Annotated in this window: 45 protein-coding genes (1 of these 45 only partly in view); 22 read left to right on the top strand and 23 right to left on the bottom strand. The window is 60.2% G+C overall.

What is annotated here, in order from left to right; all coding sequences use genetic code 11:
- From Pan181_RS10460 to Pan181_RS10445, 4 genes are all read left to right on the top strand, one after another.
- On the top strand, positions 1-448 hold the 3' end of the coding sequence (locus Pan181_RS10460; RefSeq protein ID WP_197529142.1) for a tetratricopeptide repeat protein. 2,642 nt of this gene lie to the left of the window's left edge; only the last 448 of its 3,090 coding nucleotides appear in the window; its start codon lies off the left edge, out of view; its stop codon occupies positions 446-448.
- A gap of 93 nt (positions 449-541) precedes the next feature.
- Positions 542-1,444 carry a MotA/TolQ/ExbB proton channel family protein gene (locus tag Pan181_RS10455; protein WP_145246759.1) on the top strand — a complete coding sequence of 301 codons (903 nt, stop codon included), beginning with the start codon at positions 542-544 and terminating at the stop codon, positions 1,442-1,444.
- A 69-nt stretch (positions 1,445-1,513) separates the two neighbouring features.
- A complete protein-coding gene (locus Pan181_RS10450) occupies positions 1,514-1,921 on the top strand; it encodes an ExbD/TolR family protein (protein WP_145246758.1) in 408 nt (135 codons plus the stop codon).
- 16 nt (positions 1,922-1,937) lie between these two features.
- Positions 1,938-5,780 (top strand): hypothetical protein, encoded by a 3,843-nt coding sequence (locus Pan181_RS10445; RefSeq protein ID WP_145246757.1) that lies wholly within the window; start codon positions 1,938-1,940, stop codon positions 5,778-5,780.
- 21 nt (positions 5,781-5,801) lie between these two features.
- On the opposite strand, the gene Pan181_RS10440 is transcribed toward Pan181_RS10445, so the two are convergent.
- Positions 5,802-6,302: a Fur family transcriptional regulator gene (locus tag Pan181_RS10440; RefSeq protein ID WP_145246756.1), complete on the bottom strand. Its 501-nt coding sequence runs from the start codon at positions 6,300-6,302 to the stop codon at positions 5,802-5,804.
- A 277-nt stretch (positions 6,303-6,579) separates the two neighbouring features.
- Positions 6,580-6,858 carry a flagellar biosynthesis anti-sigma factor FlgM gene (locus Pan181_RS10435; RefSeq protein ID WP_197529141.1) on the bottom strand — a complete coding sequence of 93 codons (279 nt, stop codon included), beginning with the start codon at positions 6,856-6,858 and terminating at the stop codon, positions 6,580-6,582.
- A 529-nt stretch (positions 6,859-7,387) separates the two neighbouring features.
- Here Pan181_RS10435 and Pan181_RS10430 point away from each other — a divergent pair.
- The 3 genes from Pan181_RS10430 (at position 7,388) to ispH (ending at position 9,779) form a co-directional block, all read left to right on the top strand.
- A complete protein-coding gene (locus Pan181_RS10430; RefSeq protein ID WP_197529140.1) occupies positions 7,388-8,221 on the top strand; it encodes a hypothetical protein in 834 nt (277 codons plus the stop codon).
- A gap of 285 nt (positions 8,222-8,506) precedes the next feature.
- Positions 8,507-8,743: a hypothetical protein gene (locus tag Pan181_RS10425; protein ID WP_145246753.1), complete on the top strand. Its 237-nt coding sequence runs from the start codon at positions 8,507-8,509 to the stop codon at positions 8,741-8,743.
- A gap of 100 nt (positions 8,744-8,843) precedes the next feature.
- Positions 8,844-9,779 carry a 4-hydroxy-3-methylbut-2-enyl diphosphate reductase gene (gene ispH, locus Pan181_RS10420; RefSeq protein ID WP_145246752.1) on the top strand — a complete coding sequence of 312 codons (936 nt, stop codon included), beginning with the start codon at positions 8,844-8,846 and terminating at the stop codon, positions 9,777-9,779.
- 1,359 nt (positions 9,780-11,138) lie between these two features.
- Here ispH and Pan181_RS10415 read toward each other — a convergent pair.
- Together Pan181_RS10415 and Pan181_RS10410 are read right to left on the bottom strand one after the other, a co-directional pair.
- Positions 11,139-11,348, bottom strand: coding sequence for a hypothetical protein (locus Pan181_RS10415; protein ID WP_145246751.1), 210 nt, complete (start codon positions 11,346-11,348; stop codon positions 11,139-11,141).
- A gap of 196 nt (positions 11,349-11,544) precedes the next feature.
- Positions 11,545-13,707, bottom strand: a complete 2,163-nt coding sequence (locus Pan181_RS10410) for a prolyl oligopeptidase family serine peptidase (protein ID WP_231943802.1) — start codon at positions 13,705-13,707, stop codon at positions 11,545-11,547.
- A 55-nt stretch (positions 13,708-13,762) separates the two neighbouring features.
- Between Pan181_RS10410 and Pan181_RS10405 the strand changes: the two genes are divergently transcribed.
- Positions 13,763-14,218 (top strand): secondary thiamine-phosphate synthase enzyme YjbQ, encoded by a 456-nt coding sequence (locus Pan181_RS10405; RefSeq protein ID WP_197529139.1) that lies wholly within the window; start codon positions 13,763-13,765, stop codon positions 14,216-14,218.
- Positions 14,219-14,248: 30 nt separating this feature from the next.
- On the opposite strand, the gene Pan181_RS10400 is transcribed toward Pan181_RS10405, so the two are convergent.
- Positions 14,249-15,082: an ABC transporter permease gene (locus Pan181_RS10400; RefSeq protein WP_145246750.1), complete on the bottom strand. Its 834-nt coding sequence runs from the start codon at positions 15,080-15,082 to the stop codon at positions 14,249-14,251.
- 228 nt (positions 15,083-15,310) lie between these two features.
- Here Pan181_RS10400 and preA point away from each other — a divergent pair, with 228 nt between their 5' ends.
- From preA to Pan181_RS10375, 5 genes are all read left to right on the top strand, one after another.
- Positions 15,311-16,438, top strand: a complete 1,128-nt coding sequence (preA, locus tag Pan181_RS10395; protein WP_145246749.1) for an NAD-dependent dihydropyrimidine dehydrogenase subunit PreA — start codon at positions 15,311-15,313, stop codon at positions 16,436-16,438.
- Positions 16,439-16,630: 192 nt separating this feature from the next.
- Entirely contained in the window at positions 16,631-17,557 is a 927-nt protein-coding gene (locus Pan181_RS10390; protein WP_145246748.1) for a hypothetical protein, read from the top strand.
- A 92-nt stretch (positions 17,558-17,649) separates the two neighbouring features.
- Positions 17,650-18,696, top strand: coding sequence for a zinc-dependent alcohol dehydrogenase family protein (locus Pan181_RS10385; RefSeq protein ID WP_145246747.1), 1,047 nt, complete (start codon positions 17,650-17,652; stop codon positions 18,694-18,696).
- Between the two features lie 36 nt (positions 18,697-18,732).
- Positions 18,733-19,719: a class I SAM-dependent methyltransferase gene (locus tag Pan181_RS10380; protein WP_145246746.1), complete on the top strand. Its 987-nt coding sequence runs from the start codon at positions 18,733-18,735 to the stop codon at positions 19,717-19,719.
- A gap of 22 nt (positions 19,720-19,741) precedes the next feature.
- A complete protein-coding gene (locus tag Pan181_RS10375) occupies positions 19,742-20,056 on the top strand; it encodes a Rieske (2Fe-2S) protein (RefSeq protein ID WP_145246745.1) in 315 nt (104 codons plus the stop codon).
- Between the two features lie 2 nt (positions 20,057-20,058).
- On the opposite strand, the gene Pan181_RS10370 is transcribed toward Pan181_RS10375, so the two are convergent.
- The 5 genes from Pan181_RS10370 to Pan181_RS10350 form a co-directional block, all read right to left on the bottom strand.
- A complete protein-coding gene (locus tag Pan181_RS10370; RefSeq protein ID WP_145246744.1) occupies positions 20,059-20,976 on the bottom strand; it encodes a hypothetical protein in 918 nt (305 codons plus the stop codon).
- Positions 20,977-21,085: 109 nt separating this feature from the next.
- Positions 21,086-21,769 carry a metal-dependent hydrolase gene (locus Pan181_RS10365; RefSeq protein WP_145246743.1) on the bottom strand — a complete coding sequence of 228 codons (684 nt, stop codon included), beginning with the start codon at positions 21,767-21,769 and terminating at the stop codon, positions 21,086-21,088.
- A 404-nt stretch (positions 21,770-22,173) separates the two neighbouring features.
- A complete protein-coding gene (locus Pan181_RS10360; protein ID WP_145246742.1) occupies positions 22,174-22,989 on the bottom strand; it encodes a DUF4261 domain-containing protein in 816 nt (271 codons plus the stop codon).
- 384 nt (positions 22,990-23,373) lie between these two features.
- On the bottom strand, positions 23,374-24,087 hold the full coding sequence (locus Pan181_RS10355; RefSeq protein ID WP_145246741.1) for an EcoRI family type II restriction endonuclease: 714 nt from the start codon (positions 24,085-24,087) through the stop codon (positions 23,374-23,376).
- 2 nt (positions 24,088-24,089) lie between these two features.
- A complete protein-coding gene (locus tag Pan181_RS10350) occupies positions 24,090-25,250 on the bottom strand; it encodes a DNA adenine methylase (RefSeq protein WP_197529136.1) in 1,161 nt (386 codons plus the stop codon).
- Positions 25,251-25,466: 216 nt separating this feature from the next.
- On the opposite strand from Pan181_RS10350, the gene purD reads away from it, so the two are divergent.
- The 3 genes from purD to Pan181_RS10335 all read left to right on the top strand — a co-directional run bounded on the left by purD (position 25,467) and on the right by Pan181_RS10335 (position 31,446).
- The gene (gene purD, locus Pan181_RS10345) at positions 25,467-26,759 is read left to right on the top strand and encodes a phosphoribosylamine--glycine ligase (RefSeq protein WP_145246739.1); all 1,293 of its coding nucleotides are present in this window, start codon (positions 25,467-25,469) and stop codon (positions 26,757-26,759) included.
- 45 nt (positions 26,760-26,804) lie between these two features.
- Entirely contained in the window at positions 26,805-30,230 is a 3,426-nt protein-coding gene (locus Pan181_RS10340; RefSeq protein WP_145246738.1) for an FtsX-like permease family protein, read from the top strand.
- A gap of 145 nt (positions 30,231-30,375) precedes the next feature.
- A complete protein-coding gene (locus Pan181_RS10335) occupies positions 30,376-31,446 on the top strand; it encodes a hypothetical protein (RefSeq protein ID WP_145246737.1) in 1,071 nt (356 codons plus the stop codon).
- An 81-nt stretch (positions 31,447-31,527) separates the two neighbouring features.
- Here the strand turns inward: Pan181_RS10335 and Pan181_RS10330 are convergent, their stop codons facing one another.
- Both Pan181_RS10330 and queC read right to left on the bottom strand, forming a co-directional pair.
- The gene (locus tag Pan181_RS10330; protein WP_145246736.1) at positions 31,528-32,214 is read right to left on the bottom strand and encodes a 7-carboxy-7-deazaguanine synthase QueE; all 687 of its coding nucleotides are present in this window, start codon (positions 32,212-32,214) and stop codon (positions 31,528-31,530) included.
- Between the two features lie 92 nt (positions 32,215-32,306).
- Entirely contained in the window at positions 32,307-33,017 is a 711-nt protein-coding gene (gene queC / locus Pan181_RS10325; protein ID WP_197529135.1) for a 7-cyano-7-deazaguanine synthase QueC, read from the bottom strand.
- A gap of 106 nt (positions 33,018-33,123) precedes the next feature.
- Between queC and queF the strand changes: the two genes are divergently transcribed.
- Both queF and Pan181_RS10315 read left to right on the top strand, forming a co-directional pair.
- Positions 33,124-33,480, top strand: a complete 357-nt coding sequence (gene queF, locus Pan181_RS10320; protein WP_145246735.1) for a preQ(1) synthase — start codon at positions 33,124-33,126, stop codon at positions 33,478-33,480.
- 42 nt (positions 33,481-33,522) lie between these two features.
- On the top strand, positions 33,523-34,536 hold the full coding sequence (locus Pan181_RS10315; protein ID WP_145246734.1) for a sugar phosphate isomerase/epimerase family protein: 1,014 nt from the start codon (positions 33,523-33,525) through the stop codon (positions 34,534-34,536).
- Between the two features lie 9 nt (positions 34,537-34,545).
- On the opposite strand, the gene Pan181_RS10310 is transcribed toward Pan181_RS10315, so the two are convergent.
- The gene (locus tag Pan181_RS10310; RefSeq protein ID WP_197529134.1) at positions 34,546-37,023 is read right to left on the bottom strand and encodes an FHA domain-containing protein; all 2,478 of its coding nucleotides are present in this window, start codon (positions 37,021-37,023) and stop codon (positions 34,546-34,548) included.
- Positions 37,024-37,601: 578 nt separating this feature from the next.
- On the opposite strand from Pan181_RS10310, the gene Pan181_RS10305 reads away from it, so the two are divergent.
- Both Pan181_RS10305 and Pan181_RS10300 read left to right on the top strand, forming a co-directional pair.
- On the top strand, positions 37,602-38,042 hold the full coding sequence (locus Pan181_RS10305) for a TraR/DksA family transcriptional regulator (RefSeq protein WP_231943801.1): 441 nt from the start codon (positions 37,602-37,604) through the stop codon (positions 38,040-38,042).
- Positions 38,043-38,227: 185 nt separating this feature from the next.
- A complete protein-coding gene (locus tag Pan181_RS10300) occupies positions 38,228-39,373 on the top strand; it encodes a S1C family serine protease (RefSeq protein ID WP_231943800.1) in 1,146 nt (381 codons plus the stop codon).
- Between the two features lie 13 nt (positions 39,374-39,386).
- Here the strand turns inward: Pan181_RS10300 and Pan181_RS10295 are convergent, their stop codons facing one another.
- Entirely contained in the window at positions 39,387-40,316 is a 930-nt protein-coding gene (locus Pan181_RS10295; RefSeq protein WP_145246732.1) for a nucleoside hydrolase, read from the bottom strand.
- 215 nt (positions 40,317-40,531) lie between these two features.
- Between Pan181_RS10295 and trpD the strand changes: the two genes are divergently transcribed.
- Positions 40,532-41,560, top strand: coding sequence for an anthranilate phosphoribosyltransferase (gene trpD, locus Pan181_RS10290; RefSeq protein ID WP_145246731.1), 1,029 nt, complete (start codon positions 40,532-40,534; stop codon positions 41,558-41,560).
- 655 nt (positions 41,561-42,215) lie between these two features.
- Here trpD and Pan181_RS10285 read toward each other — a convergent pair.
- The 7 genes from Pan181_RS10285 to Pan181_RS10255 form a co-directional block, all read right to left on the bottom strand.
- Positions 42,216-44,897, bottom strand: coding sequence for a DEAD/DEAH box helicase (locus Pan181_RS10285; RefSeq protein ID WP_145246730.1), 2,682 nt, complete (start codon positions 44,895-44,897; stop codon positions 42,216-42,218).
- A gap of 9 nt (positions 44,898-44,906) precedes the next feature.
- Positions 44,907-45,353: a site-specific DNA-methyltransferase gene (locus tag Pan181_RS10280; protein ID WP_145246729.1), complete on the bottom strand. Its 447-nt coding sequence runs from the start codon at positions 45,351-45,353 to the stop codon at positions 44,907-44,909.
- Entirely contained in the window at positions 45,325-46,560 is a 1,236-nt protein-coding gene (locus Pan181_RS10275; RefSeq protein WP_145246728.1) for a site-specific DNA-methyltransferase, read from the bottom strand. Before Pan181_RS10275 ends, Pan181_RS10280 begins: the two co-directional genes overlap by 29 nt.
- A gap of 135 nt (positions 46,561-46,695) precedes the next feature.
- Positions 46,696-48,021, bottom strand: a complete 1,326-nt coding sequence (locus tag Pan181_RS10270; RefSeq protein WP_145246727.1) for a DUF5722 domain-containing protein — start codon at positions 48,019-48,021, stop codon at positions 46,696-46,698.
- A gap of 104 nt (positions 48,022-48,125) precedes the next feature.
- Complete coding sequence (locus Pan181_RS10265; RefSeq protein ID WP_145246726.1) at positions 48,126-49,628, bottom strand: DUF1501 domain-containing protein; 1,503 nt, start codon at positions 49,626-49,628, stop codon at positions 48,126-48,128.
- 86 nt (positions 49,629-49,714) lie between these two features.
- Positions 49,715-52,744, bottom strand: a complete 3,030-nt coding sequence (locus Pan181_RS26080) for a PSD1 and planctomycete cytochrome C domain-containing protein (RefSeq protein ID WP_197529133.1) — start codon at positions 52,742-52,744, stop codon at positions 49,715-49,717.
- A gap of 279 nt (positions 52,745-53,023) precedes the next feature.
- Positions 53,024-54,034 carry an alpha/beta fold hydrolase gene (locus Pan181_RS10255; protein ID WP_145246725.1) on the bottom strand — a complete coding sequence of 337 codons (1,011 nt, stop codon included), beginning with the start codon at positions 54,032-54,034 and terminating at the stop codon, positions 53,024-53,026.
- A 271-nt stretch (positions 54,035-54,305) separates the two neighbouring features.
- Between Pan181_RS10255 and Pan181_RS10250 the strand changes: the two genes are divergently transcribed.
- Positions 54,306-54,710, top strand: coding sequence for an ester cyclase (locus Pan181_RS10250; RefSeq protein ID WP_145246724.1), 405 nt, complete (start codon positions 54,306-54,308; stop codon positions 54,708-54,710).
- 177 nt (positions 54,711-54,887) lie between these two features.
- On the opposite strand, the gene Pan181_RS10245 is transcribed toward Pan181_RS10250, so the two are convergent.
- Together Pan181_RS10245 and Pan181_RS26075 are read right to left on the bottom strand one after the other, a co-directional pair.
- Positions 54,888-56,672 carry an Hsp70 family protein gene (locus Pan181_RS10245; protein ID WP_145246723.1) on the bottom strand — a complete coding sequence of 595 codons (1,785 nt, stop codon included), beginning with the start codon at positions 56,670-56,672 and terminating at the stop codon, positions 54,888-54,890.
- A 53-nt stretch (positions 56,673-56,725) separates the two neighbouring features.
- Positions 56,726-57,250, bottom strand: coding sequence for a DUF2760 domain-containing protein (locus Pan181_RS26075; RefSeq protein ID WP_197529132.1), 525 nt, complete (start codon positions 57,248-57,250; stop codon positions 56,726-56,728).
- Between the last annotated feature and the right edge of the window lie 421 nt (positions 57,251-57,671).

The raw sequence follows: 57,671 nt of genomic DNA, 5'->3' as shown, positions 1-57,671 counted from the left end.
AGCAGTCGCGTGGCTCAAGAAAGCTAACGCCGACTATCCCGACTACGCCGGGCAGAGCGAAGTGGAGTACGAACTCGGCTGGGCCTTGGCCAAGCAGAATAAGCCGGACGAAGCGATGCCGCTGCTGCTGAAAGTGGCCGACCGCGATACCTCGCCGCTCGGCGCCCGGGCGCGATTCGTCACCGGCGAATTGCAGTTCGCCGCGAAGGACTACGAGCCGGCGATTCGCAGCTTCTTCCGCGTTGCTTACGGTTATGGCGACCGCCAGGCCCCCGAGGCCTACCACAACTGGCAGGCCGAATCGCTGTTCGAAGCCGCGCGGTGCCTGGAACAACTCGACCGCAGTTCGGCAGCCAAAAAGGTGTACGCGGAGCTAGTGGAACGCTTCCCCGAGCACTCCAAGGCCGAGCTTGCCAAGAACCGGCTGAACAGTTTAGGGGGCACTTAGCCCCCTTCGCGCATCTCTTGCCATGGGAGAGCATGACGCTCCTCCCGCTCCGTGAGTCACAGGCTACTTTTCCTCTCCACCCCGCTTGCTGCCATGAATCGATTTTTCGCGTACCTGTTGGTTGGTCTCGTGGCGACCTTCCTGCTCGCGTCGACCACCACCTGGGCCCAACAGGGCGGTTCGCAGGAGAGCCCCTCGAACGATCGGGCGAGCGAGGTGCTGAGTGGCCCCACCGACTCGGAAGTGGCCGCCGAGCAGCCAGTTTCCGACGTGCCGACCGTACGCATGTTCGATCTGCTGACCAAAGGGGGCTGGCTGATGGCCCCGATCGTGCTAATGTCGATCCTGGTGGTCGCCATCGGCATCGAGCGTGCCTTCGGGCTGCGAGAGTCGCGGATCATCCCCGAGGAACTTGTGCAGCAACTCGGCAAGCTCGCCGAATCGAGCGTGTTCGACCCGCGCCAGGCGTATCAGCTCTGCCAGCGATATCCCAGCTCGGCCGCCAGAGTGGTCCGCGCGATGTTGCTGAAGGTAGGCCGCCCGCACGCGGAAGTCGAAACCACCGTGGCCAACGCCTGTCAGGCCGAGAGCGACTCGCTGTACTCCAACGTACGCACCCTGAACCTGGCAGCCAGCGTCACCCCGCTGCTAGGCCTGCTGGGTACCGTGTGGGGCATGATTCAGGCGTTCTTTGTCACGGCCAACCTGCCGGAATCGTCGAACAAAGGCGAAGCCTTGGCGCAAGGCATTTACGTCGCGCTGGTCACCACGTTTGCCGGCCTGGCAGTGGCGATCCCCGCTGCGGTGTTGGCTCACTTTTTTGAGGGTCGCATCTTGCGGCTGCTGCGGAATGTCGAGAGCCTGGCCGCATCGCTGTTGCCGCAGGTGGAGCGTTACGAAGGCAAATTGCGACTCGATAAGCAGCGCCTGGAAAGCGAGCCGGAGAAGTCGAAATCGACCGCCCCGCATATGCAGCCAACGCCGGCGAAGAATTAACCCGCGCGATGGCAGCCGTCCGCCGCTTCGCTCCCGCACGCCCTCGCACTTAGCTCCCACGTTCGCATCATGCCTGTTCAAATCAAAAAAGGAATCTCGGCCAGCACCCTGAGCCTGACTCCGCTGATCGATGTGGTGTTCCTGCTGCTGATCTTCTTTCTGGTCGCAACGCGATTCGAGGAAGAAGAACGCAGCCTGGCGGTGAATCTGCCGAAGGCGAGCGCCGCGCAGCCGACCATGTTCGAGGGGAAAGAGATTTTTGTCACCATCAACGCCGAAGGCGACTACTTTATCGAGGGCAAGCAATTCTCGGCGGCCTCGCTGGAAACCGAGCTGAAAAATCTCTACGAGAACAACCCTGGCAAGCAGCGAGTGACCATTCGCGCCGACCAGGACTCACGCACCGCCAACGCGGTGGCCGTGATCAACGCATGTAACAAGGCGAATATCCGCGATTACAACATCGCTACCGAATAGCCACCCGCCGAGCGCAATGCCCAACCAACGGAATATTCGCAAACTGCCGCGACGTCGGTCAAACGCCTTCGACGAGCGTAATAGCACCACGCAATGGGTGCTGATGCTCTGGGCGATGTTGATCACGGTACTTGTGCTTGCGCTCGGCGGGTGGGAAGACCCGCGGATGCTGTACAACGCATGGGTCCGCCTGATGGGGGTCGCGGTCACCTGGGCACTACTGGCCTGGCTGGCTGCCAAACCGGGCAAGTGGATGGAGCAGCGGTTACGCTTCGGGGTCGCCTGGAGCCTGGTGTTCCATACCGTGCTGGCGATCGTGCTGTTGCTGTCGAACCTGATGTTCTTCTTTACCGAACCGGTGACCGACATCGATCGACAAGTGGTGATGCAGCCAGAAGAAAAGCTGCCGGAGGTGGTCGAGATCGTGCGTCCCGAAACCGAGCAGCAGGAGTACGAGAAACCAGTACCTACCGAGCAGCTCGCCCAACAAATCGAAGCCCAAACCGAGCAATCGAAAGCCGAGTCGCCGACCGAGAGTGTCGAGCAGCAGGAAGCCCCCGAACTGGCCTCGACCGATGCTCCCCAGTCGATGAATCAGCGCCGGCCGCGCACCGCCCTGGCGCACCGGGCGGAGTCGCCAGGGCAGCAGAGCCGGCAGACCGAGGCGGCCACGCTGGCGACCACGGCTCCGCAGCCGATCGTACGCCCGAAGCAGCCGACCCCTTCGGAGTCGGCCGAGCCGTCGCCAGCCGCGCAGGTGGCCAAAGCGAATCCGAGCCAAAGCGAGTCGACGCCCGCTCCCGAGCAGGCATCGGCCGCGGCGCCTACCAATGCTCCTCGCCGCGAGAACACCGACGCCCCGCAGGTGGCCCAGAACGAGCCGACCCCGCGGCAGCGTCAATCGCCCGCCGAGGTGGTGGAACCAGCCCTGGCGAGCATCGCGCCGAGCGTGACCACACCGGAAACCAATCGCGTAGCGGCCGAGCCCTCGCGGCTGGAACGGCCTCGCGAACCAGTAGTATCGCAAAAAGACACACCTGAGCCCCAGATTGAGCGACCGACTCCGCCAACCATGGTCGCACGACGCGACACGCGGGAGCCGGAGATGACTCCCGCAGCAGCACCAACTCCGCTCGATCGCCGCACCGCGGTGAGCGTCGCCCAGGCGGTGGAACTCACGCCGACCGCGCGCAGGCCAGCCGAGCAAACCCGCTCGGCCTCGACGACCGATCAGGCGGTGGAACCGATCGCCGCCGCGGTGGCCAAGCAGCAGCAACCGAATCGCCAGCAATCGAACATCGCCGAGGCGGTGGAAGACTCGTCGACCGCGACGCCGTCGCCGAGCGTGAAGTCCGATCGTCGCCCGACTCGCGTCGCGATGACGAACCCCGCGGCGACGCCTGCGAACAACGCGTCGCCCAGTAAGTCGATCGCCCAGGCGATTGCCGACTCGCCTGAGTCGGTGATGGCCGCGGTGCCGCAGCAAACCACGCCGACTCCGTCGACGAGTCCCTCGCCGCGGGTGCTGGCCGACTCTCGCGGGGGAACCGGCATGCAGGGCTCGGGGCTCAACAACGTGGGCGACGCCCCCGCGCCAGCCAGTCGTAGTGCTCCGTTCGCCAGTTCCACGGCCAAACGCAACCGCAGCACGCAAACCGAACGTGGGCCGTCGCTGGCCCCGAACCCGGTCGCCCAGGTCGCTAAGGGCCGGGCCGCAGCCGCAACCCCGCAATCGACCCTCGCCGCGATTCCGACGCCGATGGCCGACGTCGCTGGGGCAACCAAGCCCGACAACATCAGCGCGTCGAGCAGTGCTGCGACCGATCGCCAGTTCGCCAACGTGACGCTCGGCGACATCACCGCCGCCAAAGGCGAGGCGGAGTTCGACACGGGACCCCCCCAGGTCGCTCCCGAGCAAGGGCAGGGACGCGGCTCGATGGGAGGTCGCATGGCGATGCAGGCGCCGGAGACCAATCGGGGGCTAGGACCGCGCCGAATCGCCCAGGCAGCGATGTCGCCCTCGTCGGTATCGTTGGCCCCGCCAGCCAGCGGATCGGCTGGTGCCGCCGCGCCGAGCACCGCCGCGATCGCCCGCGTCGAGACCCAATCGGGCGGAGCCCTGCAGCCGAGTGCTGCGGGACGACCCGACCGGGCGGACGCCAGTAAACTCACGCAGGCTCGTGCCCCGGCCGGGGCTACCTCGGGCGGCGGGGCCATTTCGCCGAGCACCGGGCCAGAAGCCTCCTCGAGCGTGCAAGGAGCCACTCCTCCCCGCGCTGGCGGATCCATCGCTCGCACCCGCTCGGCCAACGGTCGCGGGGCAGGGCCAAGCGTCGCGTTACCATCGCCTTCGGGGGGTAGTGTGGCCGGGGCTGGTCCTCGGGGCTCCTCGGCAGCGGCCATCGTAAGCACCGCCGAGCCGACACCGATGTCGCCGGCCGCCACTGGTAAGGGTACCAGCCAAGCGGTTGCTGCGGCTCCGGCCACCGACAGCATGCGCGACGTCGCGCCGAAACGACCTGCGATGCTCATCGCCGACCTGGGCGACGGAGGGCTCGCCGCGGCACCGACGCTCGACGCGGGCATTCCCCAGCGTGTCGCCCGCCGACAGGCCAGTCCGCTTCGCATGACTCCCAGCCGATTCGATAACGAAACCGAGGGGGGCGATCGCTCTCCGCCGGGTCGCAAGCGGAACCCAGCCCCCGCGTTCGCGGCCCGCTCCGAACGGCGGAGCGCCGCCCCGATCACCAGCCCCACCGATCCCCGTCCGAAGACCGAAGCGGCCATCGAGCTGGGACTCGAGTTCCTTGCCCGCGTGCAACGCGAGGATGGTAGCTGGTCGCTCGGTGAGTTTGCCGGACTGCCGGTGGACGACGACGAACTACCAAGCATCCGAGCCGACGGAGCCGCTACTGGACTAGCGCTGCTCGCGTTCCTCGGTGGCGGCTACGACCACTACGACGACAAGTACCGCACCGTGATCCAGCGGGGTCTCGATTACCTGGTGAGCCAGCAATCGGACCGGGGCGACATCTTCCCCGAACGCGATTTGCCAGGCCCGCGAGCGACCCGGTTCTACAGCCATGGCATCGCTACCCTGGCGCTCTGCGAGGCGTACGGCATGACCGGCGACCCCGAACTCGAGCGGCCCGCCCAACTGGCGCTGAACTACATCATCGAAACCCAACACCCACGCTACAACGGCTGGCGCTATACCGAAGGCACCAACAGCGATCTGTCGGTCACCGGGTGGCAAATGATGGCCATGCGCAGCGGCGAACTCGCGGGGCTGAGCGTCAATCAGCCAACGTACCGGCGGGTCGGGCAGTTTGTCGAAAAGTGCCGGGCCACGGCTGGCGGGGGAGCCATGTACTGCTACAACCCCTACGTCACCAGCACCCGCGATGGCATGAAGCATTACAACAAGCCAAGCACGGTAATGACCGCGGTCGGCATGCTGATGAAGCTCTATCTAGGCGAGAATCGCGACTCGCAGCTCATGCAGCGGGGGGCCGAGCATCTGCTCGAGAACTTGCCGACCCACGATGGAGAGTTCCGGCTGGTGCCGGTCGGTACCGCTCGCAACCCGCAGCGCGACACCTACTACTGGTACTACGCAACGCAGGTGATGTTCCACATGGGGGGCGAGAACTGGCAACAATGGCACGAGCACCTGCACCCGCTGCTAGTCGACCACCAAACCCAGGAAGGCCCCCTGGCTGGAAGCTGGAATCCACAGAAGCCGATTCCCGATATGTGGGGAGCTCATGGCGGCCGGCTCTACGTCACCTGCCTGAATCTGCTGTCGCTCGAGGTGAGCTATCGACACTTGCCGCTGTACGAAATGACCGGCAAGTAACCATGCGGTCGCGCGTTGGAGCTACACCAAGTCGAGCGGCGACGCGGGGCGGCTTTGCTTCTTTTGACACGGAGCGCAGATGCCGGTGATGATGAGCCGATGCCCGGTCACCCGGAAGCCATGCTCGCGAGCCACCGCGTCGCGGAGGGTCACCAGTTCGTCGCTGGCGAACTCGATCAGCGAGTCGCAGCTCTTGCAGTGCAAATGGTCGTGCTGGGGGTAGCCATAGTCGTGCTCGTAAACGCGACGCCCTGAGAGCGACATGGCTCGCAACATGCCTGCGTCGACGAGTTCGTCGAGCGTGCGATAGATCGTCGCCCGGCTGATGCGTGTCTCTTTATTTTGCGAGAGATGGGCGATCAACTCGTCGGCGTCGAAATGCTCGTGACGCTCGAAGATGCGGTCGACCAACTGCATCCGCTGCTGAGTGACCCGCTTGCCGCGACTCTGCAAATACTCGACGAACCGCTCCCGCGGGGAGAGCGAAACTTCGATCGATTCAAGGGCGTACTCTTTAGACATCGGGAAGCGAGCGGAACACGGCAAGCTGGTCCCACGCCCAAACGGAGCGTGGCGAATCATTACCGCCGAACTAATGCACCCGGCGTCTACGCATTCTAGATCACGCCCCTGCGGCCAACAACCAGCCCGGGATTAACCGCACCTCAGAAACGCCTATAGAAGTCCTACCCCGACAGAGGGGAAATATAGGCAAACTAGACAGCTTGGTTTCGCACTGGGCGAGGGACTTCCCGCGGGGCGCGCACTGGCGATTCACATCGCCTGCGCCGCGGTCATGTTAGCCCATGGAGTCGAACAGCCGATCGACGGCTGCTTCGAGCTTTTCAGGAGTTTCGTAGGTTCCACTGGCAATTTCCGCTCGCAGGCGAGCCACCACGTCGTTGCGAATGCCATCGGTGCCGGTGCTCTCACTAGCAGCTTGCGCGGCTGGCGAAATATCGAGCTGGTCGACCGGCTGGCTCGAGGTGCGAGCCTCGGCCTGCTGAGGGCGTTGATTGAAGTGGGGTCCGTTGAGGGCTTGAGTGCCGTGAACTTGGTGTGCGCCGTTGATTTGCATGATGAGTGATTTCCCGCGGCCAAAGTGCATCCGTTCGCGGCCAATTACTAAAGCTTTCTGAGTTTCGAGTCAAGGGCAACCTGACGCCGATGGCTTGCTCTATCCGTTGGGCAAACGGGGGTCAGGTTACTTATACGTGCTGTATTTGGGGTGGTTCAGGTCTCTTCCAGGCTCGGCGAGAAAGAGGAACAAGTTGCTGAAGAAATTGGAAAGTTCTGCTGAGTAGGTGCACCGTGGCTCCGTACCCAATTCATCGGCGATGCTAGCAAACAAATCGAGATTTCACGTCGGCGACCCAATCGCACGCAACATGCCGCGTGTGCAATCTGTGCGGCTCCTGCACAGTCGGGGTACAATGTCGGATGTGGCGAAACCTCAACGCCTGGGCCACTGCAAGCGGTGGTGTCGGTACGACCGGTACGACCGGTACGACCCCCGGGCGAAGCGGAACCTTGCTGAATGGGCGGTGTTTTTACTGCTAGCTGCTTTTCAATCGTTATGCACCGTTTCACCCGAAGAATTCGTAGCCATGGCCTATCGCTCCCTTCTGGTCGTACTCTGCTTGCTCGCTGGTTTCGCCCTCTCCGCAAAGGCCGAAGAGGAGGTCCGCGTTGCAGACTCTGGACTCTTTGACCGGCTCGATTCCAATGGCGACGGGCTGCTCGCAGCCGAGGAGCTTCCAGCCGATCAGGCGCGACTGTTTGCCCGGCTCGTACGGCTCGGCGACAGCGACAACGATGGAAAACTGGCCAAGAGGGAGTGGGACACCGCAACAACCCCGCGCCGGCCTGCGAAGCCGTTGGAGGAAAAAGCCTCGGGCGAGTTGCCGGGGGCCGATGCCGCGCGGCTCTTGCTGCTGAAGCTCGATACCAACCAGGATGGCAAGTTGGTAGAGAAAGAGATTCCCGAGTCGCTGGCCGACGTTTACACCCAAATCGCGGGTCAGTTCGATAACAACGGCAACGGCCAGCTCGACTCGTTGGAACTCGCCCGCAGCGGCCCGCAGCTGTCGCGACTCGCCCAACGCATCGCCCGCCAGCGCAACTGGGATGTCGAATCCGAACTGGCGAAGTTCGACCGCCAGCAGGGCGAAGCGTCCCAGCGATTCTCGGAGCCACTGACCCGTCAGCGGATGCTCCGCGACCCGTCGCAGCAGCTGGCCCTGTTCGAGGAGTACGACGGCAACCAGGACGGCAAGCTCGTACTCGACGAGGTGCCGGAGGCAGCCCGCGAACGCTTCGAGCGACTCATCCGGTTCGGCGATCGCGACCGCGACGGGGCGTTGTCGAAGGGGGAGTTCGAAACTGCGGCCAACCGAACCCTCCGCTCGATGCGGTCAATGTCGCGCACCAATGCTGAATAAAGCAGCACAAAATCTCATTTCGCGCGCGTTTGTCGCACTGGTGCGACAATTTTCCAAGAACAGCCACTCGGCTGCGAAAAACTAGAGGTCTCAGGCCCTGCCTTTCGGCCGCCGGTTTTCGTATTTCGGACGAAAATCCAGTTTGGCGCGGTAAGTGCAGTGAACCGGGAACTAACACGGCGTGTCTACCGTATAAGCAAGTAACGAGCCTGGCTGCGACATCGTTTGTCATCCTCGTTGCGGATTTTCCCGCCCGGGACCCTAGGAACTTGAGAGGAGGCCCCGATGTCCAGCGATACCAATCAATTGAGAGTCGAATATCCTCACGACTGGCTGCAGCCAGTGGTTTACGACCATTCCGCGTACCGACGTTTTGTGGGTTCGATCGATCATCAACTCGCAGGGCTCGAGCAGAAACACGCCAGCCGCGGTCATGGTGCTCAGCGCAAGGCCATTTTGCCTACGCACCAGCAACCTTGTGGTACCGCTCAGGACGAAGCGTCGGATTCGTCCGACTGCTAATCCAATAGCGAACGCTTGTTGGTGACCTGTTAACGACAGCGGCCGGAGATTATGCTGCAGAGCCATTCCTCGCAACCACGCAGCAAATGCGCCGTTACCTATGAAAGTACTTCTAGCCAGCCCTCGCGGATTCTGTGCGGGCGTGAACATGGCGATCGACTCGCTGGAGCTCGCCCTTAAGCAGTTTGGGCCCCCGCTCTACGTTTACCACGAAATTGTTCATAACAAGTACGTGGTCAACCATTTCCGCGAGAAGGGGGTTGTCTTTGTCGATCACCTCGACGAAGTGCCCGAAGGTTCCACGCTGCTATTCTCCGCGCATGGTGTCTCGCCCGAGATTCGTCAGGCGGCCCGCGATCGGCAACTTACCGCGATCGACGCGACCTGCCCGCTGGTCACCAAAGTGCATCTCGAAGCGATCAAGTACGCCAAGCTCGGTTACACGATCTGCCTGATCGGTCACGAAGGGCACGACGAAGTGGTTGGCACCATGGGCGAGGCCCCCGAGGCCATCCTGCTGGTGGAGACCCCCGACGACGTGGCCCGGCTCGAAGTGGCCGACGAGTCGAAAGTGGCTTATCTCACCCAAACCACGCTCAGCGTCGACGACGCGAACCGCATTATCGCCCGCCTGCGACAGCGCTTCCCGCAGATCGCCAGCCCGCCGAAAGACGACATTTGCTACGCGACGCAAAACCGCCAGGAAGCGGTCTCCATCCTGTCGTCCGAAGCCGACATGGTGCTGGTGCTCGGTAGCCAAAACAGCTCGAACAGCCAGCGTCTGGCGGAACTCGCCCGCGAACGTGGCGTGCCCGCCTACCTGATCGACGGCACCAGCGACATCCGGCCCGAATGGCTCAGCGCGGCCAACACCGTGGTGGTGACAGCCGGAGCGAGTGCTCCCGAGGTGGTCGTGGAGGAATGCCTCGACCTGCTCCGCGACGAATACGGAGCCACGGTCGAAGTACGTACCACCCGCGAAGAACACGTGTCGTTCCAGCTGCCGAAAGAACTGCGGGCGTTGGAAACCAAGTAGCCGGGGGGAGGGCCGTCTAAGCTTCTGAAAGAATCTGGGCCCCCCATTGAAGGCGTTTGAGCGTTGGTGCTCTTTAAAAAAGGTATGGCACCGGAACTTCTTCCCTGAAAGGGAATCACATCCGAGCCCAGTGTTGGTTTTCGGCGAGTTCCACGAGCCAAAAACCTACGCTGGGTTTCGGTGCGTTTAGCCCTGAGCGGTCGAGCGAGCGATTAGACCTTTCTGTGCCCCTACCCGGACCGCTACGCGGTTCGGGTGACACAATCTAGCCACGTATGAGATACAGAGGAGAGAGACCGCAGAACAGTCGCGTCTGATACTTACGGCCAGAATAAATCAGTTGCGGACTCACCCTCACTCACCCCTAAAATGGCGAAAGCGATACTGGTGGTTTGCATAACCTGCCTACTACCAACCATGGGTGTGACGCACCGAAGGGATATCTTGGCATGGCTTCGTCCGCGGGCCTGAAAAGCCATGCGTTTGAAATGGCATGGGCCTCCCAGAAGGGGAGTATCGAGGTCGCCTCTGAAATCATCGTACTTGCCATGCTCAATACAATAGTCCACATAGGCAGACTCCCACCCCAATACGTACCGGTAGGCACAAGCATTCACCAGCCACAAGCTTGTCTCTAGCGACAGCTCGGGCAATTCGTCTTTTGGCAAAGAGGGGTGGAGGCTGCTAGCGGTGGCGGGAGTTGCGAGGACTCCTATGACAAGTAGCAGTAAACCGGTAGCAAACTGTCGCGATGACATGGCGATATCCACATCGACTCCGCTTGTTTTGGGGGAAACCAGCAAGTCTTCAGTCTACTTGGGCGTGGAGTCTTCTCAAACGTCAGTTGTGAAGGGAGAGTGTGTATGCGCGGTAAAAAAGAGGGAGGATGATTTGCAAGAGAGGCTGTTGGGAGCGATTACCGTCGGTGGTGAGGACGTGGCCAGTTTGGGCTTCGCACGAGATGACGAGATGCGAGGGCAACCCACTCTCCGCCCGAATGTCGGTGCTAGCCACCTTGCCTCCCCCACAAGCTGACCACAAAGGCCTGCGCTGCAGTGCGTGCCAGTTCGCCATTCCCTTCAGCCACGGAGTGGCGAAATAGATTGGCCTGGGGCAAACGCTGGCGAGTTCCGCGAGCCGAAGTGCCGCCCCAGGTTTGGTTTGCGAATCGGCGAAGCGGTCGAGCGAGCGATTCCCCACTCGCCGGCATGTGGCCGAGACCGCCATGGGGCCGTGGTGAATCATTGGGCCACGGATGCACACGTACAAGAGATTACGCCCAACACACCGGTGCATTGCATGCACCCTACAATCTTTCCATTTTCTTGTAGAAAATGGCCACCAGATGTGCACTAATGATCAGTGCACCACCACGTGATCGGTGCGGTGATCTTTGACAATTTGGCTATCGGCAGCGAGCAACACGCCCTCCGCCCGAGTGTCGGTGCTACCCGGTCGCTGCTGCGCGGTACTTGCAACGGACCACGAACGACGGACCACCAATCGTATTGCCCCACTTTCGAACAGGGTGGGGCGAAACTCCCGGCGGGCGATTTTTAAGTAAGGCAAAAAGTGTCGGTAAACCAAGGGTAAACGCGAATCCGTTGCCCTCGATCCGGAGAGAATAAAGCCCCCACGAATCGATTTCCGGCTTGTGGGGGCAAAACGATGCCGCTGCTATCCCCACCCGACCTCCCCCAGAGGGGGAGGGGATGAGTGGAAGCCATACGAACGTTTACTTCGCTGGCATTCACTTTACTGGCATTTACTTCGCTTCGACCTGCATGTCGAACACCTTCGACAGGAACGCCCACATGTCGGCAGCCTGTTCGATGTGCTTCGAAATCGGCGTACCCGCTCCGTGGCCAGCCTTCAGCTCCACACGCAGCAGAATGGGGGCCTCGCCCGCTTGGGCGTTTTGCAACGCTGCGGCAAACTTGAAGCTGTGCATCGGCACCACGCGATCGTCGGTATCGGCCGTGGTGACCATGGTCGCTGGGTACGAGGTTCCTGGCTCCACGTTGTGGTAAGGGGAGTAGGCATAGAGGAACTTGAAGTCTTCCGCCTCGTCGGACGAGCCATATTCGCTCCGCCAGAACTGCCCGGCGGTGAACTTGTGGAACCGCAGCATGTCGTGCACGCCGACCGCGGGCAGGCAAGCGCCGAACAATTCGGGCCGCTGAGTCATGACCGCGCCGACCAGCAAACCACCGTTGCTGCCGCCTCGGATGGCGAGTCGCTCGCTGGCAGTGTACTTGTTCGCGATGAGCCATTCGGCCGCGGCGATGAAGTCGTCGAACACGTTTTGCTTGTTGCCGAGCTTACCGGCTTGATGCCAGTCTTCGCCGTACTCGCCGCCGCCACGCAGGTTGGCGATGGCCACGACCCCGCCTTGTTCCATCCAGGCAGCGTAGTCGACCGAGAAGCTTGGCGTGATCGAAATGTTAAACCCGCCGTAGGCGTACAGAAGCGTGGGGTTGGTGCCATCGAGCTTGAGGCCCTTGCGATGCGAGATGGTCATCGGAATCTTGGTGCCATCTTTGCTCGGGTAGAAGACTTGCTCGACCACGTATTGGTCGGAGTCGAAATCGATGCCCGGCCGGCGGAGCACTTCGACTTTGCCAGTGGGGATGTCGAGCTTGTAGATGCTGGTGGGAGTGACCGTGTTGGTGAACGAGAAGTAAGTTTCGTTCTCGTCTTCCTCGCCATGGAACCCGCCTGCGGAACCGATACCAGGGAGTTCGACCTGGCCGAGCGACTTGCCGTTGTAGTCGAACATTTCGACTTCCGCGTGCACGTCCTTCAGGTACTGAGCAATCAGCCGGCCGCCGACGATATCGGCATCCACCAGCGTGGCTTCCTGCTGCGGAACGATCTCCATCATCTCCGTCGGCTTGGCCGCATCGATTGCGACAATCCGCTTTTGCGGAGCCTCTTTGTCGGTCAGGAAGTAGAGCAGGCTGCCGCGATTGGCGAGCAACGCGTACTCATTCTCGAAGTGGTCGACCAGCGGAATCCAATCGGCATCCTCTGCAGCGAGACTCTTGACCCACACTTGGTTCTGGGGATCGGTGCCCGAGCCGATCGACAGCACCAGCCAGTCTCCCTCTTCGGTCACGCTCACTCCGAACGACCAATCGGGATGATCGGGCCGCTCATAGACGAGCTTGTCTTCGGCTTGCGGGGTGCCCAGCTTGTGGTAATAGATTTTCTGGTTGAGCGCGACCGACTGGAACTTCTCTCCCTCCCCTGGCTTGGGGTAGCGAGCGTAGTAGAAGCCAGTTCCATGGCGGTCCCAGTCCATTCCGCCGAACCGCACCCACTCGATCAGGTCGTCGCGCATCTTGCCCGATTCGATTTCCATGACCTGAATGGTCTTCCAATCGGAACCCGACGAACTCTTGGCAATGGCCATCAGCTCGCCATCTTCGCTTACCGAGAACGACGACAGGGCAACGGTGCCATCTTCGCTCCAGGTGTTCGGATCGATCAGTACCCGCCCGGGGTCGGTGTCCGACTCGGCAAGGTACAGCACCGACTGGTTTTGCAGCCCGTCGTTCTTGGAGTAGAAGAAGCGACCACCTTTGCGACGGGGGGCCGAGTAGCGTTCGAAGTTGTAGAGCTTCTCCAACCGCTTGGCGAAGATCTCGCGGGCGGGGATCGTGTCGAGGTACTGGCGGGCGAACTCGCTCTGGGATTCGACCCAGTCGGCCACTTCCTGCGATTCGCGGACGTCGGACTCGAGCCAACGGTAAGGATCGGGCACGGTGGTGCCGTGATAATCGTCGGTGTGGTCCACCCTTCGTGTCGCGGGGTAGTCGCCGGCGGGAGCGCTATTGGGCATAGAAATAACGACCACGACCAAGCCGATCCACAGCGACATCGTCACACTTACAGGGGAACGACCATTCTGGAGACGCTTGAACATGATACTTCCTTGGTGCAAAACTAGGGATGGATGAACGATGAATACTCGGTGGGCAATGGCTCGCCTTTACTCGATTTTAGCGAAAGACGCGCCGATGGTGTTTCAGGAACGGTTTAAGCTGGAGACCTCTGGTCACCGCGACATGCAGGATATTTCCAGCAGGGTGTCGGAGATCATCCAGCGAAGTTCTATTCAAACCGGCACCGCCCACATTTTCAACGTCGGGAGCACCGGAGTGATCGCCGCGATTGAATTCGAACCGGGCCTGGCCGGCGATTTGCCTGCGATTCTCGACCAGCTGATTCCCCCCAGCACCTCCTACGGGCACGAGCGGGCTTGGAACGACGGCAACGGGCACTCGCATCTGCAGTCCACCTGGCTCGGTCCCGAGCTGACGATTCCCGTCGAAAATGGCCGCCCGGTGCTCGGTACCTGGCAGCAGGTGATTCACCTGGAGTGCGATATCAAGCCGCGCAGCCGCTCGGTGGTGGTCACCGTGCACGGCGAGTAGCGGGGGAGGGCAGGGGACCACAGGCACAACTCAGCTGCTAGCGCTGCGGTAGCTGGCCAACGCCCGCTGGAAGACCCAGCGGTTGATCACCAGCGACAGCACGGTGGCGATAATTGCGTAGCCCGCCAGGTAGGCGTATTCGGCAGTGAGCGGTTTGGCCATCATGCGAGCTGGAACGTTAATCACAATCAGCACCGGCACAAAGTACGTAAACACGGTTTGCAAGGCGTTGCCCAAGGCATTGCCGCTGTAAATCTCGAGCGGATACCGCGAGAAATTTGTGATGTAGAACCAGAAGTCGTACAGCGTTTGATTGCGGCCAAGCCAGATGCTGGTTGCCGCCAGTGAGAACATAATGCTGTAGAGAATCAGCACCCCGCACACGATGTAAATGGGGTAGAGCAAGTACTGCACCAGGGTGAATCCCGTGTGATCCAGGTGCTGCGACGCGTAGATCAGCACCCCGAAGGCGACCACAAAATTGCCTAGCGACGACCAATTGACCCGCCGGAGCGAGAGCAGAAACTGGGTGTCAATCGGCTTGAGCAGGGCAAAGTCGAGCCCGCCGGTGCGGACCAATTCGCTCATTTCCTGGGCGTTCGGCATGAACATCGCCTGCACAATGCTATTGATGAACATGGTGGTCGCGATGAACACGAAGAACTGATATTTGGTCCAGCCGTCTTCCGGGTTTTGCGGGTCGCCGATTGAGTCGGTATAGCTGTAAACCAGCAGGTAAAAGCCGAGATTCATCACCATCCAGCTGATGCTCGAGATGACCTCGATCAGAAAGTTGGTGCGAAACGTCATATCGCGGATCAAGCTATTGCGGGCGAACGTCAGAAATAGCTTGGGATATTGCATCACAGCGAAAGGGCCTCGGTTTACTGGCTGGCCGGGGATTGGGGAGTTTAACTCAGGAATCCTTAAGTGTACCATTAATCATCTCGAAAGGTGGAGTGCGTCAGACGCAGCCAGGGATTTATACCCGCCCAACGGCCTGCGACCACAGGCGACCCGCGCGACATCTAGATAGCTGGACCAGGGATTTCGAACGATCCGGCACGCCAGTCCCCATCTCCCTCCCTTCCTATGCCAAAGCTCGCGTCTACCGTTGATGGCCTGTTGTTGCCGAACCCCTTTGTCATCGCATCGGGCCCCCCGGGCACGAACGCGAATGTCATCGGCAAAGCCTACGATGAAGGTTGGGGAGCGGTTGTCTGCAAGACCGTGAGCCTGGAAGCCGAAAAAGTGGTGAACGTGCAGCCACGCTACGCCCGTTTGCGTAGCCGCGAGACTGGCGAGATCTACGGCTGGGAAAACATCGAGCTGATTAGCGATCGCCCGTTCGAAACCTGGCTTGATGAGTTCAAGCTGATCAAAGACAAGTACCCCGATCGTGTGCTGATCGCCTCGATCATGGAAGAGTACAACCAGAACGCCTGGCACGAGATTGTCGGTCGCTGCCAGGAAACCGGCGTCGATGCGTTCGAACTGAACATGAGCTGCCCGCACGGACTCACCGAGCGTCGCATGGGCTCGGCCATGGGCGAGGATCCCGAACTGCTCGAGGAAGTCTGCGGCTGGGTCATGCAAGTGGCCGACCGCCCGGTGTGGGTGAAGATGACTCCCAACGTCACCCGCATCGAAGACCCCGCCCGCGCGAGCCTGCGAGCCGGGTGCCAAGGCATCTCGGCCATCAATACCATCCGCAGCGTCGTCGGGGTGAACCTCGATACGCTCCGCCCTGAGCCGAGCGTGGAAGGCTACAGCACCGCGGGGGGATACAGCTCGCAGGCGATCATGCCGATCGCGCTGCGAATGTGCATGGAGATCGCCACGGTGCTGCGAGACGAGTTCCCTGGCCGCTCGCTGTCGGGCGTCGGCGGCATCGAGACCGGGCGCGACGCTACGCAGTTCTTGCTGCTCGGTTGCGACACGGTGCAGGTTTGCACCGGCGTGATGAAAATGGGTTATCGCTGCGTGCAGACCATGAAGGAACAACTGCTGGAGTTCATGGAGCAGCATGGCTTCGAGACACTCGACGAGTTCAAAGGCCACTCGCTGCAGTACTTCACCACGCACTCCGATCTGGTCCGCCGTCAGGCCGAAGCCCGGGCCGCCCGTCAGGCTGAAAGCCATATTCGCATGATCCAGGCCGACGCTGAGTGGGATGGCGACTCGTTCGTCGATCAGTCCGACGCCCTCTCGCGAGGTTAAACGACGCGAGCTGAGCTGCCGCCTAGTGAATCGCGCACCACGCAACCCACTATTTTTCTCGTTCGTTTGATTGACTCCAGCTGCGGGCGACATTATGTTCGTTCCGGGGGCTGGGGAGCGGTTTCGACAACTCGAGACCTCGCCGCTCGATCTCGTTGCAAGGGGCAAAACTTCTAACGGGAGAAAGATCTCATGGCTGGAATGCGGCTGAATCTCTTTCTGTGCGTGATGGTGAGTTGCTGCGCGTTGTCGCCCTGCTGGGCCCAGGCGCCGCCGAAGTGGGGAACACAAACCTTTAGCTCGGTCGGCGACATCTTCGCCGGAGGTGGCCAGACGAATTTCACGTTCGATACCGCCGGCGGGGCAGGCATTCCGATTGCGGAGTCGCTGCTCGACGATAGCGTGACGACCGACTTCGCTGGCCGTGGTCCCTGGGACCGCGCCTACGCTCGCTCGTTTACCGGGCTCCCCTTCACTCGCAACGTGATTGCCCCCATGCGGGCCGAAGCTCGGCTCACCGGCAATCGATCGAACGTAGCGTTCGCGGGTGAGTTGCCAGCCGGGGCGGTGGCCTGGTCGAGCGCGTTTGTCTCCGATCAGTTCCAGTACACCGGTTCGCAGGCGACCACCTTGTCGCTGACCTTCGAACTCGAAGGCATCGTCGACGACCCCGTGGGTACCAATGGCTCGATCGCCAATGCGTTGACGAACATTCATGCCAGTGCCGCGGTGTTCGAAGATACGCCGAACTACGAGTTCTTCGATGGCATCGGCACGCTGCTGAGCGAGCTTGGTGCGACGGTGCTGAGCCACAACAACGCTCCGGCCTACGATCTTGATACACTGCTGATCGAAAACGACACCGCCGGCGCGAAAGCCATGCGGACCACGACCATCGATTTCGATGTGGTTCCAGGGCAGACTTTTTACGTCTGGCAAACCTTGCGGGCCGAGGCCGCCTACGGCACCCGAGTGGCCGACGCGTTCAGCACGCTCACGGCCGAATTCTCGCAGCCCGATCTGGTCGAGCGGGTGGGCTTCGTCGTGCCAGAGCCTTCGGGTCTGCTGCTGGTGATGCCGCTGTTGGTCGCCATGGTGCTCGCTTATCGCCGCTGTTAGCAGCAGGGGATTCGCGGTACAATTCGAGCGGAATACTTCCGGGGGCCGACTGACGGTCCCCGGTTTTTTGTTTTGCCCACAGTGACATGGCCATGCAAGCGGTTGTTTTCGACGAGTTTCGCGGCCCCATCCGAGTCGACGAGGTGGCCGAGCCGGAGTGCGCCCCCGACGGGGCGGTGATCGAGGTGCACGCGACCGGACTCTGCCGGAGCGACTGGCATGGCTGGCAAGGTCACGATGCTGACATCCGCGTACTGCCGCATGTGCCTGGGCATGAGCTGGCGGGCATCGTTGCCGAGGTTGGCCGCGACGTCACCTGCTGGAAGCCGGGCGATCGGGTCACGATGCCCTTTGTCGCGGGCTGCGGCACCTGCCCGGAATGCACGACGGGCAACGCCCAAGTATGCGATCAGCAGTTTCAGCCAGGTTTCACCGGTTGGGGATCGTACGCCGAGCGAGTGGCGATTCGCTACGCCGACTTCAACCTGGTCCGCCTGCCGGAGTCGCTCGATTTCGCCACGGCCGCCAGCCTGGGCTGCCGAATGGCAACCGCCTACCGCGCGGTGGCCGCCCAAGGACAGCTTCGCCCTGGCGACTGGGTCGCGGTGCATGGCTGTGGCGGCGTGGGCCTGGCCGCAGTCGCTATCGCAGCCGCCCTGGGTGCTCGGCCGATTGCCATCGACATCCGCCAGCAGCCGCTCGAGTTGGCTCAACAACTCGGTGCTGCCGAGGTGCTCGACGCCAGCCATATCGACGATATCCCCGCCGCTGTGCGGCAGCTGACCGGCCGAGGGGCCGATCTGTCGCTCGACGCTCTCGGCAGCCGGACGACTGCTACCAACTCGATTCTCTCGCTCCGCAAACGTGGCCGCCATGTTCAGGTCGGTCTGCTCGCCGGCGATCAGAGTAATCCTCCGCTGCCGATGGGTCCGGTGATCGCCCATGAGCTGGAAATCGTCGGCAGCCATGGCCTGGCCGCACGCGACTATCCGCGACTTCTCGACCTTGTTGTCCGAGGGCGGCTCGAAGCTGCTAAACTGGTAACCCGCTCGATTCTGCTCAGCGAAGCCCCCGCAGCGCTGGCCGCGATGGATCACTTCGACGAAGTCGGCGTGGCGGTCATCGAGCCAAAGCGGTAAGGCTTGCTTCCCTCGAACTCTGGTAAACACCCACTGTTGAATTACTCGTCGATTGCTCCTGTGGTACCTGCTGTTGCTAACATTGTTGACCTTCCCCTCGACCAGGCGCTTGCTCTGGTGGAGAAGGCGTTCGACACCGAGTCGATTCGCGCGCGACAGATCGCCGCCGACGAGGTGGTGGAATACTATCGTCAGAGCGAGCGGGCGTATCGCATGTTTCACTCCGGTGCTGGTGCGTTGCACATCGGCATGCGAACCAGCGACGCCCCGGCCGACGCGAACGACAAAGTGGGCCACCGCCGGCACGTGGAGTTGTTTGCCGAACAGCTCGACGCGATCGATGCCAAGCGGGCGATCGAGTTCGGCTGTGGCATGGGGTTCAACGTCCGTTCGCTTGCCGAGCAGTTTGCCGATCGCGAGTTCGTAGGGGTCGACCTGTCTCCGCACCACCTTCGCTCGGCGCGTCGCGACGCGAAAGGGCTGGCGAATGTCGAGTTCGTAGAAGCCAACTATCAACAACTTTCGTTCTCCGACGGTTCGTTCGACGCCTTGCTGGCGATTGAAACACTTTGTCAAACCGACGACCAGCAACTCGCCCTGGCCGAAGCGTATCGCGTGCTGCGGCCGGGTGGGCGGATGATGGTAATCGATTGTTTTCGCAACCAACCGCTCGAGTCGTTCGACGCCCCGCTGCAGCAGGCAGCGCGACTGGTCGAGAAGACCGCGGCCGTCGATGCGTTTGCGGTGATGGACTCCTGGCAAGCCATGGCAACGAGCCTCGGCTTTTCGCTGGTTAGCGTCGTCGATCGCTCGGCGGACACCGCGACCGACTTGGCGCGTCTCTACCGACTCTCTCGGCGATTCTTTAACATGTCGCTGGCGGTGAAGTTGATCCGTCGCACGATGCCGCCGCTGGCGGTGGAGAACGCCATTTGCGGACTGTTGATGCCCTACACGGTGGGCTACTCCGCTCACGGCTACTACAGCGTCGTGCTAGAGAAGCCGGCCAGCGTGGGAAACTAGCGCAACTTGAGTAAAGGATGCTATGACTGATTTTCAAACCATTGCGAAGGTCGGCAGTCTCGCCGAAGGCCAAGGCACGAGCCTCGAACACCAAGGGCGGTTGATTGCGTTGTTCCTCCACAAAGGCGAGTACTTTGCCATCGACGATCGCTGCCCACACCAGGGGGCGTCGCTCGGCGCGGGTTATCTGGACGACGAAGGCGCGGTGGCCTGTCCCTGGCATGCCTGGCGGTTCAGCATTTGCGATGGAACCTGGTGCGACAATCCGCGGCTGAAAGTCGATAGCTACGAAATCCGCGTCGAAGGCGACGAGATCCAGGTTCGCTTACCAGAGTAGCGTTACTGCTTGCGTTTCACGGTGATCAATTGCCGCAGGTGATTGGTCACCTCGTTGTCGAACAGTTGGCCGACGATCTCCAACTGCAAATCGAAGTCGGACGACTCCAGCCGGCCCGCTTCGGCGTCGAACTGGGCTTCGCCGGTGAGTTCTTGCGAGCGAATGCTCGCGTTCTGCAGCGGCTTCGGCTGGGCGAAGCCCTCAATCTCTTCGGGCACCTGCGATGCGTCGATTGCCAGCGTAAGAGTCGGTTTGAATTGCAGCGGGCCTTCTTCATTGGCCTCGGCGGTCCACACCACCTCGCCCTCGAGCGTCCCCAGCACGGCCAAGGTCATGTCGATCTTTCGCTTGGCCGATTCTCCCTCGGCTGCCGGCAACGGCAGGGCAATTTGCTTGGCAATCGCTTGCAGACCTTCGGCCGCGGCGTACTCGCGCATCGACTTGGTGGCAGGCATGCTGGCGATTTGCTTCACGGTCTTCTCGCCCAACTCGCAGCGAGTCACTTCGCCAGCGGAGGTCACCGTAATCGGCACCTCGGTCGCCAGCAATACGTCGAACAACGGCGAAAGCATCGCCGCGCGGCCTTCGGCTCCCGTCTCGGCTGCCGAGTCGTACTCGATCTCCATCCCGGATGGTTGACGCATCTCGAGCCGAATGCGTTCGACGCGTTGGGTGCCGGTCATGGTTCCGTTTTCATCGACCTTGTCGACAAACCAGACGACGTCCAACGTCTGCATGACGAAGCTCGAAGTGTCGCCTGCTTTGCCGGCCTCGACTTCGAGTTCGGTCTGCTGTGTCACCTCGTACCGCAGGCGATCGCCTTCGGCGAACTTCCAACGGGGCAATTCCTGCGCAACCGCCAGGGATGCCAGGCAGCTAAAACCAACCACGAACAACAAACCACGAGTTACCGATGCCATGCGAACTCTCTTCGAGCGTTGAATGATGAATGTTTGGTTTGGCAAGCAGGCGAACGTGAGTCTCTGGGTGGAGGAGGGCGGCCTGCCATGCTGAGGGAGGGTAGGGGGCTTAGATCTCGACCGATTCACCCGGCTCGACGACGAGCGGTTCCGAGTTGGTATGGTAGCGAACGCTCTGCGCCCAGGCTTCGGCGTCCTGCTCGATCGGGGGGAACGTGTTGTAGTGACACGGCAGCACCCGCTTGGGACCGAGCAGCTTGATCGCTTCGAGGCTCGCTTCGGGCCCCATGGTGAACAGGTCGCCAATCGGCACGATCGCCAGGTCGAGCCCGCCGGTGCCGAGCAGTTTCATTTCGAGGAACGTCGTAGTGTCGCACGCCAGGTAAACTCGTTTCTCCTCGGCCTGAATCAAGAAGCCACCAGGATTGCCGCCGTACGAACCGTCGGGCAGGCTCGAACTGTGGTGGGCAATCGTGTACTCCACCCGCCCAAACGGCAGGTTGTAGCCGCCGCCGTGGTTCATGCCGACCACGTGATCTTGCGGAACTCCCTGGGCGACCAGCCAGTTGCCGATTTCGAAGTTTGTCAGCACCGTGGCGCCGGTCCGCTTGGCGATGCTCACCGCGTCGGCAATATGATCGAAATGGCCATGCGAAACGAGCAGGCAGTTGGCCTCGACTTCCTCGGGCTTCACCGGTGCGGTCGGCGAGTCGCCGAGAAACGGGTCGACCAGCACCCGCTGACCAGCGATTTCGAGCATCCAACAATTGTGACCGTACCAAGTAACTTTCATTGGGTTTCTCCGCAAACGTTCCATCGAGGTAGTGAAGGCTCTCCGCTATTGTCCCACGTCGAGCGGCCGCTTGGTAAGGGGCACCGCGCTAACCGAATGTTTTGCCCCCATTTGGCGAAAATCGATGGGTGGGGGCATTTCTTACGACATGGCTCGATGTGCTAACTCAAGCGTACACCAGGGTTTACCTTGTTTCGAATCAACGTAAGTGCTCCAAGGGTTGTGGGGGTGGGGGCAAAACTTAAGGTTCCGTTAACAACACACCAGGGAAGGGGCCCAGCGGGCGTACCCTTGATGGTGGCGCGAAACCGGGCGCAACCATCGCTTCATTAGACCAAATTGCCGCGACGTTTCCACAACGATTTTTGGCCGTTTTGTCGCAGGATATTGGCGATTTTGCTTGCCTACGAGCGGTTGCCGGCCGCAAACGGATCGCCTGGATTCAGATCGAGCACCGGCCGCTCGGGCGCCCACAGAGAGTCCTCGTAGCGACAGGTCCACTTGGTGCCAGGCTCGATGCCTTCGAGCGTGTCGCCCGCTTCGATCGTGTTGCCATCCTTAAACAGGTAGAGGGCGGTGCTGAAGAGCTTCGAGGCCACCTGCTGTGGATCGAGATCGCGAAAATGGCACTGCAAGTCGACCAGCCCAATCTCCTGCATCCCGCGGGTGTCCATCAACATGGTGCCGGGTGAGTTCGAGACATTGTAGAACCGTACGTTCAGCACGCTGGGGCGTTCGATCAGCGACACTTCTGACCCATCCAGGTAAAGCCGAGGGGGGATGATCTGCTGGCTGTTCTTGCAGACCACCGCTGCGGGATCGCTATGCTCGATGACCGCCTGCAGCACCCCATGAAACAGCCGCGCCCGCACCGGCGGCGTGAGGGTCCGCGACAACATCTCGCTCACCAGCAGGCCATGGTTGGTGCCTGCGATCAACTCGTTGGCCTCGCGGCAGAGCCACGACTGCTGCAACTCGTCGACGTACTTCGCCGGATCGGTCACCTTGTCAGCGCGCAGGATCGCGGTCTGCGGAGCCGCCATCTTGTTATCCGCGTATTCCTGAAGGTGCTCCGGGTGCAGAAAGATGACCGCCTGCGAAGCGTCGCTCTCCGGAAGCTCAACGGTGCTACCAGTCAGCTGCTCCGCCCGCTCGCGAATGGCCCGGAAGTCGAGCTCCGGCGGCTGGCGATACAAGAGTTCCGTCGTTTGAATCGACATTGTTTGTCTCCTTACCTGTTCTCGAAGTGCCTGTTCTCGAAGTGCCTGTTCTCGAAGTGCCTGTTCTCGAAGTGCCTTGTCTCGAAGTGCCTTGTCTCGAAGTGCCTTGTCTCGAAGTGCCTTGTCTCGAAGCGCCGAATCGCGATGCCCAGCCGCATGGTGTGCGTGGCGATCGCCTGGAGGGACTACATCACAGGCAACCAGTGGGAGTGCCTCGACATACCGTAGACGACTTAGGCGGAACTCCTAGGAGCCTACAATAGAATCATCGCAGAGGCACAAGCGGGCAAAATGGTTGATGGCTTGTCGGTGGCAGAGCATTAATATGTGATTGCATGGGCAGAGTCGGGGTATTGTCGACTCAACCACTGCTTCCGAATCGGATTAGTCCACTTGAAAGTGTTCCTCACGATATTTCGAGAAGTAGTAGAGCACCGACCTTTCAGCGATGTCTTTCATAACCTCCTGCATCTCTCCCACGGACCACCGAGCTTCCCGAAAGTAGAAGCTCCCTCGATTAAAGCGACCACTCTCTTCAACATGTAAATGTGTCTTGTTCAACTCTCCAAACATTGCCATTGTGGATACACGATCTCGGATAGAAGAGTTTGCGGCAAAATCACAGCCGTACCCGAAACAAACGAATGGGAAAATACTCTCCCGAATGAGGGCAGTTCGCAATCCGATAAGATTCTTTCCAAGCCTCTCGATTGCATTACCTTTGGCTTGCTTTGGAAGGCCTTCCTTAACACGAAGATCGTTTGTGCCTTGGTTTTTGACTTCGGATATCAGTATTGGATAAGTCAATTCGTCCGTGTCCGCGCCCTGTATGAATAGAACTCCCCCATCAGGTCGAATCGAACTATTGTCAAAATGGTAGTGAAAGCTAACCTCGGGGTAAGTGTGTCGCAACTCAGCTACAATGTCTTTCAGCAACCACTGCTTCGCATGAATCAGGTTTATCCTGCTGCCATATTTATTCGCTAAATAGTCTACTACACCAGATAGTGCCTGAATAATCTCAGACTCTTGCTTCTTCGAGGTCACATTAATGACTGTGCCTGCTCGCTGTTCTCTCAACTGATGCTTGCGAGCCATGCCTACCTCTTCTCCACCAAAAACAAATGTTCTGTAACATGAATTGGACGATTCTTGAAACTACGGCTACCTCGAAAGGCGTTGTATTGATGTTCATACTCTTTAACCGTGCCAAAATCGGCTAGCAAACCACGCATTTCACTCGGAGAAATAAAACCTTCATCATTGAATGAAATAAGCAAAAACTTCGCATCAGTATTTTCAACTAAATCAGCCATCCGCTCGAATGCTCTGGCACGTACATTGTAGTCCGAGCGGTTCCAGTCAACGGGAATCCCAGATACTTGACTTATCTCATCAGGCCGCTTGTAACTAGCAATCAAGTTTAACATGAAATAGTTTGAGCCGTATGGATGTTGGTTGTAGGGTGGGTCAAAGTATGCAAGATCTAGATCACGAACTTGTCTTACGACATCATTAGCATCACTGCTATATACGTCAAAGCGACATTCGTGCTGACTCAAGACGGGAACCTCAAGTTTGATCTCCCCAAGAATTCTCTGCAGTGCATCGGCTCCGCTGCCACCAAACTGCCCAATCTTCGTATTCCGATTCTTATAGAACCCCTTAAATACTCCTGCAGTATTAGCATGTACAGATGCTTCGCTTAACAACGGGGCAAGCAAAAAATCGTGGTAACGCTTTGGCGTTTCAGCAATTAGCCTTCGATAATTGTCTAGACGTCTAGCATTCTGGATCGTATAGAATACACGGTCACTAGCCTTGATGTGCTTCTCATCACGTGGCGAATAGAGTTCTCGAATAAACCCTTCCGGCATTTCTACATTGTCAACTCTAGCGTTAAGGTCCGCTACCAGTTCACCCAGCCGAGTTAGATTCACTTCACTGCGATTGGCTAGGTAGCATCTTGCAATGATGGCAGCATAGTCTTCCAGATCATTGCTGACTAAGTAGGAACTATATCCCTTCAGCAATCTTGAGACGACTCCTGAACCGCTGAAGATATCCGCGGTACGAAGACCATCTCTTCCGAATAGATTCTTGACATGCTCTACCGCGATCTTAATTTGATTGAGCAGAGATCGCTTGTTTCCGATATACGTTATCAGTTGACTCGACAAGTATTTACGGCACTCCACACGTTCCGTGTCGGTCCACAACTCTAGTTGTCGACACGGCACCTTAGCCAGTTTCTGCTCCATGCTGCTCATCGCGTGGACCGTTCCTTATATATTTACCCCACCCCCGAAGCGTACAGACGCCGTAGTATACTGGTACATAAGTGCAGGAGCAAATGCCAGTAATCATAGCCGTAAATCGAGCATGAGATAGCTTGATATTCTGAAGCGCTACCCCCCCTCCATTTCAAAGTGTAGGATTACACCTACCTTTTTCCCGTACTCCCACTCTTGCCTAGTATGCTCAAGATGAATGTATTGATTGTTGGTAACGGAGGCCGCGAGCACGCGCTGGCTTGGAAGATCGCCCAAAGCCCCCGCGCGGAACGGGTGTTTGTGGCTCCGGGCAACGCCGGGACGGCCGTGGATGCCGAGAACGTGGATCTGTCGGCCACCGACACCGCAGGCATCGTGAAGTTTGCCAAAGAGAACAACGTGGGCCTTACCGTGGTGGGCCCCGAGGCCCCGCTGGTCGCCGGGTTGGTCGATGCGTTGCAAGCGGCCGGCCTGCGGGCGTTTGGCCCCTCCAAGGCGGCTGCCGAGTTGGAAGGGAGCAAGGTGTTCTGCAAGAACCTGCTCCGCAACGCCGACGTGCCGAGCGCCGACTACCGGGTGTTCCGCGATGCCGAGAGCGCCCAGCACTACCTGACCGAGCGGGAAGATACCCCGGTGGTAGTGAAGGCCGACGGTCTGGCGGCCGGCAAAGGAGTGATCGTCTGCAGCAATCGCGAGGAGGCCCTCGAAGCGGTCGAGCGGATCGCCGAGCAGAAAGAGTTTGGCGATGCCGGCAACCAACTGGTGATCGAAGAGCGGCTGGTGGGTCAGGAAGCGAGCGTGCTGGCGATTACCGATGGCCGCACCATTCTCACGTTGCCAGCCGCGCAGGATCACAAGCCCGCCTACGATGGCGACCGCGGTCCCAACACCGGCGGCATGGGCGCGTACTGCCCCACTCCGCTGGTGACCGACAAACTACTGGCCAGCGTCGAGTCGGACGTGTTGGTGCCAACCGTGCATCAAATGAAGCGCAACCGCCGACCATTCCGCGGTGTTTTGTATGCGGGCTTGATGCTCACCAAGGGTGGCCCCAAGGTGCTGGAGTACAACGTGCGATTCGGTGATCCCGAATGCCAACCGCTGCTGATGCGATTGAAAACCGACTTGCTCGAAGTGCTCGACGCCGCGGTCGACCAACGACTCGACGAGATTGGCGAGCTCGAGTGGGATCCCCGCCCCGCGGTGTGCGTGGTGATGGCCAGTGAAGGCTACCCCGGCAGCTACGAAAAGGGGCACCCGATTCGTGGTCTCGAAGAAGCGGCCGCGCTGCCCGACGTGAAAGTGTTCCACGCAGGCACCTCGCTGATCGACGGCCAAGTGGTAAACGTCGGCGGCCGCGTGCTCGGCGTCACCGCAATGGGCGAATCGGTTGCCAAGGCGAAGCTGGCTGCCTATCAAGCGGTAAAGTGCATTCGTTGGCAAGGAGCCTGGTGTCGCAAAGACATCTCGGACAAGGCCCTCGGCATCGATTCCTAATCGCGACGAGTCCGTTGTGGTTGGTTGCCGGCGGCCGACAGCAGTTTGGCCGCTGCTCACGCAGGAGAATCTACCATCGATCCGTTTAGCTACATCACGGCAAATCTGCGTCATCACTGGCGGATGCATCTGGCAGTGATTGCAGCCGTGGCCATCGTCACCGCAGTGATCACCGGCGCCCTGGTGGTGGGAGACTCGGTACGCGGCAGCCTTCGCGATCTCACGCTCCAGCGGCTAGGCCATATCGATCGGGCGGCAGTGTCGCCTCGGCTGTTCCGCGACCAACTGGCGACCGAACTGACCGAAGCGCGGGGCTTCGACGAGCACTTCACCGGCGCTCAGCCCGCCTTGCTGCTGAAGGGCTCCGCGACGATGCAGGCCGACGACAAGACGCGGCGGGCGAGCAACCTGAATCTGTATGGCGTGGCCGATGCGTTCTGGAGCATCGGCGAGTTCGATCCCCGCAGCGAACCGTCCGCCGAGGGAGTTTGGCTCACCGCACAAGTAGCCGACGACCTGCAGGCGAAGCCGGGCGACGAGATCGTGCTGCAGTTGCCGCTGATGTCGGAAGTGCCGGCCGATAGTCCACTGGGAGAGAAGGTCGACACGATCGCCGGGCAGCGTTTCCGCGTGGCCGGAGTGCTACCCGACCGCGGCCTCGCCCGCTTTGGCATGCAACCGTCGCAGCGACCGCCGCGGGCGGTGTTTGTGCCGCTCACGGAACTGGCTACCGCGATCGACCAGCCCGGCAAAGCGAACGCCCTGTTGGTAACGAGCGAGCAAGTCACCAAGCCGACCGGCGACGACGCCAGCCAATGGCTCGACGATAACTACCGCCCCCGCCTGGCCGACTATGGCATCCAGGTGGTCGAGTACGGCAAGACACTGCAGATTGAGTCGAGCGAGTTGGTGCTGCCTCCGCTGGTGGTCTCGGCAGCCGACAAGGTGCTGGCCGACGACAACCTGCAGCCGGTCGTTACGTACTTGGCGAACACCATCCGCATCGGTGATCGCAAGGTGCCTTACTCCACGGTCACTGGGGTCGATTCGAATGCCTTGCTCGGTCCACTGCTGAACGAGCAAGGCGAACCGCTGAAGCTGGCCGACGACGAAGTGGTGCTGAATCGTTGGGCGGCCGACCAACTCGAAGCCAAGGTCGGCGACACGGTCACGCTGCGATACTACGAGCCCGAGAGCACACACGGCAATCTTCGCGAGCATGAGCCTCCGCTGGAGCTTAAGCTGGTCGCGATCGCCGAGCTAAAGACCGCGGACGGCCAACCCACGCTGGCGGCCGATCCGCATCTCACCCCGCAGCTCAAAGGAGTGACCGATCAGGAGTCGATCTCCGATTGGGACTTGCCGTTTGAACTCACCGAACGCATCACCCAGGCCGACGAAGACTACTGGGATGACTACAGCACCACGCCGAAAGCGTTTATTTCGCTCACCTTGGCGAAGCAGCAATGGCAAACCCGTTGGGGGAGCATTAGCCTGATCCGCCTGGCAGCGAGTGAAGAAGCGACCGTGTCGAACGTGAAGCATCTGCTTCGCAACGAGCTCGACCCCAAAACGCTTGGCATGGCGATGCTGCCGGTCAAACAGCAGGGGCTCACCGCCGCGAGCGGCACCACGCCGTTCGATGGGTTGTTCCTCGGCTTCAGCATGTTTCTGATCGCTGCGGCGATCATGCTGCTCGTGTTGCTCTTCCGCCTGGCCATGGAAGAGCGTGCCCGCGAGGTGGGTCTGCTCACCGCGGTGGGGTTCGCCCCGGCGAAGACCGCCCGCTTCCTTGGCATCGAAGCCATGGTGGTCGCGGTAACCGGCGCACTCATCGGCGTGTTGGTCGGCGTGTTCTACGCCTGGTGCATGGTGACCGGACTGAAAACGCTGTGGGTCGACGCAATTGTGACCCCGTTTCTCGAAGTGCACGTCGGCTCGTGGAGCATCCCAACCGGCTTCCTGCTGGGACTGGCCACCGCTGGCTTGACCACCTGGCGAACCTTGCGTTCGGTGCTGAAACAGTCGCCGCGCAGTTTGCTGGCTGGCAGCATGCAGGACGACTCCAGCTTGCAGGTCTCCAGTAAACCACGCCGACGATGGCCAGTGGCCGAGGCGATGCTCGTCGCGGCCGGCGGGATGGCTGCCTGGGGGACTACCTTGTCGGGCGAAGCTCAAGCGGGCACCTTCTTCGGTGTTGGTGCGCTCGTGCTCACCGGCGTGTTGCTGTTGGTTCGCCGGCACTGGCGTCGGCAAGCGTACGGGCGGCATCGGGCGACTGGCATGTCGCTCGTCGGGCTGGCAGCGACCAACCTCGCCCGCCAGCCAGGGCGAAGCACCCTGACGATGGGCCTGGTGGCCTCGGCCAGTTTTCTGCTGCTGGCGATCAGCGCTTTCCGGTTGGCTCCCAGTGAAGCCGGCACCGGCAACTACGATTGGTACGCAACGACCGACGCCCCGGTGCACTACGACCTCGGCACCGAACAGGGTCAGCTCGAACTGGCGTTTCGCGACGACGAGATGGATCGCCTGGGCGGCTGCACGGTCGAGTCGCTCCGTGTCCACGGTGGCGAGGATGCCAGTTGCCTGAACCTTTACCGCACCGCGCAGCCACGAGTGCTGGGGGTTCGCGACGCCGGGCGGGTAATGAACAACTTTGCGTGGTCGAAGACCGACTGGTCCCCCGAGGCTCCGCCCGACTTGAACATCGACCTCGGCAAGGACGACCACGACCAGCCGGTGGTGCCAGTGGTACTCGACCTGGCGACCGCCATGTACAGCCTGCACCTCTCAGGCTCGGTAGGGGACCAGCTCACCATCGTCGACTCAAACGATCAACCGGTGACGCTCGAAGTAGTCGGTCTGCTGCAAAACAGCATTTTGCAGGGGGATTTGATCGTAAGCGACGAACACTTCCGCCGGATGTATCCCAACGAGTCGGGCTCGCAGCTGTTTTTGATTCGCGAGAAACAGCAACCAGCCGCCGATGCGATGCCGCTCGATACGTTGCTCGAGAATCGCCTGGCCGACTACGGCATGGACGTCGAGAATGCCAAGGTGCGTTTGGCCAGTTTCCTGGCGGTACAGAACACCTACCTTACCACGTTCCAGTCGCTCGGCGGGCTCGGTCTGTTGCTAGGCACCATCGGCCTGGCGGTAGTTCAATTGCGCAACGTGCTCGAACGCCGCGGCGAACTCGCCCTAATGCAGGCCGTGGGGTACCGTCGTCGCCGGGTGGTTTGGCTCGTACTGCTGGAGAATCTCGCCCTGGTCGCAGGGGGATTGTTGTTGGGAGCCTTGGCGGCCGTTTTGGCCTTGATTCCGCAGCTCGGCACCTATCAAACAGCTCTACCATGGGGCACCGCGGCCGCTCTGCTGGCCATCGTCACCCTGGTGGGACTACTGGCAACCTGGCTTGCGACTCGCGGCACACTTCGGCAGGCAATCCTGCCAGCCTTGCGGGGCGATTGACCAAGGGCGATTGACCAAGTGAGCGGTGCGTATAGCGTTTCGTCCCTTGTTTTCCGAAGTACAGTGGCCGCCCGCGTTGAGTTTCGCTACAGTAGTACGCTCACGTGCTCTCGCCCCGCCCCGCCTTTCATCCCCACCTTCTATCATGCGCAACCTGCTGCTGATTATCGCCTCGTTTGCCGTAACCATCGTCTGTTGGGGACTGTACGGCCCTGTACTTCACTTCGGACAAGAAGGCATGTTCAGCGGCCCAATGGATGCTCCGCCACCCCATCTGGCCCGCTGGCGTCCGTTTGTGTGTGTCGGCATGGCCTACTTTGCCATCGGTGTGATCGTTCCGGCTACGCTGCTGTACCTGCGCGGGGAGAAAGGGCATTGGTCCATGACCGGCATCATCTGGAGCCTGGCCGGCGGGGCCGCCGGTGCGCTCGGTGCACTCGGTATTATCCTCGCGTTCACCTTCGGTGGCAGTGCCATCTATGTGATGCCATTGGTGTTTGGTGGGGCTCCGGTCGTGAACTCATTCCTGACGATTGTCTGGGCCAAGAAACTCAAGGAAGTCGGCCCGCTCTTCCTGGCCGGACTGGTGATCGTGCTGCTAGGTGCCGTGACGGTGCTCATCTTCAGTCCCACTGCTTCGGGTGCGAAGGGCTTCAACCTGTTCTCTATGAATTCAGTCTGGCAATTGTTGTCGATCAGCATGGTAATACTTTGCTGGGGTGCTTACGGGCCGGTGTTGCATAAAGGCCAGGCTGCGATGGACCACAGTCGTCTGCGTCCACTGCTGTGCGTAGGACTCGCCTACTTCGCCATCGCAGTCGTGGTTCCGAACATGCTGCTAGTGATCCCCAACCTTGCCGAAACCAGTAGCTACAGTTTCCCAGGCACGCTCTGGAGTCTTGGGGCAGGTGCTGCGGGGGCGATCGGCGCACTCGGCATCATCATGGCCTTCAATTTTGGCGGCAAACCAGTGTTTGTGATGCCGCTCATCTTTGGTGGTGCTCCCGTGGTGAACGTGTTGTTCAGTGCGATCAATAAAGGCAAACTGGGCGACCTGAGCGGCTTCTTCATCGCCGGGCTGATCCTGTCGATCGCAGGCTCGGCCATGGTATTGGTGTTTGCCCCCCGCGGGGGCCGGCCAGGGGCCAAGCCAAGTAAGCATGCCGAACCAGTGAAGGGCAAGAACACCCCCGCGCAGCCGCTTACCGACAAGTAACCGCTGCTATAAGCGTGTTGCCGACAAACGGCCGACTGCGCAAGATCGCGCTTTATCGCTCAAACCGGGCAAGCGAGTCAATCAGGTGCCGCGGATCGCGCCGAACCATTCGATTTGCTTACGTGGGCAGAACACGTACCCATGTTGCTGGCAGTAAGGCTTGAGCCATACCGCGCGATGTTCTAGCTCGGGCTGTTCCACCCCTTGAGGCATCAGCAGCACCCGACCTGGATCGACATCGCCGATGCTGGCGACAAACTGCTCGACCTCTGGCAGGTCGTCTTCCACGTCGATCACGAACTTCAGCTGGTAGTCACCCCGCGTCATGAGTTGACGAACTATCTTCGGGCGAAACCGGGTTTCGTTGTGGCGATGATGCCAGCGGTGGTTCGTCTCACGGGCAGGGGCCGAACTGGCGAACTTGGGGCTCACCGACATCAGGTCGCATTCCACTGGTAAATAGAGCGTGCCAGCGGTCTCAATCGTAACGTGCTGCCCGCGCTCGCGGAGTCGCTGACACAGCGGGATCAACTCGGCATAGAGCATCGGTTCGCCGCCAGTGATCACAACGTGCTGACACTCCCACTCGTCGATCTGGGCGATGATTTCGTCGACTCCCAGGTCGTGTCCTTCGGGAAACCAGGAGGCAAACGGGGTATCGCAGTACCAGCACCGCAAGTTGCAACCGCTCGCCCGCACGAACACGCTCGGCGTGCCGGTGAGCAGTCCTTCGCCCTGGGTCGATTTGTAGATTTCAGCAATTCGCACGGGAGTCTCTTCAAGCTTCAATGGGGGTGGGAGCAACGCTACCCGCGTGTTTGCGGTGCGTTATTCATCGTTCGCTATGGCCAACCGCCAGGCTAACCCTGGTACGCAATCGGATCGGTCAGCCCCGCCTCGGCGAAGCCTTTGCGCCGCAATTGGCAGGCGTCGCAACGACCGCAGGATACGCCTTGGTCGTTCGGCGAGTAGCACGTATGCGTCAAGCCATAATCAACCCCCAATTGGCTTCCCCGCGTAACGATCTGTGCCTTCGTCCATTCTACCAAGGGAGTATGCACTTGGAAACGCAAAGTACCTTCGACGCCTGCTTTTGTGGCTAAATTGGCCAGTTGCTCAAACGCTGCGATGTATTCCGGCCGGCAATCGGGATAGCCACTATAGTCCACCGCGTTGACGCCGATGAACAGATCGGCCGCACCGATCACCTCGGCATATCCCAGCGCCAGCGACAGCATCACCGTGTTGCGGGCCGGCACGTACGTCACCGGAATTCCGGTGGCGATCGCCGCATCGTCGCGATCTTGCGGCACCTCGATGTCGTCGGTCAGGGCGCTGCCGCCGAGGGTGTCGAGCGAAATCTGCACGGTTTTGTGTTCCACCACCCCCATGGCCTGAGCCACGCGGGCGGCCGCTTCGAGCTCAAATCGGTGCCGCTGCCCGTAATCGACGCTCAGCGCGTACAGCTCGAACCCCTGCTGGCGAGCAATGGCGGCCGTGGTGGCCGAGTCGAGTCCGCCGCTCAGCAGGACAACGGCTTTGCCTTTGGTTGCGGTTTTCTGGGTCATCATGCTTAAAAACTGGTATTAGACGGCAGATCGTTGGAATGTGGCACCTTTCGCCAGGGGTTCCATCATGCCAAAATGACAACTTGTTTAACAGGAGAGCCAAACCACGATGTCCGAAAATCGACAAATCCTCGAATCCTTCGAGAACCAATTCCCCGACCGCGATTACAAGATCGAAATCGTCGCGCCCGAGTTCACGTCGGTCTGCCCAAAAACAGGCCAGCCCGACTATGGCACGATCACCATTTCGTACACTCCGGATAAGGTCTGCGTTGAGCTGAAGAGCTTGAAGATGTACCTGCAGAGCTACCGGAATCAGGGCATCTACTACGAGCACGTGACCAACACGATGCTCGACGACCTGGTAGCGATCTGCCAACCACGTTGGATGAAGATCGAAGCTGCCTTTAACGCACGTGGCGGTATCACCGAAACGGTCACCGCCCAGTACACGGCCGCGATGTAGCGGACCGCGGTCAACCCTTCTCATCTAGCCTAAGTGAATCGCATGCCTGCCGCACCACGAGTCATCCTCTCCGGATTTGCCGACGAAGCCGCCATCCATAAAACCGCTTACGAGCAGTTTGCTGCGTTTGCGGCCATCGGCCTGGAGTACTACAGCCTTCGATTCGTGGACGTCGGTCACGGCATCAAGAACGTGATGGAGCTCACCAAGAGCGAAATCACTCGGCTCCGCCATATGGAAGACGACTTCGGCATGAACGTCGCTTCTATTGGTTCGCCGATTGGCAAGGTGAAGCTGCTCGACGAGAACGACGGCACCAAGAACCGCTTCGTACCTTTCAAGAAGTACCTGAAGTCGGAAGTGCAAAAGGCTTGCGACCTGGCGCACGCGTTCGAGACCAAGCTGATTCGCGGTTTCAGTTTTTATCCCCCCAAGGGAAGCGACCCATACGAGTACATCAGTCAGGCGGCCGATCAACTCGGGCAGATCGCCGAACTGTGTCATCGCAGCGACCTGACGTTCGGGCTGGAAGTGGAAGCGAACCTCGTTGGCCAGACCGGCGAACTACTCGCCGAACTGCACCGGCAAGTAAATCACCCCGCGATGGTCACCATCTTCGATGGCGGCAACCTGGTAAGCCAGGGCATGACCACCGACGAGGTGTTCCAGGAGTACCAGGCCATGAAGCCTAGCCTGGGTTGGATGCACATCAAAGACTATCGCGATCCCAGCCTGACTGGTCGGCAAGGGCACGTGGAAGAGGACAAGCTCAAGAACTTTGTCCCCAGCGACATGGGCGACAGCGGCCACACTCGCATTCTGGAGGACTTCAAGGAAGTGCTCCCTAAGCTCGAACGCAAGCTGAAACGCCGCGGCATTCCCGGCGTATTCCTCGACCTCGAGCCGCACCTGAAGGGTGGCGGTCAGTTCGGTGGTTTCAGCGGTCCCGACGGAATGGGCGTTGCCCTCCGTTCGCTCTGCCGAATCCTCGACTTCATCGGCGTCGAATACCACCTGCGCGGCTGGGACGATATCATCGCCGCCCGCGGGTTCTAGGGCGTTGGTTTACAGCGTCTTTTGCGTATCGTTCGAATCCACAGCCCCTTGCACGACCGACTCGATCCGTTCGGCGGAAGCTTCGCCGACAGGGGTCTTGAGCGTGCAGAGCGTGCGATAGATCCAGTAGCCGGCTCCTGCCAGGGCGAACAAGCCGGTGACCAGCAGGACGCTCAATTCCAGCTTCGAGTACCACACTAGGTAAGCTCCGGAAAACAATCCGATGCCCCCCATCAGCAGGTTCACTGTCGCGTCCTCGCGGGCTTGCCGCGAGTTGGCAGTCTGAATCGCCTCGCGGGCCGAATTGTTCGCCAAGTCCCGCAAAGCATTCATATCGGTAGTTGGGATAAGGCGGCTCGACGACTTCATCTCCTCCAAACTCCCGAGCGGCTGCTGCGGGGCGAGGACTTCGGTGCTACGCTCCCCCTTTTTCGCAAGCGATTCGGCGAGCGTGCAGATTGGCTTCTCTTTCGCCAATTCCATTTGTTGGGTCGAGGTGACCTGCGGCTTTTCCGACACCTGAGGCTTCTTGCTCGGTACGGGCTGGGGATCGGAACCACCGCGCAGGCGGTTCATCATCTTGGCCATATACTCTTCGATCGACTCTTCCTCACCATCGTCCATGGCCTGAGGTTCCGGCAGCGGAATTCGGGCGGGCTCTGGTGCGGGCTCTGGCTCAGGATCGCGGACGAATGACTCTTCGGGACCATCCTCGTCGAGCAGGTGCTTGTAGCGTTCGACGAAAGAGACCGGCTCCTCATGTTGGCTGGCAGGTTCTTCAGCCTCGGCCGGAGGATCGAACAGGTCGGTGACGGTTGTGGGTTCGTCGATCGATTCTTCGGGAGTCGCTTCCGGCTCTTCGACCATCGGCGACGCGCCCGCTTCGGTCGCATGGCTTTCGTCGTACTCTTCGATCTCGTGATGCAAACGCTCGGAAGCCACCGCCCGCAAGTCATGCAACCGGTTCCAAATAGCTTCTTCGTCGGTGTTGGGCTCCTCGCATACCGAAGAGTCCGTAGCAAACTCAATCGGCATCGCTTGAGTAGCGGGAGTTGTTTCGCTAGCAACTTCGGCAGAGAGCGTTTCGGCCGTGGGGAACGACTCCGCAACCGGCTCGGCCCCTTTAACCTCGATATCCCACAAACCAGCTTCTGGTTGCGATAGACTGACCGGTTCGGTCAACAGCCCAGGTTGTGGATTCGCAATCGGTCCGAAGCAACTCGCTGGCGACCATTCGCTGGCGACTTCGGTATCGCCGGAAACCGGTTCGGCATCGGCCAAGGTGAGCGACTCGGGAGCCTCTTCGACGTCGCCATACGCTGAGCGGAGGTCCTCGATGGAGTCTTCCGCGAGCGGGGCAGGAGTCGGTTCCTCGACGGGGCTGGTTGGCTGTTCCGTGATCGCTGAAACACTTGTCCCAAAACCAAACGCCGCCTCATCAGGTTCGCTGGTGGCTTCGACCGCACTGCGATCTGCCACTTCGCGTAGCAGTGATTCGATCACACTGGTCGGACCAGCAGGCTCTGCATGAGTCTCAACCATTTGCTGGTCCTGTGTCGACTCGCGATCATTCGCTTGCAGAGAAAGGTTCGTCAGCTCCTCGCGGAGCAATTCTAGTTCGTTGCGCAGATCGAGCACCAAGTCGTTACGATCAGTGACCTGCTGTTCCAGCTCCGCCATGCGATTGGCAAACTCGGCCTCGCCGGTGCGGTGGGATTCGCTTAGGGCTTCCAGCTCTTGTCGTGTCGATGTCAGCTGTGCACTCAGCGACTCAATCTGCCCAGCCAGTGCGTCGCGTTGCTGCTGCAACTCGTCGCGTTCTTGGATAAGTTCGTTACATTGCGTCTGAAGGTCGACCCGCTGTTGCACCAGGGTCAAACGTTCGGTTTGGTATTCGTCTAGCTGGTTGTTCAGCCGATCCATCAACTCCTGCAACTCGGCCGCTTCGCGACGAGTCTTTCGCAGTTCGGTCAGCAATCGCTTCGCGCGATTCCGATGCAAATCGACCGATTCTCGATCGACCGTAGCAGCGGCAATATCAGGCTCGGCTTCATCGGCCGGTTCCGCTTGCTCTTCGGAGACTTGCTCCGTGTATTCCTCTGTTTGCTCGCTAACTTGCTGCGACAAAGCAAGCGTCGGCGACCCCAGCTCTTCGGGTTCGCTAGTGGGAGACTCGAGGGTGAGTTCCACGGGGCCAATCGTCAGTCGGTCGCCTGGCTGTAGTTCGGCCTCGGAAAAGGCCTCGCCGTTGAGCAGGGTGCCATCCGCCCAGCGGCGAATCGTGATCGCGTGCTCCCCGTTGGTGATCAGGCAGTGCAGGGGGCGTACCCCCGCGTCCGTCAGGCGCAGGGTGCAGCTCTGACCACTGCCGACGGTGACCTTCTCGGCTGTGAGCGGCAGCAATACCTCGCCGGTGTCGCTACGGAGCAAAACCAGTGGCTGTGCCTCGGTGGAGATCTGCGCAGCGTTGTTCAGTAGGGTGCTCATCTTTGCGAGGGTGGGGACTTTCAGGGAGAGTGGATTCCAAGTACTAATCAGCGAGTAAAACCATGGCATTTCGGCCGCGCATGCAATCTCCGCTGCAATGATCTAGCTCGCATCCGTGGGATGGTCAAAATCGAACCGGTCGGCTGCGGAAGTTCTAGAAACTAGAGAGAACCTCCTCATCCGTCTGGGCGGGTCCTGCCGATTTGGGAGGTGACAATCTCCCCCTGGAAACCCAGGTGTCCGATGCCGCAGGAAGGGGGAAATTCCCTGTTACCCCCACCTTGCCTACCCCGCCAGAAAGGCTAAGTTGTTGCGATAGTATTACTTAGGGTGGTTCTTCTGATGGATCGAAAACAGTCGGCAAATTCCTGACTTGTTGCAACCTTCCCCCCTGCGGATGCGTACTATAGTTACCGTAACCCCTGCACCTGCGGCCCAAATCGCTCACAGCTGGGGCAATTTTCGACGTTCCCTATTCCAACCACCAATGGCCTTTTTTGTGCTGGAGGAGGATCAGGACCCAGGGTCGGCGTGGCAGGCCAACAGCCACGCAGCAACCGGCAACAGAGGAGTACACCATGGCCCGTAAAGATTCCATCGAGAAAATGCGAGACATTCTCGTCAAACGGCGCGACGCCCTGCGACGAGCTCTGGCTGGCGACTTGAGCTTGCTCAAGCAACTTCGTGAACAGTCTGGCAGCGACGTTGTGGATGCTGCCCTCGACTCGGCCCAGGACGAAATTAGCTCGCAATTGGCCGAAGTCGAAAGCCGCGAACTGGCTAACATTGAGCGAGCATTGGACACGATGCGTCAGGGAAATTATGGCAATTGCGAGATCTGCGCTGCCAAAATCCCCTTGGCTCGCCTGCAGGCTTTGCCCTACGCGACAATGTGCATCGAGTGCCAACGTGCTGCCGAAACCGGCGAACTCGACGCTCGCCGCGACGCCAACTGGGGTCGCGTGGTGGATGCGGGTTACACCGATGCCGACGTGTCGATGACCGACCTCGAGCTGTAGGTGCCCCTCGCGGGGCCGCAAACTTATGCTCATCCACATAAAGCCGCTGGCTACGCGCCAGTGGCTTTTTTTATGGGCAAACTCTCGAGGGTTCCGTCGGCAAACGACTCGGCAAGTTGGATTCATAGGTTATAATTCGGCAGCGTTGCTGTCGGCCACATTCCGGCTATTTGAGGCTTGAATTCGTGCATTTTGTTCCCCACTCTCTGCGTTACGTCCTCTGTTCACTCGTCGTCTTGGTGATGGTCGAGTCGGCTCCGCTGGCCCAAGGTCAGCTCGCTGCACTCGAAGCACCTCCGGGGGTCAACGCGGATTCCGAGCGCGAACAGGCGTACGACCAACTCGCTCGCGATGTCGCAGCCTTGGATCGCGAACTCGGCATCATCAAGCGGGTGGTCAAACTCGTGACTCCTTCGGTCGTGCATATCGAAGCCAGCCCGGTCCGCGAAGCTCGCGGCCGCTCCGACGTTCAAGAAGCGGGCTCCGGCGTCGTGGTCACTTTGAATGGCAAGCCATACGTGTTGACCAATCGCCATGTGATCAAGAACTCGTCCGAAGCACTGATCAACGTTCATTTTGCCGATGGAACGAACCTGCACCCGAATCGCATCTGGAGCGACTCGCAAACCGATGTCGCAGTGATGCGAATCGCCGACCCGAATCTCGTCGCCGCCCGCATGGGCAATAGCGACACCATCGATATCGGCGAACAGGTACTCGCAGTCGGCAGCCCGTTCGGGCTGAGCCAAAGCGTGACCCGCGGCATCATCAGCGCCAAAGGTCGTTACAATCTCGACCTCGGCGATGGCGACGTCCGCCTGCAGAACTTCTTGCAGACTGATGCGGCCATCAACCCCGGCAACAGCGGCGGTCCACTCATCAACCTCCGCGGCGAAGTCGTCGGCATCAACACCGCGATCGCCAGCAACTCGGGCGGCAACGAGGGCATCGGCTTTTCGATTCCCATCAACGTGGTCACGCGCATTGCCAAGGACCTGATTACCAATGGCCAGGTCAAGCACGGCTTTCTCGGCGTTACGCTCGACTCGCTGTTCGATGAGCGTCGCGCCCAGGCGCTGGGGCTCACCGTGCTATCGGGCACACGCATTAAAGCAGTCGAACCCAACTCGCCGGCCGATCTGGCAAGGCTCAAAGAGAACGACGTCATCCTGCTCTACAACGGAGTTCGCGTAGAGGACATGGATCATCTGATTAGTCTGGTAGGGCTCACCGAGATTGGTCGCGAGGTTCCGCTCATCGTGTTTCGTGACCGTCAGGCGATGAAAATCGACGTGAAAATCGCGACCCACAAAAAGTCGAATGGCAAATAGCCATCGCCGCTTCTTACGGCGCTGACTCCAGCGTTTGCACGATCACTGCTTCCACGGCCGCGGCGTCCATTTCCATGGCGACGTCGATGTTCGGCTGCTCCACCGAGTTCGGTCGGCGATCGAACACCGTTGCGCCATGCGTGAGCGTGCCAGCGGTCTCTACGTCGCCATACATCCGTTCGATGGTGAACAGCGAAGGACGCATCGCTGCGACGACCGCGACTGCGTCGTTCACGTAGACTCCTTCGACGCCAAGATGCTGACGCGCGCTGCGGTACGCTCCTGGCAAAATTCGCTGCAGCAGATTCGAGGTCCGCGAATCTCGTTTCTTCAGTCGTTCGAGGAAATCGAACGTCAACATCACGTTACGTGTCACGTCGAGCGGAATCAGCGTCTTCGTGACCGGCGAGCCAAACACCTGCTTGGCCGCTTCGCTGTCGCAGTAGATGTTGAACTCAGCCGAGGGAGTCACGTCGCCCGGCGCGGCAACCGCACCTCCGCACATGATCAGGTGCCCAATCTGGCTGGCCAAATCGGGATCGTAACGCAGCAGGTCGAACACGTTCGACATCGGTCCGGTCGCGATCAGCGTAATGTCACCCGGAGCGCGACGAATCTCGTCGCCGAGCACTTTGACCGACATATGGCGGTTCGCCAGTTCAGCAACCTGGAAGTTCGCGCCGCACAGGCCATCCTCGCCGTGCAAGTGGCGGGCGTCGGTGCGGAGAATCTGGTCGGGCGAGGCCCCTCCAATGCGGGGCCAGCGTTTCGGATCGAGCTGCTCGATGATCGCCTGCACGTTGCGGCTCGTGAGCTTAGGCCCCACGTTACCGCCGGTTGCGGTCACGGCCACCACGTCCAGTTCCTCGGCGGCCAGCGCAACGCACAACGCTACAGCGTCGCTGTAGCCAGGATCCATATCCAAAATCACTTTGCGGGGCATCAGTACCTCTCGCGGCTAAACATGGGTTTGTCTCAATTCGGCAGGCAACTCCGCTGCCTTGCCCCCGTCCCGAGCCGCGCACCATAGCACAATCCGCAGCAAGAGGACAGATGGGCTTGCCTTATCAGGTATGATACGCTGGAGGGTTGCAAAAACACATGATCACTGTAGCTGCTCCTATTTCCGACTAGTTTCGAGCCTTCATTTCTTCCAACATGAATCCACAAATTGCAGAACTCATCGGTCGTGTCGCTGGCGGCATCGATCTCACCGAAGACCAAATGCACACCGCCATGGACCTCATGATGCAGGGTGCCTGCACCGATGAGGAAATCGGCTTGCTCCTCTCGGGGCTTGCCGCCAAGGGGGAGACAGTCGACGAGGTGGTGGGAGCCGCCACGGCGATGCGGCAACACATGACCACCATCCGTACCGCTCGCACCGGGCTGCTCGACACCTGCGGCACCGGCGGCGGAAGTTCGCAGACGTTCAACATCAGCACCACCGCGGCCATCGTCGCTGCCGCGGCGGGAGTGCCGGTCGCCAAGCATGGCAATCGCAGCGTTACGAGCCGCAGCGGTTCGGCCGACGTGCTCGCCGCACTCGGCGTGAATCTCGACGCGAGTCGCGAACAGGTCGAAGCTTGCCTCGACCAACTGGGGCTTTGCTTTTGCTTTGCCCCGCTCGCCCATCCAGCCATGCGGCACGTCGCCCCAGTGCGCCGGCAACTCGGCATCCGCACTATCTTTAACGTGCTTGGTCCGCTGGCCAACCCCGCTGCGGCCGAGTACCAACTGCTCGGGGCAGGGCGGGGCGAGTTGACCGAGCTGCTTGCTGCGGCCATGCAGCGACTCGGCACCGCTTGCACGCTCGTCGTGCACGGCCACGATGGCATGGGCGACGTCTCCTGCAGCGGTCCCACCGAGGTGCTGCGGGTCACGCCCGATTCGATGGATGCGTTCACTTGGACCCCTGCGGATTTTGGATTGACGACCTCGCCGGTCGAAGCACTGTCGATCGACACGCCGGACGAAAGCGCCGCGCTGGTTCGCCGACTCCTCGACGGAGAGCAAGGCCCCCCGCGCGACGTGGTGATCCTCAACGCAGCCGCCGGATTGATCGCAGCCGGCAAAGCCGACCAACCAGCCGATGCAGCCAAGCTGGCCGCCGAGGCCATCGACTCCGGAGCCGCCGCCCGCCTGCTGACGCAGCTGGCCGAACTCTCGCACCGCCCCGCGGAATAGATTCTCAACGCTCACGAATAGATTCCCAATTTTCCCATCGATGGGAAAATTGAATCTGCGCGTACTCTATAAAACCAGCGGTTTTCGGTCTCGAATAGATTCCCATTTCCCAAAACGCATCGAGTGGGAATCTATTTTCCCGCTGCGCACTTATCGCAAGTCGTTGACAGATAACAGTTTGCATCAACACCTCCGCAATAGTTGCCCAAAATAGATTCCCACCCATGGGAAAGTATTTTGAGTTGGGAGTTGGGAGTTGGGGGTTAGAACGGGCAGTAGGGTGGGTCCAGGAGCTTCCAGCGACGCAGCCCCACCACCGCATTACCAACCGCGCAGCGGCGAGCGCCCACGCAAGCAACCATTCGCCTGCGCGTCGATGCTGTAATTCATGGGAACTCAAAAATAGCTAAACCATTCCACTCTCCAACAACGGACTACTGACCACCAACAACGGACAACACACAACCTGTCCATTAGAACACCACAGGTGGCCATTTCCTAGCGAAAAATGGAACATCCAGCAAAATCGCTCCGCCTGCAGACGAAGGCTAGCGAAGTGGAACAAGGAGCGACACAAGAATTCTCACGCAGAGGAGCGGAGCCGCAGAGGACAAGGGCGTAACCGACTGTCAGTCAGCACCTGAATTGCCACTGTTTAGTTGGCTTGAAGAGAATCAAGCAAGCTTGTCCAATTCTTGGCGACCACCCATGCGAAACCGCATCGACCTTCACTCCGCGCGGCCCACAAGACGCCGACCGACTTCTTGTGCAACTCCTCGGGATCGTTCGACATCTTGCCCATTTTGTACTCGACTATCACGATACGGCCATCTTTGAGTTCAACAATAAAGTCGGGAAAGAACTTGCCTGGACTCTTCGGAAGCCAAAAGCCCCCTTGGGGTTCGCGCTCCGGATTTCTTATCCAGCGTTCCACGTTATCGTGAGCATCGATATGCTGGGCGCACAGCCGCTCTTCGTCGTTCATCTCCCCGATTTGATCGAAAGCATGCTTGTTAAACCGCACAGCAGAATCATCTAGTCGTGCAGGTTTAAATTCCTGCTCTTCAATCCACACCGCATGTTCGTCGGAAGTGAGCACTGCTTCGGGCATGGTTTGGAATAACTGGTCGGTTGCCTTGCGGATTTGTTGCCGGCCATGGTCGGCAACTTTTACCCGCAATACTTTGGCGAGTTCATGCCGGCGACGCACCACCATGCCGCGCTGCAAACCACGAGCGTCGATCAATCCGTCCACAATCTTAGCCAGCCAAGGCTGACTTTGCGAATGCGGCAACCCCTGCAGCGAATCGCCCCGGTGCAATTCTCGGTCGAGCCAGCGAGCGATTTCCACGTCGGTCCAGTCCTCGCCTTCGCCAATCAACTCTAGTTGTCGTAACCGAACGTCGCCCGCCATACGAGTTACCAGTCCACCATCATCGGCATTCTCGGCCGGCTCCACGTCGATAGTAGCTGCCGAACCAACCCGTAGCTCCGAAGCAAACTCTGTCTCCGTGAGAACCGGATTGCATGTGTCGAGATCCCACTCAAACTGATCGAGTTCGATCGGTTCGAGCAAGGTTCGTCGCTCGCCCTGCAGCACCGTTAATCGCGGCACTTGTAGCGGTTTCGCGTACTCGGTGAGCGGCTTGGCAGCGACTCCAACTGGACGTTCGCTTTCCCAAAAGGCATCGACTGCCTGCTTGTCGCTTTCGCTAGCCACCGCTTCGCGAAGCAAGCGGACCTCGCCAGCCGAGGGCAAGTCGTTAAGCACTAACTCCTGCTTGGCTTGGTCGTAACTCACCTTAGCAGCGAGGGTAGAGGGCATGACTTCCGGATCGGGAGCCTTCGCCAGCGGAATAGAGCCAAAGCCAATCCGACGTTGCCCTTGGGCGACGACCCGAAACGCTTCGGTGGCCGAACGCTCGTCAAACCCACAGGTCCGCACCATCTGATCGCGAAGCTGCCCGGCGGTTTCGGCTACCGAATCGCTCAGCACAAACGCGTACGAGCGGTCGAGGGCAGGGACACGGGTCGGTGTCGCGTTCGGCATCCGCAGGATGCGACCAATCAACTGCTCGACGGCGGTGGCAGTGGCGGTGTTGCCGATGGAACCCAGCACGTAGGCCAGTGGGCAGTCCCAACCTTCGCGAAGCTTATCGACAGTAATTACGTAACGCACTTGGCAGTTGGTCGCCATCAGATTCTCGTCGCCCAACTCGTCGATCTTTCCCGTACAAATGCGGACGTATTCTTCGGGCACTCCCAGTTTCTCGACAAGGGCCTCTTTCACCACCTCAACCGTGTGGGTCTCTTTGGTTTTGCTGTTTGGTTGGGCTTGGATCAGGGCAATCGGGCGATAGAAAGGCAAACCGCTGTCGTGATGGGCTCGGTCGGCGACTACTTCTAACTCTTCGCGCCGCTGATGAGTGGCGGCCAGCACTTCGAGCCAATCGCCGCGGCTTTCCAAGTCGACCGGCAGTTTAATCATCCCCTCGTTCTTTAGCTCCAAGGCACTTACTGCATGAAGCACGTTGCTCGCAAACGTAGGAGACGAAGGGTGCTGCGGATCGTGCGCATGCTCCGGCGTGGCCGTCAACTCCAACACAAACGAAGGGCCAAAGCGGGCCAGCGAGTCGAACGACGTTGGCGTCCGCGCATTGTGGGCCTCGTCCATGATCACGATTGGCCGCCGAAGTCGCAGGGCGTTGGCCAGCGACAGATCGACCAAACCGCTGGCATCGGCCGATAATTCGTCGCGGACCCACGTCGGCAAGTCTGCCAGGGCCGCCTGCATGTACCCATTGTCGCGATAGATGCGACGCGCGGCGGCCAATTCCCGCCCCTTGTCGTCCTGCACGCGGTACGATTGGATGGTGGTAACCACTACCAGCGGGGCCGAAGCTTTCACCAACCGCGGCGATAGCAACACCTCCTCGATAGTCGATACCTCGACCGCTGGGCCGAGGGCTTCTTCAAGGGCTACTCGGTAAGGGTGCGACGGATTCTTGAGCGCCCGCAAGGTTTGATCTCGGATCGTGGTACTCGGCGTAATCCACAAGCAGGCGGGTTGATCGGTTTCGAGCAAATGGCGTCCAACGACTCCCACCGCATGGGCAGCGAGCAACGTCTTGCCACCGCCAGTGGGTAAGCGGAGGCAAACGTACGGCACCCCCGCAAACTTAGGTGTCTGGTAGTACGAGCGGCCGGCGGTTGTCTCTTCAAACGCATCGCGTTCAGGCACTCGACTGCCAGTCAGCTTGTAGTCGCGGACCGACCTGGCGTATTGCTTGAGTGCCTCAAGCGACTCGATCTGGAACTCTTTTAGGGGAAGACGCATGGGCAGGGTTTACGCCTCGCGCAGAGAGTAAGGAATTTGCCGGAACGTCACCCGTTCGCGGCGCAAAGTGGCCTCGCCAAGTCGGCAGGCCTCGCCATACACCACTCGCTCGATGCCATTGGGGGCGTGGTGCTTGTCGTCGGGCGTGGGCAGGTCGGCCAGGATGGCCGACGTTAGCACGTTTCCCCCCTGGGGCCGGCGGTCGCCGAGCACACCATTGTAGAGTAGGTAGATGGCTCGGCCTCGATGGACACCAAGCAGGGGGCAGTTTTTCTGCGGTCGCTTGGGGATGGGAACCCCGGTTTCAAGCAGGTAAACGTACCGCGCCAAATCGGCAAACGGCACGTCGCCATTAATGTTGCCATGCTCATCGAGCAGCGTGCGACCGAGACGGCAGTAGCGGAAGCCAAGCGGGGTGGCAGATTCGCTAGACTCGCTCCCCCCCCCCCGTTTCACATTCGGAAAGCTGCTCGGATGCTCGCTCTAGTCGCTGCCGGGTGACTCTTTGTGAAACCTCGGGTTCGACCTCCACGAGGATGCAACGACGATTGCCTCCATCGGCTTTGTTGGCAGCCATTACCGCATGACCAGTCGTGCCACTGCCCGCGAAAGAATCCAGAATGAGCGAATCTTTCTCGGTTGCCAAGTCGATGATGCGTCGGATTAGTCGAGTAGGTTTGGGAGTGATAAAGACATCGGCAGATGAGTCAAAATCGCAAAGGCTGACCAATTCTTTCTTTGCTTCTTGAGTATGTCCCACTTCTTCATACTTCCACAATGTCTGCGGAACTACACCTTGCTTAACTTCTGAGAGAAATATCTTGGGAGCCGGAACGCTATTCCCATCTTTTCCCCAGTAGATGCGACCTTCAGCGTCTAGTAATTCCAACTTCTCTTTAGAAACTCGCCAATAGGATCCACGCGGAGGACCTGTAATGACCCTGCCACCGGGACAAGTAATTGGATATGTCCCTTTGCTATAGTAGTTTCGTGCTGCAAGATTATTAGGTCGCCAAGGTCCTCTGGGGTCGTCATCCCGATTGCTGTATGCCTTATTTTGCTTGTCGGTGCGAGGCATTAGATTTGGCAAAAAACGCTCAGCATTTCTTGCGTATACAAGAATGTAGTCATGATCTTCGGAGAAATACTTGGCTGAACTCTTAGGAGCATACACTTTCTGCCAGACAACCGTTGCAATGAAGTTCTGCCTACCAAACACTTCATCAAGGATTGCTCGTAAGTTCTGGACTTCATGGTCGGCAATCGAAACAAAAATCGCACCATCTTCTCTCAGAAACTCCCGCAAAAGCGCCAGTCGCGGGTACATCATGCAGAGCCACTTGTCGTGGCGGCAGAGGTCTTCGGCCTCTTTGCCGACGACCTCACCAAGCCATTTGCGGACGCGGGGGTCGTTGACGTTGTCGTTGTAAACCCAGTTCTCGTTGCCGGTGTTGTAAGGAGGATCGATGTAAATGCACTTTACCTGTCCCCGATAGCGGGGCAGCAAGGCCTTGAGGGCTTCGAGATTGTCTCCCTCAACCAGCAGGTTTTCGGCATCGGGATCACCAACCGACAGTTCGCGGTCGCACTCCAACAGCCGCGTCGGCACTCGGCGGTGATGGTCGACGACCGCGTCTTTTCCAATCCAGTTGAGTGTGGGCATCCGTGCTGCGCTCTGGGAGAACGTGGGAGAAGAAGGAACCGAAACCCCTATTCTAGGTGAACTCGCTGGCGGTGTTAACGGGGCTTCGCCGCTACGGAACCTTGTCGCCCTTGGCACGCGGAATACACCGTTCGCTTACTCCGAAATCTCGTCCCAACTCTCAAGTCCCACGATCGGTAGGGCGAACTTCGAGGTTTCATCCCAGGCTGGCGTGCCGGCGGCTTGGAAGCAGTCGTACATCGGTTTCTTGGGATGGGGATCGGCCGCACCCGGCGTGCGGCGGCGGAGGCCCAGGTTCAGGCCCCCTTCGTGGGGGTGATCGATGTGGCGGTGCAGGATGAACGCGTCGATGCCAGCGAGGCGGTTGACCTTCTCGTAAGCGTAGCAATAAGCGGCCGCTTGCGCCGTCTCGCCCTCTTTGTCGGGCGTGCTGTGGAAGCCTTGCTCGCTGAGTAACACGTGCCTTGTCGCTCCCTCATGCTGCATCGCCGGCTGCTTGAGATAGTCGGTCAGAATGTGCAGGTTCTTGAAGGTCACCCGCGGGGTGTCGGGCGTGTCGGTTGCGGTTTTGTCGTTCCAGAATCGCGGCTCAAACAGGTTCTCGGGATAGGGATGAAAAGCAACGTGCCAATCGAAGTCGCCGCCAGGAGTCTCTTTGGCGCGCTTGGCAAAGTACTCGAGGAACGGGCGGGCGGGGAACGCTTGCAGCTCGTCGCCGCCGGGGTAGCGGATGTTCCAATGGTGCTCCAGCGACAGGTACACCCGCGGCCAGGTAGCCTTACTCCGCACCGCAGTATGCACGATACGCACCGCGTCGAGGTAGTCTTCGGCGAACTCCTCCATGGTCACGCGGCCGCAGTTGCTCCAGAACCAGTGCGAGTTCACCTCGTTGCCGACGATGTACCCGACCATCCGGCCGCATTCGCCCGAAGGACGCGACCACCGCTCGGCGAGAAACTCGATGGTAGCAGCCAGCCACTCGCGCCCCTCTTGCGTCTCGGTGTTGAAGGCCCCCAAGTGGTTAGGAGCACTCTTGTCGTAGCTCGGGTGCAAGGCAACGCGGTTTACGTCGGGATCGTCCGACTCGTAGGTCAATAAAATGGCATACACCAACACGCCCGCGTCGCTCAGCGGACGGAGCTGCTGCTCGACGCCGCGGACGAAGTCGCCATTCATGGTGTAAGTGCCGGTTGCGTTCTGGTAGCCAATCACCCGCGGGTCGTCGGCAGCCGCGCCGGGCAGCATCGCCTGCGAGAGATTGATGTTGAGCGTCGCATGGCGAATGCCGAGCGCGAGGGCATCGTCGACGAGTTCGACCTGCAGGCCTTTCTTCGAGTCGGCCGTGGGGAAGGTCCCCTCGTAGGGAGTCGCGGGCTGCTCGGCCTGTGACAGCGAGCCAGCCATCATCAGCAGGCCCATGAAACAACAACCAGACAACAACGATGCTAATCGACGAATCATGGATAGAACCTAAGTGCGGACCGCGGTATTGCGGTCGTTGTTGAGCAACGCGGGCTACTATTGCACCACGAGCCGCGATTCGATTCCGCAGCAAGGCGAATGGGCTAAGCGAGCACCGACTTCACGACGTGGGCTTCTTCGACCCCGGTAAGTTTTTGGTCGAGACCACGGAACTTCACACTCAGACGATTATGATCGATGCCAAGCTGGTGGAGAATAGTCGCATTGAGATCGCGAATGTGGACCGCGCCGTCTTCAAACTTGGTGGTCGGCGCGCCGGATGCATCGACGATGTTGCACCCGTAGTCGCAGGTATTGCCATGCACGGTGCCCCCTTTCACGCCGCCGCCGGCCATCCAGATGCTGAAACAGCCGGGATGGTGATCGCGCCCGTAGGTCTTGTCGTTGAGCGTGCCTTGGCAATACATGGTGCGGCCGAACTCGCCGCCCCAGACCACCAGGGTGTCGTCGAGCAGCCCGCGTTGCTTGAGATCTTGCACGAGCGCCCAGCTTGGCTGGTCGATGTCGCGACATTGATTCGGCAGGTCGCCTGGCAGGTTGAAGTGCTGGTCCCAACCGCGGTGGAAGATCTGGGTAAACCGAACTCCGCGCTCGATCATCCGCCTCGCTAGCAAGCAACTCGCGGCGAACGTGCCGGGCTTGTGGACGTCGGGGCCGTACATGTCGAGCACGTGCTGTGGCTCTTTCGACAGGTCGGTCAACTCCGGTACCGACGTTTGCATGCGATAGGCCATCTCGTACTGGGCGATGCGGGCCTCGGTTTCGGGATCGGCGAATTGCTGATACCGCTCGCGGTTGAACGCGGCCACGGTGTCCAGCACCCGGCGGCGATCGGTGGGGCTCACGCCGGGGGGATTCGACAGGAACAGCACAGGGTCGCCGCTCGAACGCAGGGCGACCCCCTGGTGCTTACTCGGCAGGAAACCGGTACCCCAGAGCCGATTGTACAACGCTTGGGCTTCCTGGCGACCGGTCCAACTAGGGGTCATTACCACGAACGACGGCAGGTTTTCATTCTCGCTGCCAAGCCCATAACTGAGCCAGGCACCCAGGCTCGGTGAGCCAGGCAGTTGGTTGCCGGTAGTGATGTAGGTGATCGCTGGATCGTGGTTGATGGCCTCGGTCCACATCGAACGAATGATGGCAATGTCGTCGGCCATTCGCGAGGTGTAAGGCAGAAGCTCGCTGATCCAGGCGCCGCCTTGTCCGTACTGCTCGAACTTGTACTTCGAAGGAGCGATGGGAAACGCACTTTGCCCCGAGGTCATCGTGGTCACCCGAGTGCGCAGCACCGGCGAGCCATCTTCGTACACTTCCTTGCGGAGATCGGCCTTGAACTTGTCCCGCATCTTCGGCTTGTAGTCGAGCATGTCGGGCGGCGACGGGGCTCCGGCCATGAACAGGTAGATCGCCCGCTTCGCCTTGGGGGCGAAGTGAGGAACGCTGCCGATGCCGAGCTTCGCGCTGGCGGCCGCCGGTTTGGCGCCGGTCAACGAGGCGAGCGCGGCGGTGCCGAGCCCCAGGGCGGTGCCGCCGAAGAAATGCCGACGGGTCAGTTGCTGCAAATGTTCGCGAATAGGATCCATGGCGTCGATCTAAGGGGTTGAGACTTGAGGAACATGCGTAAGGAGACAGCGATCCACCTGCAAGCGAACGAGCCGCTTGCGAGTGGCTACTCCTTGTTGAGCACCTCATCCAAATTCAATATCGCGTTGGCCACGAGTGTCCACGATGCCAGCTCGGTGTGATCGAGTTCGTCGTCCATCGGAGCCTCGCCGACGCTGAGCAGTTGATCGCGACTGTTAGGATCGCTCTCGTAGCGAGCGAGGCTTTCGTCGAACAGCGTGCGAAGCCGATACAGCTCGTCGTCGGTCGGCTCGCGGAGCGTTGCCAGCTCGAACATGCGATCGACGACCGCATCGGGCTCGTTCTTGGCGTCTCGCATTGCTCGCTGGGCCAGCGCCCGGGCGGCTTCGAAGTACTGCGGATCGTTCAGCAACATGAGCGCTGCCAGGGGAGTGTTGGTGCGTTCGCGACGCACGACGCAACTCTCCCGCGAAGGGGCGTCGAGCGTCGTCATCTCCGGCGGCGGCGACGTCCGTTTCCAGAACGTGTACACGCTACGGCGGTGCACCTTTTCGGGCCCGTGATCGGCCACGAAGGTCTTGGTGTTCGAACCGGAGTAGGCGACCGCCTCCCACAGACCACTCGGCTGCGGTGGCTTCACGCCGGGGCCGCCGAGCTTTTCGACCAACAACCCACTCACGGCGAGCGCCTGGTCGCGAATCACTTCGGCATCCAGCCGGTACCGTGGACCATGCGACAGCAACCGATTCTTGGGATCGATCGCGGTCAGCTCCGGCGAGGTCTTGGACGACTGACGATAGGTTTGCGACATCACCATTTGCTTCATCGTGCGTTTGACGTCCCAGTCGTGTTCGCGGAAGTCAATGGCCAGCCAATCGAGGAGTTCCGGATGGCTAGGCCAGGAGCCTTGCGAACCAAAGTCGTCGGAGGTCTCGACCAGACCGATGCCGAACAGCTGCTGCCAGAAGCGATTCACGGTGACTCGCGCCATAAGCGGCTGCTGTTCGGTCAACAACCAGTTGGCCAGGCCAAGTCGATCCTTGGGAGCATCGTCCGGCAGCGACGGCAAGAACTCCGGCACCCGGCGGGGCAGGGCACCTTGCTCTTTGTCGGGCGTATCGTACTGCCCACGGGTCAGCACGTAGGTGGGTCGCACCTCGGCTCGCTCTTTCATGATGAGCGTCGTGGGGATGGCGCTTTCGACAGCCACCTTCTCTTGCTCCACCTTGCTACGTTCGTCGAGTAGCTCGGCGATGCCAGCGTCGTCGGAAATCTGCATGCGATAGTACTGGCGAAGCGTCCGCTGGTGCTCGTCGGTGCGGGCGGCAGGTTCCACGTTCACGGCCGCAATCACCTCGGCCGGCAACTCATTCCCCTCGGGCACGCTGAAGGCAAAGCCGCATCCTCCGCCGTGGTTGACGATCTTCATCAGCAGCTCGTTGGTGCCTTGTTTGAGCTTCAAGGTCACCTGATCTTCGTTCACCGTGACTCCCCGAGGCGTCCGTTTGTCGTGCACCTTTTTGCCGTTCAAGTAGATGCGCACCCCGTCGTCCGAACCGACGCCGACGGTGATCGCCCGCGCCTGATCCGACTCGATCGTGCGATAGACGAACATCGCGGAGACGATTTGCTCGAACTCGGTATGCGGCTCGCCATCGGCCCACTCGGGATGGGCGACCCAGGCGACCTTTTCGCCGGTCGACAGCTCAAACTGATCGTCAAGCTTCACTGGTTTGCCTTCAGGGCCTTGCTTCTGACCTTGCAGATAGCGAAGGTCGGAACGGAAGGGTCCCACGCTGTGCCAGGTGCCCCACACCAGCTCCGGCTTCGCCTGGCTGGCGAGTTGCTCACGGGTTTTGGTTTCCCACTCCGCTTGGGCGGTATCGACCGCTTGCCAAGGAGCATCGAGCTTGGTCGCGAGTTCCTTGAGTCGTTGTTCGAGACGCGCGAGCTCAGTCTGCTGCTCAGGCGTAGGGGCTTTCACCGTGGGGGCGTGGTCGGCCCGGTTGCCATCCATGGGGTTGGCATCGAGATTGTTAAAGAAGCCCGACATCGCGTAGAAGTCGCGCATCGTGATCGGATCGAACTTGTGATCATGGCACACCGCGCAGCCCATGGTGAGTCCCATGAACACGGTACCGGTGGTCGACACGCGATCGACCACGTTCCGCACCCGAACTTCTTCGGCGATCGAACCACCCTCGTTCGTGGTGATGTGCGAGCGGTTGTAGCCGCTGGCGATCAGGTCGTCGAGCGAAGGCTCGGGCAGCAGGTCGCCGGCCAGGTTCATCCTGGTGAACTGATCCCACGTCAAGTTGTCGTTGAAGGCCCGCACCACCCAGTCGCGGTAGGGCCACATCTCGCGATAGTTATCCAGGTGCAAGCCATGCGTGTCGCCATAGCGGACCGCATCGAGCCAGAACCGGGCCATGTGCTCACCATACCTGGGCGACGCGAGCAAGCGATCGACCACCTTCTCGTACGCATCGGCGGAGTCGTCGGCCAGGAACGCGGCCACTTCCTCCGGCGTGGGAGGCAAGCCCGTGAGGTCGAGCGTCACTCGGCGGATGAGCGTTATCTTGTTGGCTTCGGGCGAGGGTTCGAGCCCCGCGGCTTCGATCTCGGCCAGAATGTACTTGTCGATTTCGCCTGCTGGCCACTCAGCTTGCTTGACCTCGGCGGGGGCGACCACTTTGGGAGCAACGAAGGCCCAGTGAGGTTGGTACTTGGCACCCTGCTCGACCCACTTCTTGAGTAGCGCAATTTCCTCGGCATTGAGCGACTTACCCGAATCGACCGGCGGCATCACCAGATCGGCATCGTCGGTCGCGATGCGGGCGACCAACTCGCTGGCTTCGGTATCGCCAGGCACGAGGGCAATGGTGCCCGAATCGGTTTCGGCCGTGGCGGCTTCCTCCAGGTCGAGGCGCAGTCCGGCCTCGCGATGATTTTCATCAGGGCCATGGCACTGGTAACAGCGATCCGATAGCAAGGGCCGAATCTGACGATTGAAGTCAATTCGATCTTCCGCCTGGACGAACGAAACCAAGCTCGTAGCGAGCAAACAAATACTTAGTGATGCACCCTGCATCCACAAACGGGGTCCGATCCACATGTCGTCGCTGCCTCCGAGGGAGAATGGAGTGGTGGGAAGCGATAGGACTTGTGGATCATTATAGCGACTTGACGAAGGCCAATGCCACAGCGAATGGGATTCGATGGCGATTGAACCGAAATCTATATCGGCTGAGCAAGAAACATAAGCAGGAGCATCATCAGACTGCGCAGCACTCGGCCACAAATTGGGCCAAATTAGGAACTTCCGTGTAACAATCGCCCGCCGGCCAACCAATGACCTTTGCGGGTTGGCCGGCGGGCGTATTTTGCCGCTTGGTTAGGGCTGAAGTGCCCCGGTAAAGGCCATTTTAAACCGCGTGAAATCTTCGATATGCGGCAAGTGTCCCAGTCCATCGAGTTCCACGACTTTGATGTTGGGATTCCGCTGTTGGATGCGCTCGCCGATTAAGTCGTAGCGGCCGAGTTCGAACTCAACGCCCGGCTTCATCCAGTTGCGCCCTGGACCGGTGCGGTCGCGGGTGCCGATGATCAAAGTCGTCGGCACTTGGAAGTCCTTGAACTCCTCGACCACCGGCTGGGTAAAGATCATGTCGTAGGTCAGCGCGCTCACGTAGGCCAGCTTGTTCCAGTCGTCGCCTTGCACCCATCCGACCAGCGGCAGCGTCAGCGCGGCGTAACGTCCGTTCCAGGCGCCGTCGTAGTAGTTCTTCTTCTGGTACTCGACGATCTTTTCGGGCGTGCTTCCAAGTTCGTTCTCGAAGAAGAACTGCACATCTTTGTATTGCACGTACTGCAGATAGTTTTCGAGCCCAATGGGATTCACCAGAATCAGTTGCGTGGTTGCCTCGGGGTAGAGCAGGGCGAACCGCGAAGCGAGCATGCCCCCCATCGAGTGCCCCACGACAATCGATTTTTCAATGCCGAGCGACTGCATCAACTGCTTGGTATTCTGAGCCAGGACTGCAAAGCTGTACTGATAGCTCGTGGCCTTGGTCGACTTGCCAAAGCCAATCTGATCGGGCATGAGCACGCCGTACCCGAGCGACTGCAGGTACTCGGCGGTTTGCTGCCAGTACGCCCCGTTGAAGTTCTTGCCATGCAGCAGCGTGACGACCCCCTTGGCCGGGTCCTTGGCTGGCAGATACATGTAGGCCATCTGCAAGTCGCGTCCCTGCGAGTGGAACGCGTAGTTCTTGACCTCAAACGGATACGGGTAACCCTTTAGGTTTTCGTCGAAGGTAATCGCCTCGCCTTCGACGGGTGCCTGTCCATAAGCCGAGCCCGCTAGCATCGCCGCACAAACCGCCAGTAGTAGAATACGCACCATGGCTATTTCTTCGCCTTTCCTGCTTCGAGAGATGGGAATATGCCGGAATGGTACCCAAAGCCGATCCCCCGACAAGACGAGTTTCTCCAGGGGTGCAGAAGGCCGAAGTACCGAATGAGCAGTCGAGAAGCAGCCTCGGGTCCAGCAGCAACAACTGCCGAGTTCCACTAATCCTGCGACTTTCCAGCATGGCTCTAGTGCGTATACTTGACCACAACCAACACGAGAACGCGAGAAACTTCAGGCAATCTTAACCAGAGGGGCACCGACCATGACGGAACAAGAGAAGCTGGTAACCGACTACATCGAAACGGTTTGGAACACTGGCAACTACCAGGCGCTGGAATCGATGACCACGAGCGACTTCGCCTACCATCTGGGAGGCCAACCACCGCGTGACCGGGCGGGGTTGCAACTGTTTGTCACCTCGTGCCGTAGGTCGTTCCCCGACTGGCGCGTTGCCATCGAGAGCATCGTGTCGACCGACGACCAGGTGGCCGTCCGCTGGCGCGGACAGGTAACCCACCAAGGCGAGTTCCACGGCATCCTGGCCACCGGCCGCAAGGTGCATGTCTCGGGCATGAACTTCTACCGCCTGGCAGGCGACAAGATCGCCGAAGAGTGGGAGCAAACCGACTCGCTCGACCTGCTCCGCCAGTTGGGGGCGCTGCCTTGAGCCAACTCTAGCGGCATCAAAGTGCTGGACCTCTCGCTCACCGAGATCACCCCCGAGGGACTCAAGCGTCTCGATAAGGCGTTGCCGGATTGCGAGATTTATGAACCGTAACGATGGCGGGTGAGGCGTTCAGCCCTCGTCTTACTACACCCACTTCGCACGAAACAGCCCCCCAATCTACCCCTCCCGCACATTGAACTCCAGTTTCCAGCGTTCGTCCGATGTCGTGCTAACGCACCAGAGTTCGAACACGCCGAGTTCGGTGATGTGGGTTTGGAACCGGACTGGCACGTAGTTGTCGTCGGTCTCGCTGGTGGTTTCGAGGGTGGCCTCCAGCGGGTCGGTTTCGCTTAGTTCTTCTTCGTCGATCTGGGGCAGCACGACGCCTGGCTCGTCTTGATTGCGAACCGCAGAGCTAAAGAACCGAAAGTGGGCGGGCTCGCCGAGCACCAGGCCGATTTCGCCCGAGGGGACGTCGATGGTGGTGCCTTCTTCCATGCCGAACGGCACGACGCACAGCGCCCGTAGGGGGCGGGGGGCGCCGGGGATGGCGAGGCCGGCTGTTTCGATGCCGACGTAGTAGGATCGTGCGACACCGCCGCGAATGCGGACGCCGCCGTGCTCCTTGGTCCAGCCATAGAACGCAGCCCCGCGGGCGACGGAGTTATCTAGGTCGCGGGCGCCGGGCAGTTCGCTGGCGGGAGTGCCGGTGGTCGACCATTCGCCAATCAGACCGAGCACCAACTCGCGGAGCGCTTCGGCCTTGAACACGCCGCCGTTGAAGAGCACGTGCGTCGGGTAGGCGGCTCCGCCGGAGTCGTCGGCATGGGCAGTGAGGAACGCGGCCAGATGCCGAGTGATGGCAACATCCGACTCAAACGGCAGGCCGATTTCCTGAAAGCCTGAAGCCCGTTGCCGCTGTGGTTTGGCCGTGAGGTCGCACTTGGGGAAGAATCCGCCGAGCATCAACTCGGTGGCCATCGTCCGCGGTACGTCGACCGACACGGTGCCGCCAATCAGTTTGCTGCCGCGGCCGAGTACCGACACGCGGTGCGAATCTTCACCGCCAGCGGTGAGCAACGCTTCTTTGGCATCGCGGCAGGCGTGCCAGAGCGATACCGATTGCCAGGCGTCGAGTTTCACCCCTTGCTCAGCAAACAGCCCTGCAACCTGGTGGGCGAGGGCGAGATCCATGTTGTCGCCGCCGACGAGCAAGTGATCGCCGACCGCGAGTCGCTCGAGGGCCAGCTCGCCATCTTGCTCGGCCACGTCGACCAGCGTCAGGTCGGTCGTTCCACCACCAACGTCGCAAACCAGCAAGCGATCGCCGGCCGAGAGATCCTTGCGCCAGTCGTCCCCCCGTTCGGCGAGCCACGAGTAAACGGCCGCTTGCGGCTCTTCGAGCAGCACCAGGTCGGCTGGCAAGCCTGCCGCCAGCGCGGCTTCGCGGGTGAGTTCTCGCGCGGCCGCGTCGAACGACGCCGGCACGGTGAGCACCACTTGCTGTTCGGCGAGCGGGGCATCGGGCATCTTCGCATGCCAGGCAGCTACCATGTGCTGCAAGTAACGCTGCGAAGCGGTGACTGGCGACACCTTCGGCACGTCGGCCGGGGCTCCCGCGGGCAGCAGCGGCGCGCGGCGATCGACTTTGCTATGGCACAACCAGCTCTTGGCTGCTGCAACGGTGCGATCGGGCATGTCGGCACTTTGCCGCCGGGCGTACTCGCCGACCGCGTAGGCGCGTTCCGCTTCCCAAGGCACGCCGAGCGATCCGCCCGCTTCGTGCTCCGGGGCCAAATACAGGAACGACGGCAGCGCAGTCCGCTCCTCCACCGTGCTGGCAGCTACCAACTGCGGGATGGCTAATAACTCCACCTGCGGCTGCTCCGCATCGAGCGCGGCGTACGCCACCACTCCGTTGGTGGTTCCCAGGTCGATTCCGATGACATATCTGGCGGACATGACTTGTCTCCGTGTTCGCCATGTTTAATGAATTGGCTAATTGGATGGTAAGCTTAGCCCACCTGCACTTCGGCCGGTGCTACTACCAGGGCCGAGGCTTCGTCGCCCGACCATTGCGGCAGTTCCACTTTGGTCGCCTTCCAGCCGGCGTGCTGCAAGGTTCCATTGAAGGGTCCCTCGCCGCTGACGCTGCCGACCAGCCGATACTGCGCGGCATCGTAAGCAGCCGGCACTTCGATCGGCTGACCTTCTTCTTGGTCGGCCATCGGCTTCAGGGCGAATAAACGCTCGACTACCTGACCACAGTCGCGGAGCACGTCGCGGGCAGCCGCACCAATCTGGGCGTCGGAATACGCGTCGAGCGACTCGCTGACCATATCGACGAAGCGGGCCTCCCGCTGCAGGGTGGCCAGCAAAGTGATGGCCTCGCTCCGGGCAGGGGGTTTTGGCTTGGGGGTCGGAGTCGGCAGCGCAGCGGGCTGCGGCGGCCCCTCCAGCTGAAGTTGCTCGAGGTCGGTTGCAAACTCTTTATTAAACAGCACCTTAAAAAAGGTCTGGAAGGCTAGCCAAATTCGCATGAGCAGGGGGCTCCCTACGGGGAAATGGACATTTCTGCGAGCAACCAGCCTACTACTAGAGGCCCAGTGCCGGAAGGGACGCCGGGGATTGCGGGACGGCAAAACGGGCTCCGCGGCCGCTGTTGGTGGTCCACGCCATGCTCCGCGACGGACGAGCCTACCAGTTTGCCGCGGCCAAGTAGCCATCCACGAACGAACCGACCGTAAGCCAGGATGATCTCGATATAGAGAATGCCGGCGGAGAGCGACTCCGATCGGCGCACGAGTGAATGGGACATTCTTCGCCGACGTTTTTATGGGACACTTGCCAACGGAGTGGCGGGTGATCACCGCATAGATGTTTGAGCACGGACGGCAGGTCCGATGACTCGCATACCCCAGCGGTCTTGGTTCAACGAAGTAAATGATCCCCCGGCAGAGC

The sequence above is a fragment of the Aeoliella mucimassa genome (assembly GCF_007748035.1).
GTDB lineage: Bacteria > Planctomycetota > Planctomycetia > Pirellulales > Lacipirellulaceae > Aeoliella > Aeoliella mucimassa.
This window is presented reverse-complemented; position numbering and strand designations above follow the sequence as displayed.

Bases quoted from the DNA above. Each gene is read 5' to 3' on its own strand.
- Pan181_RS26080 (WP_197529133.1), bottom strand. From the start codon at position 52,744: ATGTGGATCGGACCCCGTTTGTGGATGCAGGGTGCATCACTAAGTATT.
- Pan181_RS10270 (WP_145246727.1), bottom strand. From the start codon at position 48,021: ATGATTCGTCGATTAGCATCGTTGTTGTCTGGTTGTTGTTTCATGGGC.
- Pan181_RS10410 (WP_231943802.1), bottom strand. From the start codon at position 13,707: ATGTTCAAGCGTCTCCAGAATGGTCGTTCCCCTGTAAGTGTGACGATG.
- Pan181_RS10245 (WP_145246723.1), bottom strand. From the start codon at position 56,672: ATGTCCGCCAGATATGTCATCGGAATCGACCTGGGAACCACCAACGGA.
- Pan181_RS10450 (WP_145246758.1), top strand. From the start codon at position 1,514: ATGCCTGTTCAAATCAAAAAAGGAATCTCGGCCAGCACCCTGAGCCTG.
- Pan181_RS10440 (WP_145246756.1), bottom strand. From the start codon at position 6,302: ATGTCTAAAGAGTACGCCCTTGAATCGATCGAAGTTTCGCTCTCCCCG.
- Pan181_RS10310 (WP_197529134.1), bottom strand. From the start codon at position 37,023: ATGAGCACCCTACTGAACAACGCTGCGCAGATCTCCACCGAGGCACAG.
- Pan181_RS10295 (WP_145246732.1), bottom strand. From the start codon at position 40,316: ATGCCCCGCAAAGTGATTTTGGATATGGATCCTGGCTACAGCGACGCT.
- Pan181_RS10430 (WP_197529140.1), top strand. From the start codon at position 7,388: ATGGCCTATCGCTCCCTTCTGGTCGTACTCTGCTTGCTCGCTGGTTTC.
- queF (WP_145246735.1), top strand. From the start codon at position 33,124: ATGTCCGAAAATCGACAAATCCTCGAATCCTTCGAGAACCAATTCCCC.
- Pan181_RS10365 (WP_145246743.1), bottom strand. From the start codon at position 21,769: ATGAAAGTTACTTGGTACGGTCACAATTGTTGGATGCTCGAAATCGCT.
- Pan181_RS10275 (WP_145246728.1), bottom strand. From the start codon at position 46,560: ATGCCCACACTCAACTGGATTGGAAAAGACGCGGTCGTCGACCATCAC.
- Pan181_RS10360 (WP_145246742.1), bottom strand. From the start codon at position 22,989: ATGTCGATTCAAACGACGGAACTCTTGTATCGCCAGCCGCCGGAGCTC.
- Pan181_RS10265 (WP_145246726.1), bottom strand. From the start codon at position 49,628: ATGGATCCTATTCGCGAACATTTGCAGCAACTGACCCGTCGGCATTTC.
- purD (WP_145246739.1), top strand. From the start codon at position 25,467: ATGCTCAAGATGAATGTATTGATTGTTGGTAACGGAGGCCGCGAGCAC.
- Pan181_RS10370 (WP_145246744.1), bottom strand. From the start codon at position 20,976: ATGGCATCGGTAACTCGTGGTTTGTTGTTCGTGGTTGGTTTTAGCTGC.
- Pan181_RS10405 (WP_197529139.1), top strand. From the start codon at position 13,763: ATGGCTCGCCTTTACTCGATTTTAGCGAAAGACGCGCCGATGGTGTTT.
- Pan181_RS10385 (WP_145246747.1), top strand. From the start codon at position 17,650: ATGCAAGCGGTTGTTTTCGACGAGTTTCGCGGCCCCATCCGAGTCGAC.
- Pan181_RS10390 (WP_145246748.1), top strand. From the start codon at position 16,631: ATGGCTGGAATGCGGCTGAATCTCTTTCTGTGCGTGATGGTGAGTTGC.
- preA (WP_145246749.1), top strand. From the start codon at position 15,311: ATGCCAAAGCTCGCGTCTACCGTTGATGGCCTGTTGTTGCCGAACCCC.
- Pan181_RS10350 (WP_197529136.1), bottom strand. From the start codon at position 25,250: ATGGAGCAGAAACTGGCTAAGGTGCCGTGTCGACAACTAGAGTTGTGG.
- queC (WP_197529135.1), bottom strand. From the start codon at position 33,017: ATGATGACCCAGAAAACCGCAACCAAAGGCAAAGCCGTTGTCCTGCTG.
- Pan181_RS10250 (WP_145246724.1), top strand. From the start codon at position 54,306: ATGACGGAACAAGAGAAGCTGGTAACCGACTACATCGAAACGGTTTGG.
- Pan181_RS10435 (WP_197529141.1), bottom strand. From the start codon at position 6,858: ATGCAAATCAACGGCGCACACCAAGTTCACGGCACTCAAGCCCTCAAC.
- Pan181_RS10355 (WP_145246741.1), bottom strand. From the start codon at position 24,087: ATGGCTCGCAAGCATCAGTTGAGAGAACAGCGAGCAGGCACAGTCATT.
- Pan181_RS26075 (WP_197529132.1), bottom strand. From the start codon at position 57,250: ATGCGAATTTGGCTAGCCTTCCAGACCTTTTTTAAGGTGCTGTTTAAT.
- Pan181_RS10335 (WP_145246737.1), top strand. From the start codon at position 30,376: ATGCGCAACCTGCTGCTGATTATCGCCTCGTTTGCCGTAACCATCGTC.
- Pan181_RS10255 (WP_145246725.1), bottom strand. From the start codon at position 54,034: ATGGTGCGTATTCTACTACTGGCGGTTTGTGCGGCGATGCTAGCGGGC.
- Pan181_RS10285 (WP_145246730.1), bottom strand. From the start codon at position 44,897: ATGCGTCTTCCCCTAAAAGAGTTCCAGATCGAGTCGCTTGAGGCACTC.
- Pan181_RS10425 (WP_145246753.1), top strand. From the start codon at position 8,507: ATGTCCAGCGATACCAATCAATTGAGAGTCGAATATCCTCACGACTGG.
- ispH (WP_145246752.1), top strand. From the start codon at position 8,844: ATGAAAGTACTTCTAGCCAGCCCTCGCGGATTCTGTGCGGGCGTGAAC.
- Pan181_RS10400 (WP_145246750.1), bottom strand. From the start codon at position 15,082: ATGCAATATCCCAAGCTATTTCTGACGTTCGCCCGCAATAGCTTGATC.
- trpD (WP_145246731.1), top strand. From the start codon at position 40,532: ATGAATCCACAAATTGCAGAACTCATCGGTCGTGTCGCTGGCGGCATC.
- Pan181_RS10305 (WP_231943801.1), top strand. From the start codon at position 37,602: ATGGCCCGTAAAGATTCCATCGAGAAAATGCGAGACATTCTCGTCAAA.
- Pan181_RS10315 (WP_145246734.1), top strand. From the start codon at position 33,523: ATGCCTGCCGCACCACGAGTCATCCTCTCCGGATTTGCCGACGAAGCC.
- Pan181_RS10455 (WP_145246759.1), top strand. From the start codon at position 542: ATGAATCGATTTTTCGCGTACCTGTTGGTTGGTCTCGTGGCGACCTTC.
- Pan181_RS10375 (WP_145246745.1), top strand. From the start codon at position 19,742: ATGACTGATTTTCAAACCATTGCGAAGGTCGGCAGTCTCGCCGAAGGC.
- Pan181_RS10445 (WP_145246757.1), top strand. From the start codon at position 1,938: ATGCCCAACCAACGGAATATTCGCAAACTGCCGCGACGTCGGTCAAAC.